47 protein-coding genes (2 of these 47 cut by a window edge) are annotated in these 57,671 nt (G+C 60.9%); 38 read left to right on the forward strand and 9 right to left on the reverse strand.

Features of this window, described 5'->3' with window-relative positions; genetic code table 11:
* Window positions 1–499 carry the 3' portion of a KamA family radical SAM protein gene (locus tag NJ1_RS15665; RefSeq protein ID WP_218025204.1) on the forward strand. It extends 701 nt beyond the left edge of the window, so the window shows 499 of its 1,200 coding nt (coding positions 702–1,200); the start codon falls outside the window, past its left edge; its stop codon occupies window positions 497–499.
* Window positions 500–921: 422 nt separating this feature from the next.
* On the opposite strand, the gene NJ1_RS15670 is transcribed toward NJ1_RS15665, so the two are convergent.
* Window positions 922–1,764: a MerR family transcriptional regulator gene (locus NJ1_RS15670; protein ID WP_067694136.1), complete on the reverse strand. Its 843-nt coding sequence runs from the start codon at window positions 1,762–1,764 to the stop codon at window positions 922–924.
* A gap of 587 nt (window positions 1,765–2,351) precedes the next feature.
* Here NJ1_RS15670 and NJ1_RS15675 point away from each other — a divergent pair.
* From NJ1_RS15675 to NJ1_RS15695, 6 genes are all read left to right on the forward strand, one after another.
* The gene (locus NJ1_RS15675; RefSeq protein ID WP_067694139.1) at window positions 2,352–2,939 is read left to right on the forward strand and encodes a hypothetical protein; all 588 of its coding nucleotides are present in this window, start codon (window positions 2,352–2,354) and stop codon (window positions 2,937–2,939) included.
* Window positions 2,940–4,975: 2,036 nt separating this feature from the next.
* Window positions 4,976–5,692 (forward strand): hypothetical protein, encoded by a 717-nt coding sequence (locus NJ1_RS39060; protein ID WP_157573987.1) that lies wholly within the window; start codon window positions 4,976–4,978, stop codon window positions 5,690–5,692.
* A gap of 261 nt (window positions 5,693–5,953) precedes the next feature.
* Window positions 5,954–6,835 (forward strand): ParA family protein, encoded by an 882-nt coding sequence (locus tag NJ1_RS15680; protein ID WP_245717403.1) that lies wholly within the window; start codon window positions 5,954–5,956, stop codon window positions 6,833–6,835.
* Window positions 6,835–7,512 (forward strand): hypothetical protein, encoded by a 678-nt coding sequence (locus tag NJ1_RS39065; RefSeq protein WP_157573988.1) that lies wholly within the window; start codon window positions 6,835–6,837, stop codon window positions 7,510–7,512. Before NJ1_RS15680 ends, NJ1_RS39065 begins: the two co-directional genes overlap by 1 nt.
* 1,744 nt (window positions 7,513–9,256) lie before the next feature.
* Window positions 9,257–10,108, forward strand: a complete 852-nt coding sequence (locus NJ1_RS15690; RefSeq protein ID WP_169813148.1) for a replication protein RepA — start codon at window positions 9,257–9,259, stop codon at window positions 10,106–10,108.
* A gap of 867 nt (window positions 10,109–10,975) precedes the next feature.
* Complete coding sequence (locus NJ1_RS15695) at window positions 10,976–11,893, forward strand: replication protein RepA (RefSeq protein WP_157573989.1); 918 nt, start codon at window positions 10,976–10,978, stop codon at window positions 11,891–11,893.
* A 31-nt stretch (window positions 11,894–11,924) separates the two neighbouring features.
* Here NJ1_RS15695 and NJ1_RS15700 read toward each other — a convergent pair whose 3' ends face one another.
* Window positions 11,925–12,614: a MerR family transcriptional regulator gene (locus NJ1_RS15700; RefSeq protein ID WP_067694145.1), complete on the reverse strand. Its 690-nt coding sequence runs from the start codon at window positions 12,612–12,614 to the stop codon at window positions 11,925–11,927.
* Window positions 12,615–12,869: 255 nt separating this feature from the next.
* On the opposite strand from NJ1_RS15700, the gene NJ1_RS39070 reads away from it, so the two are divergent.
* From NJ1_RS39070 to NJ1_RS38095, 10 genes are all read left to right on the forward strand, one after another.
* Window positions 12,870–13,313 carry a hypothetical protein gene (locus tag NJ1_RS39070; RefSeq protein ID WP_157573990.1) on the forward strand — a complete coding sequence of 148 codons (444 nt, stop codon included), beginning with the start codon at window positions 12,870–12,872 and terminating at the stop codon, window positions 13,311–13,313.
* Window positions 13,314–13,362: 49 nt separating this feature from the next.
* Window positions 13,363–14,253, forward strand: coding sequence for an ROK family protein (locus NJ1_RS15705; RefSeq protein ID WP_067694148.1), 891 nt, complete (start codon window positions 13,363–13,365; stop codon window positions 14,251–14,253).
* A 213-nt stretch (window positions 14,254–14,466) separates the two neighbouring features.
* On the forward strand, window positions 14,467–15,588 hold the full coding sequence (locus NJ1_RS15710) for a GAF domain-containing protein (protein WP_067694663.1): 1,122 nt from the start codon (window positions 14,467–14,469) through the stop codon (window positions 15,586–15,588).
* A 66-nt stretch (window positions 15,589–15,654) separates the two neighbouring features.
* Entirely contained in the window at window positions 15,655–16,665 is a 1,011-nt protein-coding gene (locus NJ1_RS38090; protein WP_157573991.1) for a conjugal transfer protein, read from the forward strand.
* Between the two features lie 13 nt (window positions 16,666–16,678).
* Window positions 16,679–16,945, forward strand: a complete 267-nt coding sequence (locus NJ1_RS15715) for a hypothetical protein (RefSeq protein WP_067694151.1) — start codon at window positions 16,679–16,681, stop codon at window positions 16,943–16,945.
* Window positions 16,942–17,451: a hypothetical protein gene (locus tag NJ1_RS15720; protein WP_174557082.1), complete on the forward strand. Its 510-nt coding sequence runs from the start codon at window positions 16,942–16,944 to the stop codon at window positions 17,449–17,451. Before NJ1_RS15715 ends, NJ1_RS15720 begins: the two co-directional genes overlap by 4 nt.
* Window positions 17,438–19,945, forward strand: coding sequence for an ATP-binding protein (locus NJ1_RS15725; protein ID WP_067694154.1), 2,508 nt, complete (start codon window positions 17,438–17,440; stop codon window positions 19,943–19,945). Before NJ1_RS15720 ends, NJ1_RS15725 begins: the two co-directional genes overlap by 14 nt.
* A 210-nt stretch (window positions 19,946–20,155) precedes the next feature.
* Window positions 20,156–22,486 (forward strand): hypothetical protein, encoded by a 2,331-nt coding sequence (locus NJ1_RS39075; protein WP_157573992.1) that lies wholly within the window; start codon window positions 20,156–20,158, stop codon window positions 22,484–22,486.
* A gap of 93 nt (window positions 22,487–22,579) precedes the next feature.
* A complete protein-coding gene (locus NJ1_RS39080) occupies window positions 22,580–23,431 on the forward strand; it encodes an NlpC/P60 family protein (RefSeq protein ID WP_157573993.1) in 852 nt (283 codons plus the stop codon).
* Window positions 23,428–24,879: an NlpC/P60 family protein gene (locus NJ1_RS38095; RefSeq protein WP_169813149.1), complete on the forward strand. Its 1,452-nt coding sequence runs from the start codon at window positions 23,428–23,430 to the stop codon at window positions 24,877–24,879. The genes NJ1_RS39080 and NJ1_RS38095 overlap by 4 nt, the downstream gene beginning before the upstream one ends.
* A gap of 149 nt (window positions 24,880–25,028) precedes the next feature.
* Here NJ1_RS38095 and NJ1_RS39085 read toward each other — a convergent pair whose 3' ends face one another.
* Window positions 25,029–25,397, reverse strand: coding sequence for a hypothetical protein (locus NJ1_RS39085; protein WP_157573994.1), 369 nt, complete (start codon window positions 25,395–25,397; stop codon window positions 25,029–25,031).
* Window positions 25,398–25,562: 165 nt separating this feature from the next.
* On the opposite strand from NJ1_RS39085, the gene NJ1_RS39090 reads away from it, so the two are divergent.
* The 6 genes from NJ1_RS39090 to NJ1_RS39095 are packed head-to-tail and all read left to right on the forward strand — an operon-like array spanning window position 25,563 to window position 30,336.
* Window positions 25,563–27,101 (forward strand): hypothetical protein, encoded by a 1,539-nt coding sequence (locus tag NJ1_RS39090; RefSeq protein WP_157573995.1) that lies wholly within the window; start codon window positions 25,563–25,565, stop codon window positions 27,099–27,101.
* A 28-nt stretch (window positions 27,102–27,129) separates the two neighbouring features.
* Window positions 27,130–28,599: a PE family protein gene (locus NJ1_RS15735; RefSeq protein WP_067694160.1), complete on the forward strand. Its 1,470-nt coding sequence runs from the start codon at window positions 27,130–27,132 to the stop codon at window positions 28,597–28,599.
* The gene (locus tag NJ1_RS15740) at window positions 28,596–28,946 is read left to right on the forward strand and encodes a hypothetical protein (RefSeq protein WP_067694163.1); all 351 of its coding nucleotides are present in this window, start codon (window positions 28,596–28,598) and stop codon (window positions 28,944–28,946) included. The genes NJ1_RS15735 and NJ1_RS15740 overlap by 4 nt, the downstream gene beginning before the upstream one ends.
* Window positions 28,943–29,602: a hypothetical protein gene (locus NJ1_RS15745; RefSeq protein WP_067694166.1), complete on the forward strand. Its 660-nt coding sequence runs from the start codon at window positions 28,943–28,945 to the stop codon at window positions 29,600–29,602. The genes NJ1_RS15740 and NJ1_RS15745 overlap by 4 nt, the downstream gene beginning before the upstream one ends.
* A 40-nt stretch (window positions 29,603–29,642) precedes the next feature.
* Window positions 29,643–29,996 (forward strand): hypothetical protein, encoded by a 354-nt coding sequence (locus NJ1_RS15750; protein WP_067694169.1) that lies wholly within the window; start codon window positions 29,643–29,645, stop codon window positions 29,994–29,996.
* Between the two features lie 19 nt (window positions 29,997–30,015).
* The gene (locus NJ1_RS39095; RefSeq protein WP_157573996.1) at window positions 30,016–30,336 is read left to right on the forward strand and encodes a hypothetical protein; all 321 of its coding nucleotides are present in this window, start codon (window positions 30,016–30,018) and stop codon (window positions 30,334–30,336) included.
* A gap of 12 nt (window positions 30,337–30,348) precedes the next feature.
* Here NJ1_RS39095 and NJ1_RS39100 read toward each other — a convergent pair whose 3' ends face one another.
* Window positions 30,349–30,768 carry a hypothetical protein gene (locus NJ1_RS39100; protein ID WP_157573997.1) on the reverse strand — a complete coding sequence of 140 codons (420 nt, stop codon included), beginning with the start codon at window positions 30,766–30,768 and terminating at the stop codon, window positions 30,349–30,351.
* A gap of 873 nt (window positions 30,769–31,641) precedes the next feature.
* Between NJ1_RS39100 and NJ1_RS39105 the strand changes: the two genes are divergently transcribed.
* The gene (locus NJ1_RS39105) at window positions 31,642–32,742 is read left to right on the forward strand and encodes a hypothetical protein (RefSeq protein WP_157573998.1); all 1,101 of its coding nucleotides are present in this window, start codon (window positions 31,642–31,644) and stop codon (window positions 32,740–32,742) included.
* A gap of 119 nt (window positions 32,743–32,861) precedes the next feature.
* The gene (locus NJ1_RS38100; protein ID WP_084478291.1) at window positions 32,862–34,697 is read left to right on the forward strand and encodes a type VII secretion target; all 1,836 of its coding nucleotides are present in this window, start codon (window positions 32,862–32,864) and stop codon (window positions 34,695–34,697) included.
* A 427-nt stretch (window positions 34,698–35,124) separates the two neighbouring features.
* Here NJ1_RS38100 and NJ1_RS39110 read toward each other — a convergent pair whose 3' ends face one another.
* From NJ1_RS39110 to NJ1_RS15765, 4 genes are all read right to left on the reverse strand, one after another.
* Entirely contained in the window at window positions 35,125–36,993 is a 1,869-nt protein-coding gene (locus NJ1_RS39110; RefSeq protein WP_157573999.1) for a hypothetical protein, read from the reverse strand.
* 190 nt (window positions 36,994–37,183) lie between these two features.
* On the reverse strand, window positions 37,184–37,528 hold the full coding sequence (locus tag NJ1_RS38105) for a type VII secretion target (protein WP_084478293.1): 345 nt from the start codon (window positions 37,526–37,528) through the stop codon (window positions 37,184–37,186).
* A 33-nt stretch (window positions 37,529–37,561) separates the two neighbouring features.
* Window positions 37,562–37,948: a hypothetical protein gene (locus NJ1_RS38110; RefSeq protein ID WP_174557083.1), complete on the reverse strand. Its 387-nt coding sequence runs from the start codon at window positions 37,946–37,948 to the stop codon at window positions 37,562–37,564.
* Between the two features lie 123 nt (window positions 37,949–38,071).
* Window positions 38,072–39,049 (reverse strand): hypothetical protein, encoded by a 978-nt coding sequence (locus NJ1_RS15765; protein ID WP_067694178.1) that lies wholly within the window; start codon window positions 39,047–39,049, stop codon window positions 38,072–38,074.
* Between the two features lie 183 nt (window positions 39,050–39,232).
* Between NJ1_RS15765 and NJ1_RS15770 the strand changes: the two genes are divergently transcribed.
* The 3 genes from NJ1_RS15770 (at window position 39,233) to NJ1_RS15780 (ending at window position 43,154) form a co-directional block, all read left to right on the forward strand.
* Complete coding sequence (locus NJ1_RS15770; protein WP_067694181.1) at window positions 39,233–40,156, forward strand: C40 family peptidase; 924 nt, start codon at window positions 39,233–39,235, stop codon at window positions 40,154–40,156.
* Between the two features lie 18 nt (window positions 40,157–40,174).
* Window positions 40,175–41,779: a WXG100-like domain-containing protein gene (locus NJ1_RS15775; protein ID WP_067694184.1), complete on the forward strand. Its 1,605-nt coding sequence runs from the start codon at window positions 40,175–40,177 to the stop codon at window positions 41,777–41,779.
* A gap of 898 nt (window positions 41,780–42,677) precedes the next feature.
* Window positions 42,678–43,154, forward strand: a complete 477-nt coding sequence (locus tag NJ1_RS15780; RefSeq protein ID WP_067694187.1) for a hypothetical protein — start codon at window positions 42,678–42,680, stop codon at window positions 43,152–43,154.
* A gap of 266 nt (window positions 43,155–43,420) precedes the next feature.
* Here the strand turns inward: NJ1_RS15780 and NJ1_RS15785 are convergent, their stop codons facing one another.
* A complete protein-coding gene (locus NJ1_RS15785; RefSeq protein ID WP_067694190.1) occupies window positions 43,421–43,861 on the reverse strand; it encodes a hypothetical protein in 441 nt (146 codons plus the stop codon).
* 169 nt (window positions 43,862–44,030) lie between these two features.
* Between NJ1_RS15785 and eccA the strand changes: the two genes are divergently transcribed.
* From eccA to eccD, 10 genes are all read left to right on the forward strand, one after another.
* The gene (eccA, locus tag NJ1_RS15790) at window positions 44,031–45,791 is read left to right on the forward strand and encodes a type VII secretion AAA-ATPase EccA (RefSeq protein ID WP_067694193.1); all 1,761 of its coding nucleotides are present in this window, start codon (window positions 44,031–44,033) and stop codon (window positions 45,789–45,791) included.
* Window positions 45,792–45,819: 28 nt separating this feature from the next.
* Window positions 45,820–47,370, forward strand: a complete 1,551-nt coding sequence (gene eccB, locus NJ1_RS15795) for a type VII secretion protein EccB (RefSeq protein ID WP_067694196.1) — start codon at window positions 45,820–45,822, stop codon at window positions 47,368–47,370.
* Window positions 47,367–51,362, forward strand: a complete 3,996-nt coding sequence (gene eccCa / locus NJ1_RS15800; RefSeq protein ID WP_084478295.1) for a type VII secretion protein EccCa — start codon at window positions 47,367–47,369, stop codon at window positions 51,360–51,362. Before eccB ends, eccCa begins: the two co-directional genes overlap by 4 nt.
* A 94-nt stretch (window positions 51,363–51,456) precedes the next feature.
* Window positions 51,457–51,765 (forward strand): hypothetical protein, encoded by a 309-nt coding sequence (locus tag NJ1_RS15805; RefSeq protein WP_067694203.1) that lies wholly within the window; start codon window positions 51,457–51,459, stop codon window positions 51,763–51,765.
* 39 nt (window positions 51,766–51,804) lie between these two features.
* On the forward strand, window positions 51,805–53,148 hold the full coding sequence (locus tag NJ1_RS15810; RefSeq protein WP_084478297.1) for a PPE family protein: 1,344 nt from the start codon (window positions 51,805–51,807) through the stop codon (window positions 53,146–53,148).
* Between the two features lie 50 nt (window positions 53,149–53,198).
* Window positions 53,199–53,564 carry a hypothetical protein gene (locus NJ1_RS15815; RefSeq protein WP_067694208.1) on the forward strand — a complete coding sequence of 122 codons (366 nt, stop codon included), beginning with the start codon at window positions 53,199–53,201 and terminating at the stop codon, window positions 53,562–53,564.
* A 45-nt stretch (window positions 53,565–53,609) separates the two neighbouring features.
* Window positions 53,610–53,897 carry a WXG100 family type VII secretion target gene (locus NJ1_RS15820; RefSeq protein WP_067694211.1) on the forward strand — a complete coding sequence of 96 codons (288 nt, stop codon included), beginning with the start codon at window positions 53,610–53,612 and terminating at the stop codon, window positions 53,895–53,897.
* Window positions 53,887–54,729, forward strand: a complete 843-nt coding sequence (locus NJ1_RS15825) for an ESX secretion-associated protein EspG (RefSeq protein ID WP_067694214.1) — start codon at window positions 53,887–53,889, stop codon at window positions 54,727–54,729. The genes NJ1_RS15820 and NJ1_RS15825 overlap by 11 nt, the downstream gene beginning before the upstream one ends.
* Before the next feature lie 552 nt (window positions 54,730–55,281).
* Entirely contained in the window at window positions 55,282–56,283 is a 1,002-nt protein-coding gene (locus tag NJ1_RS15830) for a MinD/ParA family ATP-binding protein (protein ID WP_067694217.1), read from the forward strand.
* A gap of 68 nt (window positions 56,284–56,351) precedes the next feature.
* A protein-coding gene (eccD, locus tag NJ1_RS15835) for a type VII secretion integral membrane protein EccD (RefSeq protein ID WP_281202129.1) crosses the window boundary here: on the forward strand, window positions 56,352–57,671 show its 5' portion. 129 nt of this gene lie beyond the right edge of the window; only the first 1,320 of its 1,449 coding nucleotides appear in the window; the start codon lies at window positions 56,352–56,354; its stop codon lies off the right edge, out of view.

Raw genomic sequence — 57,671 nt, forward strand, 5'->3', positions numbered from 1 at the left:
GGACGATCTACTCAAGTTACTGGAACAGTGCGGGGCAGCCGGCCGTCACGTGACAGTGATGGCCCATTTCTCTCACCCGCGTGAACTGCAAACCATCGCAGCACAACGAGCCATCGCGCGGGTTCGCGACACCGGCGCAGTGATCCGTACCCAAGCACCGCTGGTCGCACACGTCAACGATGACGCCGAAACATGGGCAACGCTATGGCAGCGGTCTGTGGAGGCCGGAATCATTCCGTACTACATGTTTATCGACCGTGACACAGGCGCACGCAGCTACTTCGAGGTTTCACTCGCGCGCGCTCTACACATCTACAGGGAGGCGATCTCCCGAGTTTCAGGCTTGGCATCGTGCTCGACGGCGACCCCACGATCCAAGGCGAACACGTCTTCGCGCTACGCATGCTCCAGGCGCGTAACCCCGAACAGGTCGGGCAGCAATTCTTCGCACGATACGACCACACCGCACATTGGCTCGACGACCTCCAGCCCGCGTTAGGCAGCAAGATACCCATTTGAGTAGCCGATCCATCGAACTGGCCCATGCCACCGTCAACTTGCGGTCAATCAGCAGTGTCGATTTCGGAGTCCCGTTCAGCACCGCTCGATAGCCGCCGACTGAGGGTGCTATTGGAATATGAGGTCGGCAATGCGCTGGCATACCCGCTGATCGTGCCGACCGTCCAGACCAGCACCGAATCCCGAAAGATCAGCCGGGCCACTGCATCTGGCGCGCCTCGACAACGCCCTCGCTAGCTGCGGAGGCAGGCTTTCGTGCCCCGAGAAGGCGGTTTGGTGACTGACGCATGCCGTCGCACACATAGCCACCCTGCTCCTTGAGTGCCTGCCCGGACCCGTGGTGCTCCCTCGCTCTGCTGTGCTGGTCAGTGCTTCTGATACGTGGGTCAGGATGTGAATTCATTACCCCTCCTGCGCATGATCGGCCGCCAGGAATTGCTCCACGTCCTCAATGTCATCTCCGCCAGGTTCGAGCGGGCGCTCGTTGAGTATCGGGATCGAGCTGTCGAGCCAGGCGGGGCGTTCGCCGTCGGCGGGCAGTAGTTCGTGTCGTTCGACGAATTGTTCGGCGAGGTGGCGGACCGATTCGCGGAAAGCGCCAACCACTACGCCCTCAGCCAAACCTGTCAGCTCCTGCAGCAGTGCTCGGATCTGGCCGAGTTGGTCGGTCTCGGTGCTGTCGGCTTGGATACGGGGCCACAGTGTGCGTTCAAAGATGGCGCCGAAGTCAGCTGCAATTTGATCAGTATGCTCACACAACCGGACAATCTGGCCTAGCACCTCACGCGGCGGCAAATCCAATTCGGCGACCCGGAGACCACTTGTGAGTACCCAGCGTCGCGATTGCGGACGACCGCGTCGCCACCGGATCAATCCGAGCTGAGTTGCCTTGCGCAGCAAGGTGGATCGCAGTCCTTTGGACTTGATCATAAGCCGGATATCACCCAAGCCAAGTGATACCCACTCCTCGGGCCCGCCAGGCAATGCGAGCAGATCAGCAACGGTCGCCCCCTGCTCACGCGCGGTCAGCAACTCGGCGATCGAGGCCAGCGTGAAGCCCCTGTCCTGCAGGCGCTGCACCAGTTCGAGACATTGTAGGTGTGTGCCGTCATAGCGCGCGGTACGGCCGACTCGACGCGGCGCATGCAGTAGCCCCTTCGACTGGTACATACGCACAGTGCTGGTCGGTAGACCGACTCGCGCGGCCAGCGCATCGATCGTGAACTCTGTATCTGCTGTTCGCATGAGTCGAACATTCTGCTATCCACCGAGCTAGTCAATACTCTGCTAGCAAATACTAGAATGATCGGATTGACGGAGTCTATGCACGGCGTTGACCGCCATCACGAAGCCGCGCCGCGGGGGGACAGCCAGCTCCCCGCGATACTCAGAATCGAGATCGGCATACCTTGACCTCGACATCCCTGGCCTCACACCACATTCACACTGTCGGCTGGCAGTCCGATGAAGATGCAGTCGAAGGGGACTCCGACGACGGCTCCGAGATCTGATATCCGTCACCCTTGAGTTGCCTGGGCGAACATCGGCCGGAACTCGAACCGTCGATTCGACATCCGCACCGACCGAGTGTCACCTTCGACGTATCGCCAGGTCCTTCAGAGTTCTACGAGCAGACGCCCGCCCTACAGACCATCTGCGAATCCACACCTGAGGACTACATTGGCCACGAGACGTCAGGGGCTTGACAATGGGTTTTTGGCAATTAACCTCCGCTAATACAGGTTATGGGAAGTCAACCTGATGAGGATTGAACTACCATGCTCGGAAAAGAAAAGACATCCATTGACGTCTTGTAGCAATAGGATCGGCGTATGTCCCTTCTGCTCAGCAGCCAGCAGGCCGCCGATGAGATTCGGCACCGTACCGGGTTCAAAGCACACACCCGCTGGATCCGAACACTGTGCAAAACCGGTCTGCTGCGCGACCATTCCATGACCCGACACGCACGCATCAGCGCCGCCGAACTTGAACTCCTGCTAATCCGGCATCCCCGCCGAACATTGCCTATCGACTACCTCGGAGTCTCCCTCGGCCCTCTCGTCACGAACAGCCCCGCATTCCATCGCGATCCACCCTGGAGGCTCTACCGCACACACGCCGGCTACAACCATCACAACGCCGTCAGCCTCTCCCCCACCCAGCGCGCCCGCGCAATCACCTCCCTATGGCGTATCCACGATGATCTGGCACAGGAGATCGTGGACCGCGAACTGCCCTTGATCGGCAGTGTCGGCGGGCTCGTCACCCCACAGATGATCTACTGGCCGCGCGCCGTCATCCATCTTCAGGGAGGCATCGGATTCGATGTCGATCCCGAACGATTCGGGCACCCGGCTATCTCGACCGGCGCGCTGCTTGATATCCCGCCAGGCAACGCCTGGCGCATAGTCAGCACCTAACCCTTCGGCACCACTAGATTCACCCACCCGCCCGTTTCCGAACAAGAAGCGCCAACACCGCCGGCCAGCGCCTGGATCCGGCCTAGCCGAAGACTCAACCAGGCACTCCACCCCATACGTCCAAGCCCTATGAACCTCCAGCATCATCAAATCTGCAGGTCATACACTATTTCCGCCCCAGCGGCCCACAGGCCGACTTTGAGGCGAAAAACGACCCTCAGCCCCCGAGAAGGGCCCCGAGCGCCCCATGGGGCAAATAGGGGCCCTTTTAGGTTCAGGGAAGGCGCAGGAGGCGGCTACGAACCTCGAATTCCCATATGCACCGACTTTTGAGCTAATCGTTGGCAATCATGCATAGGAGCGCAGGTAGGCGACCCAACTTCCGAATGACCGCACGTGTCCAGACTCATCAGACTCACACCTGATCGATCAGGCCGTAACAGCTAGGCCTCACCCACGCCGCCCTGGGCTGCGCCATGCATGGTGACGGGAGCGCACTTCAAATCCATACGACAACGCATGGAGTGCATAGCAGCGACACACCGCGCGAAAGACCGAAAGCTCCGCGGACGGCCGTCGCATCATCACGACCCTTCACCTCGACAGAACGACTCGACCCTCGCGGGCGTCACCGACAACAGAACCCACTGCCGCCACACGTCACGACAGAATGTCGGGTAGCGGATCGTTCTAAGCGACCACGCGCGCGAACCTCGCCCCACTGCCCTCAGGAATCTGACGCGAGCCGCACATGATGACAAGCCACGATACGTTCCTCCGATGGGCCCACAGCGATTCGAAGCCCCGCGTGGATTCATAGATCCGGCAGCCGACACCGGATTCGGACATCGCGAACCGACATCCCGGCAACCGCTGATCCCACCCCGAGCCCGAGGCACACGGCCCCGGCCCCAATCACCGCAACGGTCGTGCGCCACCAATCCCCCTTTCCCAGTAACTGCGACACCCCAATAGCCCGGCAGCACTGTCCCCTCCCAGTCGCCGACCACGCGATTCGATTGCCCCAAAGATCTCCCACGCCGCCCGTCGATATACATCACCCACGTTTCACCCAGCAGGGGAGAGTGCGCTGATAGACGTCAAGCAACTAGCCATCATCAGCAACGACCCTGCCGAGCAAGCCAGAACGATCATCTCTAAGTCCGCAGCGAACGCTTGCGAAAGTGACGGTTCGTACTGCGTTGGAGGATCTGCGCTTCGCAGCCACGCTGCGAACCACACAGCACTCGCGATCGGTCGCGTGCCCTACGCGACTCGACTTGCCCACGCAGCGCCAGCACCAGCAACCTAGATAGATGAGCCAGCCACCCCCTGTCGTTCACCGCAATCGCATGCCCAAAACTCGAACGCACCCCTTCCCCGGTTCACGGCTACCGAATACGGATGAGTGTGGCCGCATGTAACCAGCAATTGCAGATAGACTTCGAGCGGTAACACCGAGGCCAAGCTGCAGTTTTGAACATGAAAGGAGGAGGATGACTCTCGCAGCAACACCGAACCGCTCAGCAGTCGGTCGCCACGAGAGACTGCGACCAAGAGTGCGCGCGTCCCATCTGCGAACGAGCAGACGAGACGTCAGCGAGCGAACATCGCCTATGCGCGGAAGCAACTCAATATACTACTCCTACCTGCATGTTTCATGTAGTTCTCACAGTACGTTCCTCAACGCTGGCGATGAGCGTGTCGTACCTAAGGGCGTAGAGCCGCCCTTACATACGACTCTCTATACGACACACCATACGACCTTAGCGACAGTGCATGAGTGTACTGATGTAAAGATCCATAGGAGTGTGCATTATTTTGTACACTCAAAGTTGCTCATCAAGAGCTACCACATGGCTTTATCGAGTACTTTACCCAGTGCAGACAAAACACCCTTTGAATACGCACTTGCATGGTGTCTCGAAACTACATTACAGATTCCCCTGTCGTATGTGTTTGATTGCGCATTTAGATTTGTCCACAATCTTTTCTATACGCGTGCAATATGGTGTACCCGTCAAACACTATTTACCATGACGGCACATAGGGTCGTAAAATACGCCCAGATGCTGGCCTCACATGCAGCAGTTCCATATGCAGATATGAGCGCTATACCGACTGGCATGTTCAACACCGATAGACCGGAAAAGTCAGCTACGTTTTCAACGAGCTTACATCTTGCCGTACACACCGCACGTCTCACTGGCAAAAAAAAGACCGATCATTTGCCCTTATATTTTACATATCCGAACACCCATAAACCGGGCGATTTACTTGCACTTGACAACGCCCTTTACTGTGCCGAGAATTCGGCAAGTGTAAAAGTATTTGATACCAACATCATCAAGACCTACTCAAAGTCAAGATATCATCCACCTAAAAAGACCATAAAAATCACTCTTTTAAAGGGCCATTCAAAAGCTCTGTTTACTGCATTAATTACGGACATATTTATTGCTTATTGCATTACATTCTGTTCTGCTGATGTCATGGCTACATTCAAGGCAAATATCTATGGACAGGGGTCCGCAAAAGAGAATGCAATCAATTGCGCACAAGTTAAACCATTCATTTATTCACAATTATCTATGAATTCGAAGACCGTAAAATCGGGCCAGTGCAACGCATTGCCTCCGCCCATGAAAAGTGCGCGACCGGACGCCGTACCCAAGAGCGGCCCAGCAACCGTGTTCTTGCAGCTACGCACTACCGTCCCACCTGCCACTGCCACTGCATGGTGGACTGCATAAGTGATCACCCAACATCAAGTGAAAGCAACGGCATATCGCACCGCCTACCCGGTGGACATATAAAGGGTGATGAAACAGCTAGATTTACGGATCGGCAATACGATCGCGAGCACGGCGTAGGTAGTGGACCGCGCATCATCCCGACCGGTTACGCACAGAATGACCGCGACACGCCCGCCCGGGATGGTTGGTCCAGCATCCCTGCCTGGGGTACTGTCCACGATCGTGACGAGTTATCGGTTGCTGCCTGATGTCCGTGCTGTGAGACGAACGATCCTGCTGGCCAACCAAAAAGGGGGAGTGGGCAAGTCATCGATAGCCGCTGCCATCGCGGTCGCGGTTGCCCGGCGAGGCAAGCGTGTACTGGTGGTGGATGCCGACCAGCAGGGCAACTGCACCATTCGGGATCTAGGAGTACGCGATTCCGACGAGGGCCGCTCGCTGGCGATGACGCTCCAATACGGAACACCTCTGGAACCGATACGCAAAGTCCGAGACGGGCTCGACGTCGTCTGCGGTGGCAAGCACATGGCCATGGCGGGCACCGTCGTCTCGAGCGCCGAGCAGACCGGAATCAATCCACTGCAGAATCTGCACGGCGCACTCGAGAACCTCGTCACCACCGAGGGCTACGATCTCGTGCTCATCGACTCAGGACCAGGTGACCGCGCCGTACTCGATCTGCTCCTGCAGATCGTCAGCTGGCTCATCGTGCCCACCAAAGAGGACGACGGCAGCATGGACGGCGCCGAATTGCTCGCACACCGTTACCTGTGGGCACGTAAGAACGGTGCGCTGGTCGAACTCATGGGAATGGTGCTGTTCGACTGCAATCCCCGTGCGGTCCGGCGAAATGAGGGCACCCTCGGCAAGATCATGGAACTACTCGATGGCACAGGAATCGAGCCGTTCCGCAACTTCATTCGCCACGACAAGGCCGCGGCGATCGACGCTCGGGCTTTCCATCTCACTGCCGAGGAGCTGATCGGATTCTCTCCGGCGCGTCCGGAAGGAAGGTCGGACGACGAGACGAGCAAGCGGTGGTCGCGCGACACCGAACCACTGGCAACGGACTATCAGAAGCTGACCAAGGAAGTGCTGGTTCGACTGGCCGCTGGTGAGCGTGCGAAGGAGACTGCGTAATGGCCCGTAAAGGCGCATTCAACGACGACGACCTCGACGACATCGACGACCTCCTGCCGCCCTCGGTACCAGCGCCACAAGCACCCCCCTTAACGGCAGTACCCGATGCGCCCCGCCTGCCCGCCGACACCACGACGGACGCACCGGCCATCACCAAGACCAAGAAAACCCCGGTCAAGCCGCCCGCTGCTCACGCAGAACCTACGGTCAAACGCCCGCGCGCAGCCACTGCGAGGGCGAAAGTGAGTCAATCGGTACCCGAGGCGCATGTCGCCGGCGTGGTTGCCGAGGTTCTGCGTCAACTGACTCACACCGAGAAGCAGCAGCGCGGCGAGGGCCGCAGCTACGGCGCGGTCGTACTGGACGCGATCGAGACCTTCGAGACCGAATTGCAAGCCCATTTCGCCACGGTCGCGTCAGCCAAACCAGCAGGACGACTGTTCAAACGCGTAGACGCCGGACGCCCTCGCCGACGACGTCACTCAGAACCGCAGGTGAAAATCGCTCTCAGCGGAATCATCGCCGACGATATGGCCGCGATCGATGATCTCGTCGAAACATGGCAGGCCGGCAGTCGCAGCGCGCTAGTCGACCAGGCCCTCAAGCTGTACCTCGCAGATGACATCGCCAGGGTCACCGGTGCCGCTGATGACCAGGATGAGCACGCAAACGGCTGATCAGACAGGCGTCACATCGACCGCCGACAACGATCACGCCGCCCGGTGCCGCACGCCATGACATTCCCTGCTCGACCGAAACTGTCACTGTGACGAAACTGGTTGGCGGTAGGAGACGCTTACGCTCGCTCGATGCAGCGAAACCCTCAGGCTCCCAACAGTTTCGACAAGTAACCCGCTCAAGCGCCCGGGTCGATCGTGCCCTGCAGGGAAGGAAACGCGGTCGACTTTCGCTACCGGCCCAAAGGCCCCGCGGTTCTGGTTGTGCGCAACTTATGCGCACAACCAGGGGCTGACACCCACGCAAACCGCCGCCCAGACAAAGAAGTAGGCCCCTCAGCGGCGCCGACCACCGCCCGGGCACGCATAGTTTGCGCACGCAGAGCACTCACTAGCCCGATGTCGCGAGGAAAACGCCACGCATACGTTGCGCACACCGCGTCGGGCAGCGGCCAGCAATGGAGGCATCGTGTACGCATAACTTGCGCACACCGCAGGTGGTCCGAGGGGGTATTACACGCATATCGTGCGCACACTCGCGTCCGCGCCTATACAACATCCACGCATAACTTGCGCACATGGCAGGTGGCGACACCACCAAACCCGGCGAAGGGCCCCGATCCGTGCAGGTCAGGGCAACGTCTCCCACGCTGTGCGCATGACATGCGCACAGCGGCAACGGAATTCGCACGCATGATAGGCGCACACACAGCTGCTGCCTGGAAGACAGCACTCGTACCTCGCTTCAACAGCCGTTCCGCAACACCTCTGCCCGTGCGCATAGCTTGCGCACGGGCAGAGGAGGCGCAGGTGCGCATATCTTGCGCACATTCAGAAGGCGCGCAACGGTTTGGGGGCGCTCGCCCCAGTCGGTCGGTTCGGTCCCGATGCCGGAGCTCGAGCACGCCCGCGGGTTGCGCATAATCGGCGCACGCAACCGACCGGGGCACGCATAACAAGCGCACGCCTGACCTGGCGACCACGCATAACAAGCGCACGCACCCGCCCGACTGCGCATATCTTGCGCACACCGCCACGCACGCATAACTCGCGCACGCCGTATCGGGCTCGCACATCGCCGATACGAATCGGCCAACAGCCTCTTCACCTGCTAGTTCAGGTAGTCCATGCGGCACGGCAAGCCCCACGGCGCACGCATAACCAGCGCACATCGCAAAGGCAAAGTTGTCCACACATATCTTGCGCACGTTATCCACACAACCCTGTGGATAACCTGTTTTCCGACCAGTTGTCCACACATATCTTGCGCACACTCGATTCGGCATTTTCCCAGGACACCACGCATAACTTGCGCACGCATCACGCATAACTTGCGCACACAGGCCTCCTATTTCTGCAGGTGACACGCGGAAAACTTGGCCCCCCTGTAGTTGATTCCTTTTAGAAAACTCCTGTAGTAGGCTGACGTCGGCTGTGGATACGGACCCCCCACGCCAAGTCGGACACCAATGCCAGCTTCACCCTGCTCAGAGCACGTTCTGCGCGGTCTACCTCACGCTCAGTACGTGCCGGCTATCGATCGCCGCCTGTCTGTGGCATGCTCACTCCTGGCGGTCTTGAAACCGTCGGAATTAGCGAGACACGCCGATAAGTACCGGACACAGATTCACACAACCATGGAATGCTGAGCCGCATGCCGCGACCTAAACACGATCCCCTCGAAGTGGTCCGGGCAGCCTCAGAACTGTGGGATGCCGACCAAGAAGTGGGTTACCTCGCGCGCGTGTTCACGCAGACATCCCTGCCCTACCGGGATCCCGGCGACGTACCGTGGTGGGGTCGGCGCAACGGCGATCTGTCTCTCACCGTGCAACCCGGTGTCACGGTCGGGCCCGACGGGCAGACCAGGTCCATCGGATACCCGTACGGCACCATGCCTCGCCTCATCTTGACGTTCCTTTCCACCGAGGCGGTCCGTACCAAGAGCCCCGAGATCGTCCTGGGCAATTCCCTCAACGAGTTCATGGGATCGCTCGGGTTACGATCGACCGGCGGTAAGAACGGCTCGATCACCCGCATGCGCGCACAGTCCGAGCGCCTGTTCAAGGCCAGCCTCAGTATCGAGTACAAAGGCGACTCCAAGCGGCAGGTCGGCGCAAAACTCTCCGTGGCCTCCGCCTACAACCTCTGGTGGACCGAAGGTGGAATCTCCGACCCGAGTGACTCTCAGGCCTCGCTGTTCACCTCGGTGGTAATGCTCAGCGACGAGTTTTTCCGAGAGGTCACCGCCCACCCTGTACCCCTGGATATGAACGCTCTCAAGGTACTGGGCGGATCCGCTCTCCGGCTGGACATCTATGCGTGGCTCACCTACCGCATGTACTCCGTACGCAAGCAGACCACCGTGCCATGGGAGCTGTTGTGGCTCCAATTCGGCTCGACCGCCGCTGACAACCGCTTCCGCCGCCGTCAATTCCGACTCGACTTCACCAGGCAGATGGCACAGGTGCTGACCGTCTACCCACAGGCAAAGGTCGACGCTACCGAAAGTGGACTGGTCCTGTATCCCAGTCCCACACATGTACCTCCGGTCCCTATGACCCCCGAACTCCGAGCCTTAGCCAGGAGTCTCTGAGTCTTCCGCAAACGGTTGTGCGCAAGTTATGCGCACAAGACCCACTTACCGCGCGATCTCGTGGCAAGAAGTAGCTCGGACCCACGAACTCATCCGCGGGGTACTGCCTGCCCCCAGAACCATTACTGCAATCCGCGCATGGTCCACCAGAGCCTGTCACCTCGAAACGCGCGACGTGCGAGACCTTGCACACGTGTCGAAGAGCAGTGACGGGGTCTACAAGACTGAGCAGCAGGTCAAGTTACTAGGTGGATCAGTACGACAAGGTGAGACTTCTCTAACAACAGACAAAAGATCTTCGCGCTTGAAAGAATCGCATGAAACACAGAATTAGTGTAGTGCGAATTATACAATGCATAAATTCTGAATGCAGGCCAGCTTCGAATGCGTATGAATTTCTCGGCTCGGCGGCATGCATGACACATCCATGAGATTTACTAAATCCGAGCTCAGGGCTAAGATTTGAGTGAGCTCCTCACGGTCTGGAAAATTCATGAGATAGTTAAACCTTCGGCAGGCGCCAAAAACCTCGATGATACGCGTCCTGGTTGAGACTACTTGTCCACCGCCAGCAATAGATGCGTGGGGCAGTCGCAAAAATCCGTACAATACGCGCAGTTCCGTCGTACAGGCATTACCAGCTGACGACTGCGCCGAGGATCCGAAGCCCGGGACGGGAACCGGGTGCAGGTCGGCCGGGGAGTGTTCGTACTCGCAGCTAATTTAGTACCCGAAAATAACCATTTCGGACTGCTGGTCCTCGCACGTCCGCGAGATACGATCACACACCGCAACACTAGAACCACCTGCTCTTACACTACTGTTCCCATCACTGAGAAATATCACGCTACATGCAATGCTGAGCCAGTGCCACGTCCCAAACGCAGCCCACTTGATACCATTCGTGCTGCCACGGAAGTATGGGACGGCGAGCAAGAAGTCGGCTACCTGGCGCGTGTTTTCGCCCAAACTTCACTGCCCTACAGAGACCCTGGGAACGTGCCCGCGTGGGGACGACAGAACGGCGACCTGTCTCTGACAGTACAACCGGGTATGACCACAGGCAGGAATAACAAACCTGAATTGATCGGATACCCCTTCGGGACAATGCCCCGGCTCATCCTGACCTTCCTGTCAACCGAAGCTGTACGCACAGGCTCGCAGGACATCGTCCTCGGCGACAGTCTTACCGACTTCATGGCCTCGATGGGATTGGCGGCCACCGGCGGAAAGAACGGATCACTCACTCGCATGCGCAACCAGTCTCATCGGCTGTTCAACGCAACCCTGACCATAGAGTACAAAGGCGACGCGAACCGCCGCATCGGCGCAAAACTGTCAGTGGCCAGCGCCTACAACATCTGGTGCGGTAGCGAATCCGAGGACGGTCACCTTTCGTTGTTCGCCTCCACAGTCCGCCTCAGCGACGAGTTCTTCCATGAAGTGACCGCACACCCGGTACCGTTGGACATGAACGCGATCAAGGCATTGGGTGGATCGGCGCTGCGCCTCGATATCTACGCGTGGCTCACCTACCGCATGTACTCGGTGAAGCGAGAGACCACTGTGCCATGGGAATCGCTGATTATGCAGTTCGGCTCGACTGCTGCCGACAACCGCTTCCGTCGCCGTCAATTCCGACTCGACTTCACCGAAGCACTTCGACAGGTCGTGGTGGTGTACCCACAGGCAAATGTGGACACCAGCGAGCGGGGCGTGGCGTTGCGTCCGGGGCTACCGCACATCCCGATGTCGCCAGGGTTCCGAGCACGGGCACGCACTTGACGGCACATTGTGGCCCGCGATACGCCCTGACTTAGGGTGCGGGATCAGCTGTTGGTGGCACGGAATGTCGTGCCAATGCTTGATCGACCAGCTCCGCAGCCGCCCGATTGGTCATCAATCGGGCAATAGCGACATTGGTCTCGAAGTCGGTGCGGTCGTCGGGGGAGTGGTTGGACTGCGCGAACGTCTTGCCGGCGAGATGGAAGAACAGTTCCGCGGCACAGCGGTCGACGACATGGTCGATATCAGTCCTGAATTGTTCGACCAGGCCGAACGCGGTCGACGTGGGCACGCCGGCCTCCAGCAGCCTCGTGGCCAAGTCCCAGCACCGTGGATTGGTCAGCCGATAACCCTCCATGGGATCGCTGGCTGCGAGAGCGTTGCGCATGTACTCGGGCAAGACGGGGGCCGCCGCCGCGGTCTCCGTCGGCGCGGTCTCCGTACCCTCGGGCGGATCCGGGACACCGAGAATCTCGGCCAGTCCGTCACCACGGTCCCAGGCCTCGAGAAGCTCGCGGATGCCGTTGAGTTTCATTCCCCTGCTCAACAGTCGGCTGATCGTCTGCAACCGACTCAGATGATCGACACCGTAGTAGCCGATCCGACCACGCACGTCAGGGGAAGGTAGGAGCCCTCGTTCGTGGTAGACGCGCACGCTACGCACAGTAGTGTCTGCCACCCGTGCCAGCTCATCGATGGTGTATTCCAAGTTGCCGATCATCCTCAGGATCCAGATCTCGGGCGGGGTACGCGGTTCCGAATGTATTGAGCCGCCATCCCACGATGCAACACCGTTGAGCCATAGTCAATGAGCCGTCAACTGGCGGCACAAAACCTTGCGGACCAGTCACATGTCGGTTACGGTGCCTTTACGGCTATCGAAGCCGCTTCCGGGGACTGCATGATCAGCCTCGACGACCGCCCGAGTGGGACACGAGCACAGCGTGCTGTGCCCCCGCATTCTCCGGAGACGGCTATGAGCATCACCCATACCCTGAGCAGGATTTATCTCGCACCGGCCAACGCCAAAACCACTGCAGCCCCAGGTAAGTCCAATCGCCCGCCTTGTGCGGAGGACCCCAGCGCTTGGGATCTTGACGTCGGCACACCCGAATCCTGGCGGATTGCTGTAGAGATTTGCCAGCACTGCCCGCTGCTGATCCAATGCAGGGGACGAGCAGAAAACTTCATCGCCCGCGGCGATGCTCCCAGAGCAATGATCTGGGCAGGAGTCGGATACGACAATGCCGGAAAAATCGTCGAAAATCTTGACCGCCATCGCATCGCGCCTGTCGATCGTAATCGACCAATGCGGATTATCCGCACCAGTGCGGATCCGAATCGCGCCGAGCCTGCTCTACGTGCACCTCGGCGTCACCTCGTACTCGGCCAGCCGCTCCGGCCTACCGGCACGGACTAGACCGCTATTCCGCGTCGAAAACAAAAATTCTTGTGATGATGGGTAACTCGTGACTGTGCTGGCCCTGGAAATAGGCTCCTCAGGATTCGCAGCAGGCCAGGTAGCCGACAACGTCGGCGCCGACGCGATTCGCCGCATCCCTTTGCCATCCACCGAGCCTTGGAACGGATGCAGGGATTTGCTGCTCGAGGTGGCAGCCGGCACTGAGGTCACCGCTGTGGGTATTGCCTGCTCAGGACCGATCGATATGGCAGCCGGGGTCGTGGCCTGCGCTCAGATACCGCAGTGGCGAGCAGGATTTTTGCTCGTGGAGGCCGTCCAGAAGCTATTCCCCACCGCAGCAGTGAGAGTCGCTCTGGATGGAGTCTGTCTGGCGCTAGCAGAGAGGACCCTCGGCGACGCCCATGACGTGATGGACGCCCTGGCCATTTCGATCTCGGACCACATCAGCGGCGGTGTGATCCTCGGTGGCTGTGCGGTGGTGGGACGTACCGGAAATGCCGGAAGCGTCGCACACATGCTGGTGCCCGGTTTCGACGAGCGATGCGAGTGTGGCGGCCGAGGTTGTGTAGACGCGGTGGCCAGCGGGCGGGCGATCCGCTCCTGGGCACGCGACCGTGGTTGGGCCGGGGATTCCTTGGCTGCGCTCCTGACGGCAGCGCAGAGCGGGGACGAAATCACTGCCGCAGCCCTCGGTAGGGCAGGGATCGCACTGGGTAAAGCAATTTCGTCGACAGCTGCGCTGCTGGATCTCGATCTGGTAGTCATCAGCGGCAGTGTGGCCACAGTGGGTGCGCCGTTGTGGAGGCCGCTGGGCGAGGCAGTAGCGGGTCATGCCCGGCCCGGCTACCTCGCCGGACTGCGGATCATTCCCTCGAAAATAGATGGTCTGGGTGCGCTCGCTGGTGCTGGCATCCTCGCCCTGATGGGGAACAAGTAGTGATGTCAGCAGAGCGTCGGGCGATAACCACACCGCCGGACATGGCTAGTGAACGGCTACCGGCTTCGAAGAACAATGCTCGACGAATGAAGTGTTGAGTGAGCCACTATCTAACGGTACATTAAATAGGTGGCAAATCTTTCTGGAGTCTCAAGTTCTGAGCCGAGGCAGGGGCGAACAGGAGAAATCCCAAGCGACTCGGGCATTCCCTGGATAACAGCAGAGACCTTGACACCCGAGGCACTCACCGTCAGCTCCGTCGGCCATCAAGCGCGTGACTTTGCTGCGTGGCAACGGGTACTGCAGCGCCAGTTCTCCAAGACACCTGCCCTCTACGAAGGCTTCACTCCGAGCGGGATTACCGATGCTGTCCATGTTGTCCGGGAACAGGCCACCGAGTTAAAGCTCACCGTCCCGAGCCGCTCCGGCCGGCACATGCTGTGGGCGCGCCCAATTCTTGGGCCAGTTGGCGACGTCCATGGAGTACAGCTTTGGATGGGCCCGGTCGCTGATCCTGCTCCAACTCCGCCGGCAGCAGTAGGTGCAGTGTGGGACCACGAGACGCAGACTGTCTCCCTCCCAAGTGGCGTCACTGAATTGACCGGGATTTCACCTGAAGAATACGTGCCCAGGATGTCCATCTGCGAACTGTTCCATCGTATCTCCAGGTTCAACCGTCATATGGAGGTGCTGGATCTGTTGGGCGAGGCAACGGCAGGGGCCAGGCAACAATTCGACGCCTCCGTTACCGACGGCGTGGGACGTGAAGGCCGGTGGCGTTTCACTATTCGTGGTCGCGATGACGAGCACGGTCGGGGTGCGTGGTGGCTGATCGAGGACGTCACTTCCGACGCACGCTTGACCGGAGGCCCGACCATGGAGAACATCGCCCTGCGCGAAGCGCACCGTCGCGCAGGCACGCATTTGGCCATGGTCCAACTAGAGCACAGTGTTATCGCCCACTGGCTGACTGATCCAGCCCCATGGATTCGCTGGGACTACCTGTCCCGTCCTAGCGATGTCTTCCATGCCGATGATCGTGCTCAACTGGCCGAACTCGGCACACTGGTCCAGGCTGGATACTCCGCAGGAGCGACGCTGCGCACTCTCGGCTACCACGGTGGGTACGCCCCCAGTTCCCTCTTGCTGTACCCATACCCCGGGTACGCGAGCCGGCCACTGGCAATTGTTCAATTCGTCTGCGCCGCAGACCGTTTCCTCCTGGCCTCACCGCTGTACGACGCCACCGAACTGCCATCGACGAGCATGCCGACCGGCTATGACGAACAATTGCAGTTCAGGCTGAGTAGAGGAAAGAGTACGATGCTCGCCTGAATTCACTCCCACTATTGGGAAGATTATCGAGTAACGGCGTGCTGTTCGCTCTCTACCATTTAGTGGGTGAGCGTATCGAGTGGACCACGGGCAGACTCCGGTGAAGCCCTCCTGCGCCGAATGGTCGCCCGCCGACGGAGAGACAATCTGGTCATAGCCGTCCTTGCCGTCCTTGCGATATGCGGCGGCGGCCATGCGATTCTGGACGCCTTCTCTGCTCCACCACCGGGTCCGTCGGAGAACTCGGCTCTTGTTCTGATCGGTCGCTCGCACCTGGCAGAATCCTTCGCCACAGAATTCATAGTCAGCTACTTGAGTGCTACTGCAGCACAAAGGGACCGGGCGTTGGACTTCGTAGGAGACGCGCAGCGAGTGACGTTGCCAACAACCGCCCGCCAGGTTCTGGACCCGCTTGTGGTCTACGTGAGCAGGGAGCTGACCAGCGATGGGGTGGACGTTTGGGCTGTGACAGTATCGGCCCGCATCGTACGCAAAAACACTGCGTCAGTTGACGATTCACGTCAATATTACCAGGTCGCCGTTGCGGTGATCGAGGGTAGACTACGTGCGCTCGCACTTCCCGCAGCGGTCGAACCGCCAGGACGTGCCCCCGAGTTGGCATTGAACTACGGTGCGAACTGCTCCTCAGACACCCCTTTCGCTCAGGTAGCATCGGGATTTCTACAGGCACTGCTGGCCGGTTCAGGCGACATAGCCCGGTATACCACATCAGAGTCGGGCATCACTGCGCTGCGTCCAGCCCCGTTCACCTCAATCGACACCACGATGGTGAAAGCGGAAGACTCGTCCTGCGGCACGAACGGAACCACTGCGAGAGTGTTGGTCTCGGTGAACCCGAAACTCGACGGCGCAGAAACTCCAACGCTGTCCTACCCGTTGACCATGATCCGAGCGTCCGGGAAATGGCAGGTGAAAGCTGTGGATTCGATACCATCTCTGAAGTTCCCACTCTCTGCAGAAGCGCTGCGAACTCCTGGCACTACCGCTGCACCGCCGACCAGCCTAACCAAAGGCCCGACGAGTGCGGCGCAGATTCCGCACGCAACACAGAACTGAAGGGAATTTACGCATGGGCACACAACTCGGCAGTATTCTTTACGGGGTGCTGATCGTTTTTCGCTGGCTCGGCTTGGTAGCCCTGACCATCGCCAGCATGGCGATCATGATCTCCGAGGCCACCAAAAACAAACTCTCGCCTAGCAAGGTATTCGGAATCACAGGGTCGGCAGTGTTTGCCGCGGTGCTGTTCTGGGTGCTTCCGACGGTAATCAGCTACGCGCGTTTCGACTCAGGCAGTGTAATACCAGACTTCCCGATCGGTAAGTATGGCCAATGACTTCGGTGATCAAGATATTCACTCCGATCAAACGCGTTCCAACGGTGATCGGAAAGGCCCAGAACGGTCAAAAACTACCGTTCGGGCCGTATACCCTCCCGCAGATCGCTGCGGCAGTCGCCCTGCTGGCAATCACCGCATTCTTCTCGATGAACCTACCGGTCAATCCTGCGGGTACATTCGTAACCGGGCTGATAGCCACCGTTGTGACGGTATTCACGCTCGGCTTGATTCCCTATAACGGTGTCCGGTTGACCTCGAGAGCTCTTTGGATAGGCCGATTACTCACGCACCGCAAGCCAGTCTCCGCCTCCGGGATGCCGATAGACCCGGAGTCCGCACGACATACCCTGTTCATCGACGAAACCACGGTCATCATCTTGCCGGACAAGCGTGCTACCGAACTGCCGCACGCTTTCCTTGCTCAGAATATCGACGAGGTCCGCGCAGCTCGTGACCGCCGCTGGCCTGCGGTTCCAAAGGAGACCGCAGATGGCATTCGATAGAGATCTGCAACCAACTGCGGCAATTCGAGGAAATCTCCAATTTACCCATACCGGCCTGGTCACCGCGACCTATTTCATTAACCCCCTCGGATACGGCTTACGTAGAGCCAGCGACAAATTCGACGTCAAAGCGGCGCACCACGCGCTGATCAACAACCTGCCGAATGGATCGCTGCTACTGGGAATTCAGGCCAGACTTAACACTCTCGATGTTCTCAACAAAATGGTTGAAGGTGTAGAACTCAACCACTCTGAAGCCTACGCGACCGAAGTCGTTGCCTCCTACGAACGAGTTCGTGCCATCATGCCGCAGACGCGAATATTCCTGCTGTCCATGCCTGTCGGTTCCGCTAACCCGGGAATATCGTCGCTGTCGCGAATATGGCGCAGCTATAACTCGGTGGACCTTTCCGGTATCACCCGCGACGACCTCGACGTCCACGAGGCGAAAGCAGCAGAGATCCTGTCCAGAATCGGCGGGGAATTCGATCCGGCCCCAGTGCCGGCCGCGATGTTCCAATGGCTCTGGGAGCACTACCTCTCCCGGGGCGGGGTCGGGGACCCAGCAGCACCCACCCGCGTCGGCGTACTCGACGACGCAACCGCGGCAGTCTTTCGCTCAGCAGCGCTGGACGAGGGTGCGCAAGCTGACCGCAGCTACCGACTACGGCCTTCGTTCGTGCCGGTGATCAAGGTGGTACAACCCGACGAAGACAAACCTTCGTATCAGTCGATGCTGACTCCGCACTCATTTCCCTACGCAGGAATGACATTTCCCGGCGGCAGCGAATTCCTCAATGTGATCGAGGGACTCGGCGACGTCACCGTCGACTGGGGAATACGCATATCCACCCGCCCTGCCGATCAGGTGCTCAAGAGCAACGAAACCAACCTGCGTCGCCTGGGTGAACAAATGGATCAGCGCGACCAAGAGGTGTCGTTCGCACAAAACACACTGATGTCCAAAGCTCAGATGCTCGGTGAATACAATGACCACTTCGAGGTGAACTCCGCAGAGTCAGAGGTGTCATTCACTACCGTCATCGCAATCGGCGGCACAACCCGCGAAGCCACCATGGACGCGGTGAACCAACTCAAACGCCGCTACCGACGCTTCCAGATCGAACTCACGGCGCCGCTAGGCGCACAAGTCGATCTATGGTCCATGCTGATCCCGGGTAGCCCCCAGCGGCGCGCGTACGACGATTTCGCGCACATCGTCCCCTCGGACATGTGGGCCGGTTTCGTACCGTTCACCAGCAGCCAGATCGGAGACGACAGCGGCCCGGTGATTGGAGTGAACCTCATGTCAGGGCACTTCGAGCCGATCCACTTCGGCATCATGGAAGCCGCCTTACATGATCTTTCTGCCTCGTTCGCCGTGACCGGTGAGCTGGGCTCCGGAAAGTCATATCTGCTGAAACTCATTGCCGCACTTGTCAACGACATGGGCGGACAGTTCCTGGCCATCGACCGCAGCCAAGTAGGAGAGTGGGAGCACTTCGCGACCGCCATCGAGGACGCTGTCGTCATCGACCTGGCCAACCCCACCGTCTCCCTCGACCCACTCAGACTGTTCGATCCGCGTATCGCGGGAGAACGCGCACTCGATACCATCCTGCCGCTGCTGGACCTCTCACCCACCTCTGGCACCGGTGCCATCGTCAGCTCGCTACTCACCCAACGCGGTATCGCCGAACATCGAATCGGATCCCTGGTCGACCTGTTCCAGGTCGCGCTCCAGCTACGCGATACACCAGGAGCCGGCGAAGAGTACGCGGATCTGGCCGCACGACTGAGCACCATCGCCGAACGGGTCCCGGTACTGTTCGACCCCACACTTGCACCACTACGGCTGACCGCCGCAGCCACTGTAGTTCGTAGTCACCAGGTGGCCCTGCCCTCTGCAGAAGAACTCACTACACCACACTTGTACAACCGCCTCCCACTCACCAAACGACTCGGGACAGCCTTGTACGAGTTGGTGGGAGTCGCCGCACGAGAGGCATTTCTCCGTGACAACGGGCGCTTCGGACTGCTCATCGGTGACGAGGCGCACCATTTCACCCAGACTCAGGTAGGGGCCGCGGTCACCTCGGACTTCAGCCGCGACGGCCGCAAGCATCTTGCCGCCATCGGGCTGGCCTCGCACGATCCGGCTACCGACTTCCAGGGCGCGGCACACAACCTCATTCCGAACCGATTCGTCTTCCGGCAGCGTGATGAAGTTTTGGCACGCAACAGCCTCCAATGGCTGGGAGTAGATCTTGAAGAAGCCCCCTATCTGCTTCAAATCCTGCGAGAGGAGACCTCACCACCAATCGGACCCGGCCGGCAGGTACCACAGGCACGACGCGGCGAGATGTTCATGCGTGACGCCCTCAACAGAATCGGACGCGGCAAAATTCTGGGACCAGCAAGGCCCGAACGTGCCGCCGCCATCACCAGTACACCGGAAACCACCAGAACCGCGACCGCCTTTCACAACGGATAGATGATGAAAGGTATCAGCCCACGGCGTGCTCGAATCCCAGCCAGGGGACTGCGCGATATCGGGCTGGCCTGGACGGCACCTTGCTGGCAATACAGGTCGATTCTGCGAAAGTACCGCACATGGCTCCATGCGTCCCGTCGCCGCTATCGCACGGTAGTGGCCATCGGAATAACTCTGGCATTCACGATAATTCCAGGTCTATTGGGTGCCGTGGCCGCAGCTCAGACCGCCACTCCGGGACCCTCGACCAATAGCGGCGCGTTGAGTTGGATGAACATCCGCGACTCGTCCGGTGTCAACCTGTCGAACTATTCATTCGTCACCGACGAAGGAAGCATCCTGGATCCAATTACCACTGGACTTGCGATGTCCTTAAAATTGGAGTTCGGAGGGTGGATGGTCATTGTTGTCACTGGAATCTGGTTGATCGGGTTCGTTCTCAGCTTTCGGTGGATGGAACTGTTCTCCACCCCCCTGCGAGGGATGGCCAAGGCATTCACTGAGCAACTCGATATCCCGATCGTGCTTATCACAGCAGTGTCGATAGGCGCATTCGTTGTCGCCTGGTTTGTACTGCGGGGTTTTCACTCGAGAGCAGTCATACAGGTCGTCACCATGATCGGGGTTGCGATGCTCGGCCCCCTGTTCCTGGCCGATCCTCTGGGGGATGTGCTGGCCCCGGACGGATGGCTCAGTCAAGGCCGCGATCTCGGCATATCAATTGCAGCCGGTCTCAACGGCGATCGTACCCCGCAGCCCACGGCAGTGGTCGCGTCAATGCAAGAACAGCTTGCCGACAACTTCGCACGAAAACCACTCCAAGTATGGAACTTCGGACACGTGATAGATGATCGATCGGCGTGCCGCACCGCATGGTCGAACGCCATGAACGTCGGCGATGACGACCTCGTCAGAACCGCAGTCCGTTCCTGCGATCGAGAAGCCTACGCTGCGTCTGAATCACCCGACCCTACACAACTTGGCGAAGGACTACTGGTCTTGGTTACCGGAGCGGCATTATTGGCCTTTGCCGTGGCGCTTGCGATCAGTATCGTCAGCTCCGCCGCCGGATCGATTTTTCACGGCTTCCAGGCCATAGTCGGATTTGCCGCAGGCGGTTACATCTACGGACCGACTCAAACCTTTCTGGTACGCAACGTTGTGCACAGTCTGTTCGCGGCTCTGCGCATGGCCGCACAGGTGATATTCCTCGGCGTCTACGTACTGTTCTTGGGCGACATCTTCCGGCAAGCACAAGGCCAAGTGATGACGGTATTCATCATGGGTACAATTCTTGAGATCGTGGCAATCTCGCAATTGAAGAGACTGAACGCCAGCCTGGATCACGGTAGTGAGTGGGTAGCCAACAGATTCTCACAAAACCTGCAAGGGGCCACTCAACCTCCCGTCGGTCGTACAGCTCTGGGTATGGGAATGGTAGGGGCACAGCGCCATGGCCTCCACGGGCTGGGATTGCTGGCCACCGTAGGGGCAATTAACACTGTTGGGAATTCGCTTCTCCTTGAACAACTTACGCAGAGAAGAAACCCGGCACGACCTGGCTCCATGCTGGAGAATGCAGCTATAAAAGCCACATGGGAAGCTCAGACGAGGGAGGGTTATATGGGGTCGAACGGGTTTCTTGTCCAGTCATATCTCAATCGGCAGCTCTATCGCAACGTTGCTGGCTACGCTGCAACCGAGGCGGGTGGAGCCGATACGGCTGAAGCCGTCGGTTCGGCAATTCAGAATATTGTCGATGTTGGTGGCACCCCCCCTGACGCAAACGGTGCCATGCTTGGTGCGAATTATAGGGATGAAGCCCGAATAGAGCGCGGGATCAAGTCCTGGCAAATAGTCACCAATAACGTGGCCGATCGCAAACTGGGTACTGAGCACCTGGCGCGCGTTGTCGCCGCGATGGCACAGGTTGGATTCTCACTCGATAGAGGTGGCAACGCTCTTGACATCGATGCAGACCTCGCGACCTTAAAAGAGTCGGCATTTCAGCACGTCCGAGCGAGCGGTGGAGAAGTCGCACTGCGAGGCGGACCCGACGGCTTCCAACAGGGCTTCGTCCGCGACTACCTGGAATCTCGGCCTTCCCCCACCGGCGAAGATAGGTCCTATCTTCGACTTAGGGCTTTGGACTGGGTTGTGGATGAAGAGAATGAAGAGCGCGGCCTCTCTATGAAAGATATAGAGAATATACGAGCCGCTGGCCTATTCGATGAATCGAACCCCAAACACATCGCTGCCAGCGCTGATGCAGACATTACCGACAACAATGTGAAGGACTCTGCCGAAATTGCAGCCCTGCTATTGAATGACGTCACACCGGAGGAAGCGCGAAATATGTGGGCGGCAATCAATAGCGGACATGCGAAAGAAATCGACGATTCTGTAAGGGAATTTGTAAGCGATCAATCTGCTGCGAACAGAAATGCGGTCGAGCGCGCCATCGGCAGCCAGCAGGCCACCGAGCTACGCATAGCACGAGGAATGTGGACCGGCCTAGGGAAGCTTCTAGGACAGTCATGATCGCGCAGCACGAACAAGTTTCCGCGCGGCACAAGAAATGCAATCCGAGCGTGTCATTCACTCGTAAATATTCACAACAGGAAAATGAACTCGATGAAAATCCTTCTGGCAATTATTGCCGCACTTCTTGCTCTCATGAGTGCATCAATACTATTGGTAGTCGGCCAGGAAGCTGCGGTTGCTTCGGACTTTGAATACCAATGCGATGTAGCTATCCCGACCCCGTCCCCGAAAGGAAACGGCATCGAAACCCGCAGCCGGACCGCACCCGCAGTTCCACCGCCCACCGCCAACCCCTATTCACAGTTGACTTTCGCGCCCCGTGACACCTCGGTCTCGGATCGACAGCGAGCCTGTGCCACGGCTATGCAAACCGCGGCATATCAGATCGGTCCACCACTGACCGAACCCGCCACCGGCACAGCCGGGCGCTGCGCAGGTGAGATCCTTACCGCGCTCGTGAACCAAAGCTCCGGTCGCACCATCGACGAAACCACCACAACCACGCGACTGGTATCAACGGAGCCGGCCGCGGTAACGGCAGGCGTAATCTATCGGGCATCGATTGCCGCACAAACCGGTGTATGCGGCACCCCCGTCATTCCGATGCCCGAAGCATTACATGGAATGCATTTCACCAGCAATTCCGGCCGGTGCCCCCTTGCCAATTCGCGCACTATCACTGAACTCCCCGACAAGATCCTGGCACAAAGCCTGTGCGGACAGCTCGTGGCCGCCGGAGCAGAGTCGCCGGGTGATCTGGTGTTCTGGGACTACCAAAAGAATGCGCCCACCCGAATGGGCATGGTGATCGTGGCTGCTCACTCCGATAGCAAACCGGTGATCGTAGCGAGCTGGGACCCGAACTCAGGGCGGTTCGTGCAGTTGGCCTTACCGAGCAGATGGGATGTGCGAGTCAAACGCGTCCTCAGCAGCGCGCCATGACCGAAGCCGCCCAGGCAGCCACGAACCCGGACGTAGTGGCAGCCGAACAGGAATCAGCCTCAACCAAACCTTCCACTCCGTGGAGCAACCGCAAATCACCAGATGCAAACCTGCCCCTGGTCTCCGACCTGATCCGTACCGATGCACAGCCACCAGAGCTACGCGCATCGACCTCGTACACCACTGGCAGCGTCCCCGAATCCAACACACCACAGGGCGCCACGCCCGACGTGCCAACGCACGTTTCACCGCCCGCCGCAACAGACACTCGTCCCGATCAGGCCAGCAATGATCCGGAGCAATCCCATGCTCGCCCGGACTCAGCGACACCACGCGCGGATGTGGTTACTGTGCAGCACAACCCGAACCCGCACCCTCACCAGGACAAGCGTGAAGCCGGCACACGAGCGAACAACGGCACCCCGCAACTCTCGGAGACGGCAACAACTCTCATCCCCCCACTCCTCACTCTTCCAATACTCGCCTCCCTCGTCGGCTTGGGCTCGGGGAGAACCCGCGATACCGCGACGCACGGATACTCAGGCAATTCCCCACCTCAAGGTGAACCCACCTCGATTCCATCAACCCACGCACACGCCGCCGTACAGGCACTCACAAAGCTGCAGCGCACATACGGCACCAATGGCCGGTCCTCACCCACCGTAAACGGTACGAAACCGGGCCAGTTCGAGCCTTCACGCAACACGACCAACGGAACCACAGCCGCTCTTACCGCGATCCAGCGTTACCAGCGCAACGCTCGAATCGCCTTCAATAACCTGGACAACCAACTCGCGCGATACCTGACTGCACTTGCTGGCAACCACGGTATCGACCAAACCGCATTGAACTCGCTGATCAAGGAACTCGACACAGCCCTGATCGCGGTCGGACCGTCGGCGAATACTCCAGCCGGTGCACAACGTGTGCACAAAATCCTCACGGTCGCACTGCACAAAGGACTCGTACTGGCTGGTACGAGCCAGGCGGGCGTAGCCTCCACCGCCGCGGCAATCAACAGCCTGGCCGCACAGTATCGTTACAACATCGTCGGTCGCAAGGTGCCAGGCACCCAAACCTCGGGTTTGGCAACGATGGCCAAACGCGTGCTATTCGTCGCGCTGTCTCAACTGGGCAAACCGTATGTTTATGGTGCGGAAGGCCCCGACACCTTCGACTGCTCTGGCCTCATGCAATATGCCGTACGTGCGGCCGGCGCTAAGATTCCGCGCACATCAGAAGAGCAGTACCGCTTACTGCCCAAGGTGAACCCCGCCGACATCAAAGCCGGAGACTTGATATTCCCCGCCGCGCAGTACAATAACGGTAACCCATCGCATGTGATGATGTATCTAGGTAACGGGCAATGTATCGAAGCGCCACAACCTGGTGAGAATGTTCAGATCTCAAAACTCCCGGCTGAATTCGCCGCCAGCAGATGGGCCTGAAGAAACAGAAACATGCAGCCACACCCGCATTTTCTGCCAGATTGCCGCAGGCCATCATGCTCACGCGCCAGTCCGGCGATCGCGAGAAGAAACAGTGGAAAGGTGCTGCGTGGCTTCCCATAACTGGGAATCCAGGATAATGCATATAGCTATCGCCGATGTATTCGGCTGCTGGTTAATGTGTACATGGTGCAGTACTGGTCCTGCTTCGGATCGGTGAGGTGAGGAGATGAAATGACCAGTCCGAACGCACCCTCCGCAGTCAACACTGTCATGAACGTGCTCGCAGAAGGCGCGGTCCCTGCGACTGCGGTGATGGTCGCAAGCAGAATCTTCTCATGCACAATACCAGGTAGGGTTGCAGTCACATTGATCGGCGCAGGCACCGGCATGGTAAGTGCTGCAATTAACCACGCCACTACTAAACAAATCCTGATGACCGGCCTCTTTGACGGAGCGGCGGCGGCCATATCCGGTGGTGTCTTGAACGGTGCCACCACTGGAGGCTTGTTGGGCATTGGCGGAGCAGTATACGGTGCCGACCTTGCTTCTCAATGGTCTGGCGACCGACTGCACGCTCCCTCGGATCCTTCACGACCTATCGAAATTCCAGTCGAAGCTATTAATCCCCTGCCATGAGTGACGCATCAGACGCTGAGACTTCGGATATTTCAATGCGGCAAATGTACATGCCCAGCAATGCTTTGATGGATAATGATAAAATAAAGAAATATCCGAAAGAGTACCGAATTTCCCGGCAAGTGAAGGATATGTATACAGAGTTACCGGGGACGTATAAGAAGATCTTCGACAGCTTCGGATCAGGCAAAGAGACTCCGCCTCCGGTGTCGGCCGATCCGCCCGCTCTGAATTCGTTGAACAATGAATCGCTCGAGCAGCTTGGAAGTAGAGGGGTCGAGGGTTCTGTTGCAAGCTCTTACCTAGAACTCGTTTCGAGGCTAGTGGCAGCGTTTCACGATCTCAAAGCGGCCGACGCTGACATCGCACCGCTGACAAAACAAACAAAGAGTGTTTCTAGGGCGGCGAAGAAGGCTATCAACAAGATGATCGACGATATTCACAATGACGCGAAGAAGCTGCCGCCTCAGCGGGAAGATGATTGGGTGCTGACTTTCCTCTCCGACGCTGAGGAAAAAGCCACCGCTGCCATCAACGAGGCGAAAACTGCCTATGAACGGGCGGCTGGCAATGTGCCCACACCTCCGAACCCGCCCGGCGCGGACAAACCCGGACCTGGCGGCGGTGGCGACAAACCTGGACCTGGTCGCAATCCATACGATCCACCGATAATCGACCCCACTACCGGGGTCGATGGCCTTGATCCCGGGGGAGATGGATCGGGTGACACTCCCAACCCGTGGGACCCACCCATCAACAGCAACGGCACCTCCCCACCTAACCAATACCCCAACCCGACCACACCCTCCTCGATGGGAAACATGGATGGCGGGATGAGTTCGATGTGGCCGGCCATGCTGAGCGCTTTGAACCCGCTGAACAATCAGCGGCTAACCGATCCGTACTTGGACACGGGCGAATATGAGCGCGATCGCCACGATCGAGAACCGCAAGAAGCGATACCCGTTCCAGGGTCACCTGCGGTGGCGGCATCGCAGAACCCCGCCACCCCACCTCCAGCACCCTCGACGAGCACGGACAAGCCCGCGAACCAGACATCGTCAGCACCCCAGTCCGCGACGCTCACCCCAGGCGCTGACGGTGGCATCGACTATGTGTTTCCAGATGGCAAGACCCAGAGGGTGTCGATGATCGTAGCCAAGGCCCTGGACAAGGCGTTCGCCAACAAGCAGAGCACCGACGCCCAACAGGCATACGCCGACACCACCGCCAAATGGTCGGACAACAAACACATCGGCGACCGCGTCGATCCATACCAACTGATGACCGGCGACGTCGGAATCTGGGAAAACCCGGACCGGACGGCCATCGTCCGAGCCATGGGCTCCGACACCGAAGCAACACTCGACATCATCGTGAACGGTGAACTGCACCGATACCCGGACGAACAAACACCAGACGGCACAGGCGACGTCGGCACCCTCGCCGGATGGGCCCACCCACGCGGCATCGAACTGACCGAGGCCAACGCCAACAGGGCCGACACGATGGCACCCACAACGAACACAGCCCCCGCAGCCGACACCGCGACACCGCCCGTGGTGGCAAACACAGCCAACTGAACACGCGCAGGCGGAAGGAAAACCCCCGATGGCGATGAATGTCGAGCCCGCAGAACTGATCGCGGCGGCCGCCACGTTGTGGCGCCTGGTCCAGGAAGCCCACGCCGCTCTACCCACGAGCTGGGTACCGGCCGCAGGCGCAGACTTGCCCTCCACGGTCGCGTCAGCGCTGCACAGCGCGCACGCGGAATCGACGGTCAACGGTGTGATCGACATTGCCAACCGCGCCGCGGCGCATGCCCACCACATCGGTGCCGCCGCAGTCGATTACACCCTCGCAGACGATGAGGGAAGCCGAACGATCGGCGGACGTGGTGCCGCAACTGTGGCCAACCCCGTTGCCTCAGGGGAACAGTTCACACTCCGTCACGCGCCACCACCGCCGGTCGCGGGCGCAGGAACCGTCGATTCGCTCACCTTCGCACAACAATTGCACGCAGGCCCCGGTCCAGGCCCTGCGCAGGCGTACGCGGACTCGATCCAGCAATACCTCAAAGGCCCACATCGCGACGCGATGGACGGCATCGAGAACCTCATACCGATCATGAATAGCTGGACACCGATCGGAACGACAGTAGCCGGTCACCTCAGCACCTTCACCCAGCAGCTGAATGACATCGGCAGCAGCATGGGCACACTCGCCGCCAACATCACTGACTATGCCGACGCGTTCCGCACAGCCAAGACGCAACACCCAACGCCACAGGAAATCATCGCGACTCGCAAACGCCTGCTCGCCGCCAGCCGCGCGAAGGACTCGGCCGCACTCACTCGGGCGCTCACCGAATTCAACGAACAGAACGCGCTCTCAACCCAGACACACACCACCTACATCAGCGAGGTCGGCAAGAACATCACCGAATTGCCCAGCACCGGCAAGAACGCCGACGGCACAGGGAGCACCCAGAACGGCACAGGCGGTGCCCAGAACAACAACATGATAATGCAGATGCTGCCCACTCTCTTGAGTAGTCTGATGAACTCGGCAAGCTCACTGTCACAACATGATTCGACACAGAGCGATCTCGACGACGCGGACCTCGGGTACGCCTCCGATCTACCAGAATTGCCGACACTCACCGGAGGCGGCGGCGGGCCAGACGGCGGTGGGCCTGGATCCGCAGCTGTGCCCGACCTCGCTTCCTATCGTATGCCCACCGCCGGCTCACAGGCAGTCCTGGCCAACTCCGGCCTGCCCCGCACACCCGTCATCGAGGCACTGCCGAGTCGCTCCACGGGAAGTTCGCCCGCCCGCGCGGGCGGCGCACCCTATATGCCCTACATGCCGATGACCCCCGGCATGGGCCCCCAGTCCGGTGCCGGCGGTAACGATCGTGCCCGCGTGGTGGCCTGGCATCCAGACCGGCTCATGTACGTCGATGACACACCTCACACCGACGCGGTCATTGGTGAGAAGCCGACTATCGCCCCGACCGTCACACCCCCGACACCGGCCCACGCCAATCAGGCGCCGACCCATACCGGAGGCTCTGTATGACTGAGATACACCCCGATGTGCAATCTGCCCTCGACGCTGCCCGCGAACTTCGACATCGCATTGCAGACCTGCGCGAGAAGATCAACAGCATCCGCGCCCGCAGGCCCTCACCCAGCGGCGCCGTACTCCCAGAAGTGGACGCCATGGGTCGGCTGACCGATCTCTACTTCGCACCCGGCACAACCACACGGTTCGGCAATACCGAACTGGTCGCCGAAATCATGGCTGCCATTGACGAGAGCACCACCGACGCCGGCCGCCAATACAAGGCCATCATGGACGTAGAACCGTGGCCTGAGCAGGCAGCGAGCAACCCCGCCGTCACCGCCGTGGGCGAATTAGCATGAGCAAAGCCGAAGGGGTCACCGTCACCGACACCGTGCAATGGCTGCACGACGAGGGTTTGGCACGGCTCGCACTGATCAGCCGGACCGCGCCCAGCCCGATCGTGGCTTTCACCGTGGAAGTTGCCACCGGCACAGTGACAGCCTTCCCCGTTGTGGTCACAGGCCCAGGCACCGATGTATTGACCTTGCCCGCTGATGATCTACCACCGCCGTCCGACTCGCCGAAACGCCTCGTGATTATTGGTCTTACTGCCACCGATTCGGTACTGGTACTGGATTTTGCCGCGATTCCCGCTTTTGTGCTGCGTGCCGAACGCCCCGAAACCACCGCCCGAGCCTGGGTGGCGCAACTGCTCCTCGACCCCGAGGTCACCATCATCACCAACAGTCCTCATCTGGCAGTTCCGGCGGGGATCCGATGCCGGCACACGTTCATTCCTGGTGGCGGGACGCTGCTGACGGTGGACGACAAACGCCCACCCGTCACCACCATCACCCTCAATTCTGCTGACAACGCCACCGATCAACTCGACGTGGCCGAAGACGGCTCCGCGGAGCTTTACCTCGGCAACCGCTTCTGGCAACTGCGGCACGTTCTGAGTATCGACGACCCCACCTGGGCCACTCTCATCACACAAGTCGAACCATCAGAGTGACGATCGGGCCCGGGCCCGAACCACTACCGCAGGAGAACCCATGAACACGGATGACAACTTCGAGGACGACACCACACAACCGCAACCTCTGGACTGGCGCGGCATGACTCACGAGGTCTTCAACCCCGATCACACCGCAGGTGCAGCCTGCAACCGTGACGGTGAGATCATCGGCCTACACATCACCGACGAGGCCCGCGAGAACGGCGAAGTCTGGCTCGCCGCGGAAATCCTGCGAGTGGCCCGGTTAGCCCACTTCAAATCCCGGGTCGCGCTACGCGCTGAAATGGAATTCAACGGCACCCACTCGCACACAATCGACTCGTTCGACCTGCCGACAGAAGCCGCCTACCGAGCCGCTGAAGCCGCTGAATTCGGCACCGCCCTGCAATGATTCCCGACAGGATCGAATCGTGAGAGACAGACTCGACATCGACGACCCAGCCGAGATCATCTCAGCGGCCGAACAGGTCGCCGCCGCCTCCCAAGCGGTCACCGAACACGCGAGGGCCGCGACCAAAGAGCTAGTACCGCTGGGCACGGCGCGGTGCGACCTCGATCATGCCCTTCTGAGAATCCTCGGATGGTTCCGGACCGGCTACACAGCAGCACTTACCTCCTGCCACACTCGCTCCACCGCAATCAACGGCCTCATAGCGCAAACAGCACACGAACTCGCAACAGCCGATGATCTCAGTGGTGCCGCCGTCGATCGATCCACCCAGCGCGGATGAACTCTGATGCAGTCACCCTACGAGAACCCGTACTGGAGCGCCATCGTCGGCGAGAACTGGCCAGGTATCGAAGCCGCAGCTTGGAGCACCCTCGAAACGGTGGCACGCGTTGGCGCGCAAGGTATCGACATCGCCGGATTCGAGCGCGCATGCCGGGCTCTCGACGAGCATATCCGGGTCAGCACCGTACAAAGACCGCTCCACGATGCCTTGCGCGCCGAGCTGGGCCGACTCTGGGCTCTCGATGATGCACTGAACCAAGCTGCGGACCTCTTCTCGGCGATGTCCCAACTTGTACGGCGGACGTGCTCGCAAATCCACGAAATCGCCGATACAGCCGCAGCCGCAGCCGCAGCCATACCGCCCACCGCACCAGTTTCCGAAACACAGAACGGTACTCAGCGGACACAGGTGGATCAGATTATCCAACACGCGCGTGATGAAGTCGCCGCAGTAATGACCCGGGCCACACACGCAGCAGGGCCTCAGGGCTTTTCGGAAATATCAGCACTCGCCGGCCTTCTCGGCGAGGGTGAGTTCGAGATAGCGGAGTCGCCATGGACAGGGCACGGACGCTCTCAGAAACCCCCAGCACCCGCCGGACCCGCATCGCACCCAAGTCAGCCAGGATCAGTAGCTCCCCGCACTGAGTCTCCCCCAGCTCCCGCCTACCTGATGAACGTTCCGCTCAGCATCGTAAACACAGTGAACTCCCTTTCACGCGACCAGTTACCCGAGGCGAACCAGCATCCGATCGCTGGCCTTGGCACGAACCACGCGGAAGTGCTCGTGGGGCCACTCACACAGTCTCTGACGTACGGTTCGAATACCAGTGGACTCGGTGGCGCACCGAGTAACAATGCTCCGCAACACCATTCATCCCTGGGCCCAGGTCCTGGCAACGATACCGCGGTGGACTTGGCAAGCACGGTCTCCGAATCACCAGCTGGCATCGCGCACCCCACTGCTGACGCCTCGCATTCCCGATCCGAGCTTGTGGCAAACACAAACTCGGATGTGCACGCAGAACCCGAGACCAGCACGCCCGCATTCGATCAGTCAGCAGATGGGACGCCTATGACCCTGTTCTCTCGTGGGCACATACCCCGCGATCTCGAGGCGCACGCTCCTCCGTCCCCGAGCACTGCCCTCCCACTCGCCCGTCCAGTAACGTCCTTGACCCTGCACGGTTCCGGAGCACAACCGATCGCTGCTCAATCATGGGCGTTCAACGGGCCAGGCTCGGCGCCATCACCACTCAGCGGCCTTCATCGCGCGCCCACTCCCCATGCTGCACCTCCAAGCATGGTGCCCATCAACACTGACCACCCAGCTCAGACTCATCCCATCAACACCGCTGATCGCCTCGATGCACGGACCACATATCCACAGGGCACCGAGGAATTCCGTGACGTCGTCGTCACTGCGATCACCGCTGCGGCCGCGCCAGCCTTCGTCCTAGGCGGCCCGACAGACAGTGACGCCGCCCTGGCGCGCACCCTACTGCGCAGCATCCTCGCCGTTGTGGACTCCTCGCCTATCGCACCTGCCTGGTCCGTGGCGATAATGCGCCACCACAGTGGCATCAGTGCCTTCGTGACCACGAACGAAGACCGAGGCTGGCTGCCTTCGGGGCTGTATCTACCGCGCACGGTGTCCACGCCGTGGAAATGGAGAACAACTCACAACGCAGCCTGGGAGGGGGTGGCCGACCCCGCCCGGATCCTGGCCGAATTCTCTCGAGCCTGGGGCCGGACCACCGGGGCCGAACTAGTAGCCCTGGCATCGTCTCTCCCAATCGATCCTCTGCTGCGCACCGCGCTGCCTTCGGTGCACTATGACGGACACCTCAGCCCCGCAGCAGAATTGAAACTCGACCGACCAGCCCAGGACCGGGCCGATCGGCTCGGATTGACCGCATCCCAGCGACTCCTGAACCGCATCGAGGCAGTGCCAGAACCGACGATCGCACTCCGGTGCACCGAACTCGCCCGCGACGCCCACACCCGAACCGTCAACGCCATACGAGATTCTGTGCACACGACTGCGGCAACCGGCCTGCGGCACCGCATTCTCACTGCCCTACGACGTCGCACACAGCCCGCACAAGGCTGGTGGGAGCAACTGCGCGACGCCGACGACCTACTCGCCGCCAGCATGGTGTCACGCCGACTCGACACCAGTCGAATCCCACTGGGCGAGTTGACAGCCGAACACACAGGGGCACTAACGCCCCTGCAAGCCATGCAGTTACAACGCCGCTGCAATGAACTGGTACTGCTGCTCGGACGAATCCCAGACCGACAATGTCTGCGAGAAGCGGTCTATGTTCACGCTCATCTCACCGAGAACTCGACCCTCCTCGGGTCGGCACGCACCTCGACCCCTAGACCGGCCGGAATCTGATACGAATCGAGATACGTGTACCTCGGAAATTAAGAGCACAGAACTGCAGCTACCAAGACTGCCCCTGCCCGCCGAACGGACACACGGAAACCCGTCTCAATCGACGGCGAAGGATCCACATGAAGGTTCCCGTCAGCGGGAAGCCTCGACAATTATCGAATCGCCGAGGGTGGAAGGGAGCTCGATTCATCGTGGCAGGAAAAGTGCACATCGACTCTGCGGTGCTCCGAAAGCTCGCCGGCCAACACCGGCAAGTCGGCGACGACACGAGGGAATGGGCCAAACCGCCCGAAGAGTGGCTCAAAGCCTTCCCCCACACCTACGGAACCATCGCCAGCCCAGTACTCAAGGCGCTGACTACGTACTACGACGCCAGGCAACAGGCCGGCAACGCACTAGCAGAACAGCACTATCGCACCGCAGCCCAACTTGATGCCTCAGCCGATGAGTACGACCGGGCGGATCACGAAAGCGGAGCCGCCATCAGGCAAGGCGACAACGACCCCCACGGACCCGGAACACCCACACTCGTGCACCTGCCAGGCCAACTCGAGAGCACTCGCTCAGACAGTGCGAACCCCGGTGCCGGACAACCCGGCTCGCACATCACCGACATAAACACACCCAACGGGCAGAATCCTGCACCAGGAATAGCAATCAGCCACAGCCCCGACGTCGACTCCCGGGCGTCAGCCACGGCACCCGCAGCAACGACCGACCCGGTGGTGTCTAACGACACTGATAGGCGAGATGTCACGACGTCTGTCGGTGCCGGGCCGATGTCCAGCGACTCGGGAAATACGCGTCCAAACAGCGCAAACGCCGGGCTGATCGAGAGCGTGCCCCCACCCGCGCCGCCCCTATTCGCGGCGGTCGTCGCCGCCGCCAAGGATCGTCAGACCGGCCCGGGCAATGTAGTCAACGAGACGGTTAACGAGGACCTGGCGATCGCTCGCACGCTGCTCGCCGCAGTCCTTGCTGCCGTGGACGAGCCCGTCATTGGCCTCGCCTGGGCAGTCGCGGTCATGCGTGGACCAACCGGAATCAGAATATTCATCACCAGCAACGAAGGCCGCGGATGGCTACCCTCCGGTCTCTACCTGCCGCGAGAAGTATCCACACCATGGCAGTGGGACGAGGTGCTCGGACCCGACCGCAGCGCGCCATGGGAAGGGGTCGCCGATCCTGCGCGCGTACTCGCAGAGTTCGCGCTCGCATGGGGACCCGGTACAGAATCCACGCTGACCGCACTAGCGTCCTCAGGACCGGTCGACTCTAGTCTGCGCGCCCACCTGCAGGACGTGGCCTGTGAGGGACTGGTTTCTCCCGAATACGGTGTCGATCTGCGAACCCCTTCCCCGGAAACCGCTGACCGACTCGCCATTGCCGCGACTATTTCCTCCTTGGATCACATCCGAACGGTAACCGATTCGGTAATCCACCAGAATCGCACTGCGCTGGCAGAGCAAGCGCACTACCAGGTCATCCGCGCCAACGCGACCCAGTCTGAAGTGGCTGAAGCCCGCACCGTGCGTGGGAGAATCCTCACCGTGATTCGTGCCGGGGGGGAAGTGCCAGCTCACCTGTGGCAGAAACTGCGAGATGCTGACGATTTACTGGCAGCCACGACACTGTCGCGGCGGGTCGACGCCGGACGAGTACCCTTGGGCCAACTACGTGTCGAGGATACGGCAGAAGTGTTACGCACCATGATCTTCGAGCGCCGATGCAACGAACTGATCCTACTGCTCGCAAAACAGCCAACCCGCCAAAGCTTGCGTGACGTGGTATACGCCCACGAGCAGATTCTCGGGCACCCATTGTTCGGCCGTGCGCTTGTTTCTCCAGTCACCGCCACGGTAGAACAGGTCTCGGTGGACACAAAAACCGCAAAACCGACGATTACCGCTGGCCCATCCGGTGCCACCATAACGGCACCGATCGATGGACAGTGAGCAATACAGCGAACGTTGTATTCGCGATTATGAAGTATCTCCAGGTTGCGCAATCCGGACGTGCCGGAAACCAACTATGTTTCAACGGTGTCCCAAGACCGTTGACGGTCGACATGACACGACATACCGGGATCTCGTGATGTTAGTAACCTGCCCTAGAACAGGGTTCCGTCTTATTTGCAAATAATAGGACGGTTTCAGAGAAGAATCTAACGCTGACTCGGATGTGGAACGGGCGGAATATCGGGGACTTTCGAATGCTGACCAATGTCGTTCGATCATTTATTACGCAGTTGCACGAGGGAATGCTGTTACGCAGCGTGTCAGTTCAAAATCGACGCCCAGTCATTCCATGGAGTGGTGATTGTTGTAAAGATCCGCTGTGGAGATACCGTGCGCAGACACCGCAGGCGAGTTACCGGTCATCTCATGAGCTTACGGGTGATGCGGCAACCGATTGTCGACTATCGTCATTTTTGATGGGTCGAAAGAATCCCCCGAACGTTCCGAATTTGACGCGCAGCTCGGGGGGTAAGTGTTCCGCATCGAATTCAATTGGCTCGCCTTTGAATATGATCCGTGCGCCGCTCTCGGTCATTTCTACCAATGCGCTTACATTGTTACTCCACAGAACGACGTCCCCGGTACGAAGTTCACTTTCGGTGACGGGCGTCCCAGGCCAGGCCAGCCCTGGCGTGCCGCTGTACGCAGCTCGAGCATCGCAACCGTTGGGGTTGTTTCGTTCTCTTGTCAACGCTTGTTCCACTGCCGAAGGGACAATTGCATCTTTTGCTGACGAGGGCGTCTTGATATTGGGGGTTGAACCTATCGGCGCCGGTGCCGTATGCGGAGTGGAGTCCGGGAGGGCGGCGATGGGTTCGCGCCGGGGACTCGGTCTGCGTCGGTCTCTCCGATCACTGTCGTTCTGGTTCCGGTTTCCCATCATTTGCATGGCCTGTGTCAACGACGCCAACTGCGCCACTTGGCTCATGTCACCGATGTTGCTACTGGCCGGCACGTTGGTCGATCCTTGTGGATGTTGATTCACCGCCGACGAGTATCCGCCCTCTGCTGTTGGATTCATTGTGCCGGGGCCAGCAGCGTTGGTTTCGGGCGAGGTATTCGAAATAACTGGATCCGCCCCGAGTTCATCCTGAAATAGTGATGTGTAATCGATGTCCTCCGCCCCTGGGCGGAGGACATCTTGAGGAGGCACTGCTGGTTTCGTCGACTGTGGTGCCGACTGCTGTGCGGCAGAGGGGGGTGGCAGGTCGGGTGGGTGGACGTCTGCTGCTTGGGCCTGGAACTTTGAAGCCGCCTCTTTGTACGCAGCCTCCCACTGCTTTACCATTTGCATAAGTGGCTGGACGTAATACATCTGTTCGGCCTGAGGTGTCAGATAGAACTTGTCGTCGTCCCTGTCGTCTGTAGCGTCCTTCACCCTCTCGTATCGGACCTCCTGGATTTCTGATCCATCCTTTCTATCTTTGGTCGTTTTGATCAATTTTTCGCCATCACGTGTCGCGGCCAGCTTCGTGGCCAACATGGCCTGAATGTCGTTCTTCATCTGAATTAGATTCTTGAAAAGATTATCACCCGTTATCTTGGAGTCGTAAGTAGCATCGACTGCGATTTGATGTTTCGCTTGAAAATCGTCTTCATAGGACTTCAGTTGCTTCTGCATATCGGCGCCCGAGCGCACGGCGTCCGACCAGCCGGTCAAAGATGTAGCCTGCTCGTCGGCAAGTAGAACTCGCGAAAGGACCGGCAAAGCTTCTTTACCTTTGCGGAGGCCCATCGTGTCGAAATCGTACTGCATATTGAATGAGATGCCGTCGACCATCGCGCAAAGGGCTTTACTTGCGCCTTCTGGTGGAATCAGATGCACCAGCTCCGCGTGTAACGCAAGGCTCGAAAATGGGTTTCCGGTGTAGTATTTGCCGAACTCCAACTTCTCGGCACGGGCTTCTTCGTTCTGTTTTACTTTGTAATATAGATCAAAGTTTCCTAATTCGAGAGATTGAATTAGAACCGAGTATTTTTGATCATCGACGCCCTCGTGGTGGGCGTCCACAGCGAGGTCGTGTCTTATTTCGTCTGTATGCAGGGGTTGAAAATCTAGTTTCGCCCAGGCTATCTTGAACTCTTCTGAATTTAGCTCCGCAAGTTTTTGCAGTGAATCCTTAGCCTCATCGCCCTGAAACCCGCCACCGACATTGGCCCAATTCTGCCCCCATCTACCTCTGATGAAAGCTACAGCTTTGTCAACCTTGCCCTGGTCGACAGTCGGTGTCATAAGAATAATCCTCTTGCTGCGGGTGATCGAATTCGGCAGAACTTCCCGAACGTTGTTGTCCGAGGCAGATGGCCGGATGCTGTGCCTATGTAAGAGCCGGATGCTGTGCCTATGTAAGAGACTGTCGAGGCGAGGTCGTTCTAGCGTGCGAGGATAGGTAGCCGCGGGGCACCAGAACAAGAGGGCATGCTCATGTACGCCCGCCAGACGGACTGCGGTCCCCTCCATCGGTCGCATAACTGATCTGCTTCATGCCCTGCTCGTCGCTCTCTTCGAGTTCTTCTGCCGTTCTCAGTAATTGGTCGCGCATCCGCTCGTTCTTGACTGCGAGGCGCTCAGCTTGCTCATGGCGAGTGGTGTAGTACTCGACCAGTGTCCGATACATAGGGTCGGCGATCGTGCCATACGTCTTCGGAAACTCGTCGAGCCAGGCTTGAGGGATCTCGCCCCATTTCCGTATACGGGCCGCAATCAGCGTGTATTGCGCTGCAGATCCACGTAACTCACCAGTATCCAGATCCAGATATCCGGCCATGTCAACTGGCTCCTCCTACTTCCGGGATCCAAGTCATGATTTCATTTTTCCAGAACTCGTACAGACTGCCGAGGCTCGTTCTGCACGCCATTCTCGTAACACTTCCTCTAGTGGGCGGGGAAGTAGGGCAGAGTCGTTCATGGTCAAAAAGTATTGCCGCTTCGCATCGAGAGCGCTTTCGGTGATGGCCACCATGATCTCAGTGATCAGCTCGCTATTGCCGAAGCGGCTGCAGGTTCCGGGCGTGAGATACAAGGCCCGCAGCCGACCCATCACATCCACTTCAGGAATTGCCACGCCGGATGGCGATGGCCGACGTGCGACGATTTCCATGGCCCGCTCCTGCATTTCCTCGATGCGGTGGCGCAACTCGCGTTTTATCGCGAACCCCGCCAACACATCGGGATGAAGCTCTCTCATAAATCCTCACTTATCGGCAACCTGCTACTCAGAATGCGCCAGACATTGGCCGCTTCCCGCCAATGGGAAGGGATTTTTCCACAACGAGTACTGGGCCGGTTGGTGCTCGGCTGTCTGGCAGCGTCACACTCCTGCCGAGCCGATGGGCTGCGGGAGTGAAGGGGGAGCGGGCGGCGGTCCGCCAGGTGCAGGGTCGGTAGCCGCACCGGGAACAGGAGTGGGCGCGCCGCCGCGCGCGGCAGGATCCGCACTTGGCGCGGGCGTACCAGGCGGCCCAGACCCCTCTGGATGCTCCCGATCATTCTTCTCGTTCTGTCTCTCGATCAACTGCATCACCGCAGGTATCGCCGAGGCCCCCACCACCGGAATCATAATGAGCGCCTGCATGAGGCCCTGCATGAGGCCGCTACCCTCACCGCCACCAGCCCCACTCTCCGACTGACCGTTCCCACCACCGCTCGTACCGCCTGGGGTTCCGCCGGAAGCCTCACCGCCGGTGGTTCCACTGCCTGACATTCGCAGATTATCCTCGGCGACTTTTCTGACCTTCTCGTACACCGCGCTGATCGTCTTGGCGATCATGTCCATGAGGGCAGTCTCCTCAGTAGGTTGCAGCTTGGCCGCAGTCTGCCTACTCAGCGCCGATACCAACTCCGCGACCAAATGCTTGATAGCCGCCAATGTGCTGTCCTTACCTGCCGACATCACATTGGCCACGTCGAGAACCTTGTCATCCATGCTCAGCAGCGACGACCGCCTGGCATCCACCGCAGCGAGCGTCTTTTGATACAAATCGGTCGTGTCGCTCTGCCCGAGATTGGTGTACACGACCTTCGTCATCAGATCGTCGATCCGAGGCGGCGGGGCCGTCGTCCCACGACCGAGTAGATCGACTGCAGTTTGCAGCGCAGCTTCGGCCATGGCGATGAAGCTCTTCAGCGCTTTCGACGCACCCGAGGGTACCGGGAGCGGCGGAATCTTCCAGTAATGCCTCCCGACGCCGCCCGCCCCATTGATCTGGCCGAAGACAGGAGTGAGAGAAGAATCGACGTCCGTCGCGTTTACCAGGCCCGCTGTATTTGTCGCCATCCCGACCGACACCCGCCTCCTCAGTTGACCTGACCCATTGTCCGGTGTTCCCCGATGTGGGAACGCATGCCGAAGACGGTCAGGCATAGTCGACACACGCAAGTTGCCGATTCTGCAGCAGTAGCCGGAATTGGCTGGGCTACATGATGATTGGGACCAACGGACGCTAGTGGGGCGCGAAAGCAGGTGGCACGAATGACGGCGGTTCTGACCGAGGAACTAAGCGGTGTGCTGAAGTCATTGCTCGGTCTCTACGGAGCGGGTGCTCCCGACCCGGCGGTACCATTAAGAGCCGTCGTACTGGAACCCGATACCAGCGAGATCATAGGCTCAGGAGCAACCGGCTACACCGATACGCGCGGGATGCACATGTCGATCGCGAACTCACACGAGGGTAAAGACATCGTAGTCCGCCAAGCTGTCGCGGTATCGGGGGACACGACCTCCGACGGCCGCAACCGCCTCACCCATCAGATCGCCGATCTGCACTCACGCATCCAGGCGATCGCAGGAATACGCGATACCCGCTTCAGCGGCCCCGCCCTGCTCGATGCAGTCCAGACCACCATCACCCGAGCCGCGCAGCAGGTCGACCACGATACGAACGCCGCCCGCAAACTCGCGGCCAGGATCATGCCGCCCCCCGCCCCCAAAACCATAACCAACTGGTCCGAATCGCCGAAACGTCGCCGCCCGAGAATCCGCGCCCGCCGGCGCCCCCGAGTCCCCTCGAACACACACGCAGGTGACACCGCCGTCAGCGCGGCCAGCAACTGGCTCGGCACCCGCTACGTATGGGGCGGTGGCGGAGCAGGCGGACCCAGCGGTGGCGGATTCGACTGCTCAGGACTGACCCAATACGCCATCGCCCAAGCCTCACACGGCCAAGTGATCCTGCCACGCACCACCTACGAACAGATCCACAGTGGCGTACGAGTGCCGGTCCACGACGTCCAACCCGGTGATCTGGTCTTCCCTGCCGGCTCCTTCAGCGCCCGCGGCCCCGAACACGTCCAACTTGCCGCCGGAGGCGGCATGGTCATCGAGGCCCCCTACTCAGGCTCTCGGGTCAAATGGTCACGAATGTCGGACAACGCCGTCATCGTGCGCGTGCTCTGACCGGTTCAACACACAGGCATGGCCGTCGAACTGCCCCACGAGGTGGCACTGTTCCTCAATTTCGCCGGCGTACCCTACCCCGACATCAACGAAGACCAGGTACGTGAACTGGCCACCCACCTACAGCATTTCGCCGCGAACGTGCGCGACACCCACGACGTCGCGACCGCCGCGATCAACAACATGAACACGGTCTACTCCGGCTACTCCTACCAACAACTGCTCGCGGTCTGGGGCCGCATGAGCACGACCCACATGGCCGAACTCGACCACGTCTGCACCCTCGTGGCCACCGCCCTGACCATCGCCGCCGACGTGATCGCCGTGACCAAATCAGTAGTACTGATCGAACTCGCCGCCATGGCCTCCACGTACCTGATCGCACTGTCCGGAAGTTTCGCCACCGGAGGACTCTCCGCTGTAGTCGCCCAGGTGATCCCAGCGATGGCCCGCACACTGCTCTCGGTCATGGAGCAGGCACTGATCGCATACATCCTGTCCGACGTGCTCGGCAAGGCGATCGCACCACTCGAGCACGCCATCGAGCGCATGATCAACAGCGCCCTGCACTCGATGACGATCGACATCCTGGACCTTCCGACCAACAACTCGCCGAACCAGCCACTACATATCGAACCGGACGAGGTCCTGCGCTACGCGGACCTACTCGACGATTACGCCGACGACATGCTCACCCACGCGACCGACTTCGCCGACAGAGCCGGACAATTGGACTTCACCACCGCCCGCAGCCGAGACCTCGACGACACCCGAACCCCACCGGCCGACCCCCCGATATACAAAACTACAACCCTGCGGCCCTCATCAACACCCCCCGGCAACACACTCGACAAACACACACCCCCTGCAGCCACAGTCCCACCCCACTCACCCTCGCCGGCAACGCCATCCATCGGCATGCACCCTGCGGCATCAGGACCAGCAGTACCTCAAGCCCAGCCCGGCGCACAGTCGATGAAACCCGGCATCACCACCACACCGGACACGAACTCACACCCACACCGAGAAGACGCCGAGACCCGGCCCCGACCCGCTGGTCCCATCCACGACACCAATACACGAGAACACGATCCAGCCGCTCAACAACGCACCCGAAACAGCACAGCACCCGCACTCTCGAACCCGACACACAGATCCCCACCGCACCCGAACTCGATCCCCCCACTCGACACTCGGGCATACCCGGCACTGCCCGCTGCCCACGGAACCGCTGCCGACGGCGGTGCGTCGAATACGGAAAACCCCGAAACGACTCTCCAGCAAGACAATACGCACACGAGACCCACACCGGCGAATGAACTCACCAGCACCAGTCCATGGCGCAGCACCCCCACACACGACCGACGCACTGCGAACTCCGGTCCCTCGACCGGAGCGAAACCTCAACCGGCCCCACAGACGCGAACGCGTCCCGCTATCGCCACACCCTGGTCGAGAATAGGTCGCATCCCCGACACCGCAATGAACGTCCGCAGCCAGGGCGCCTCCCTGCCCGCACCGTGGATCAGCGCGAAACGACACGTGCGCGATAACCACACAGAACCACGTGGGCTCCCTGCCGACACCGAAAACCGTGCGACGAAAGAGCAAGACAGACAATGACCCGCCGCAATCGCGTCGACCCGTTCGCCGCAGATCAAAGGGCATGTGATCTCGACTGGCGACGGGCACAGACTCCACACATCGACTCGATCAGGGCGGATCCAGCAGCGCGTCTCGCCAACGTCGCAGCACACCGACACCAGCACGCCCACATGCCCAGGGCTCTCGTCCACCAGTCGGCAATAGCCTATCCCGGAACGGTCGCAACAGTGCCCGTATGAACGCAGCACCAGCGGCGCTGCTCACCAAATGGATCACTCGCCGGTGTTTCGATCCCGTCGCGATACCAATGCACAGTCGATGGACACTCCCTACCGTCGAACGACGCCAACTCGACCCCAAGCGCCGCCAGCCGGAATTGAGCCACGCGATACCACTCCCGCACTCCCCGTTCGTAAACGGAGACCACAGTCGGGATGTAGCTCCTGGATCTCACGACAGTCACCCCGTTCCTCACACACCCCTGAGGCAGTGGACCCGAGACCAGCTCGCTCTGCAGACCCACCCTCCTTCTGGTGGAGATGACGCGGATCGTGCCACTCTCCCTCTCACCCGAACTGCAGGTGAGAGCCCCTCATGCAGTCGTGGTGGCGCAAATGGGCCCGGAGGTGGCGGCTTCGGGTACCTGAAGACCGGCTGTCACGGCAATACAGTCGATGCACAGTTCACCGCCGGGTTGCCCGAAACGTCCCGCACTACACACCGGCGTGATCCAGATCGATCAGCTCGGAGATTCGATGACGCTACCCAGCACGACCCGAATTCGGCGACCCACTCCACCTGCTGATCGTCACCCAGGTCCGTCATCCACGGGAGAGCCGAAGCCATGCTGATTCACAGTAGCCGTTGCCGCACTTTCCAATACACGGTAACCGCACCCTCGGCATGCGCGGTCGGCATGACCGAGGACGAGGTCGGTAAACCCCACCGATTCACCGAATGCCTGGTGATATCGATCGCACTCGAGCACGGTGATCTGGTACTCGGCGCTGCGGCCACGAAGATCATCCGCCGGCTCGTTGCCCGCACAACGGCGTCATCGATCATCATCGACGGCTACCATCGGCCGCCGACGCCACACGAGCGCAAAACATCGCGCATCGATCTGCTTGCCGACCTGGCAGATTCGCTCGACCTGCTCGCCGAGGTAACCGAACGACTGACACACGCTGGCGAAAACGTCCACACCCTCCCCTTCGGCTGGCACACCGGAGCACACGCGCACGTGGCCGAGGGCACACACACCCAGCACAGCATCCGCCTGCACGTCAGCGATCCCGACACCGGCGGACGAGTCGTTGCAGCGCTGGATATCCCTGCGGTGCAACGGTTTCACCGGATAAGCGCCCTCTCGTTCAGCCCGACCTGCGCATGAAAAAACCGGAACGACCAGTGGTGTCCCATGCCACCGGTCGTTCCGGATCGATCAGGCTGCCGAGAGGGCAAACCGGCACACCCGATCCAAACGCGGCCATCATTCTCGTGGAGAATTCAACCGCAGGATCAACACCGCCCCGATGAGGGGAGGGGCAGTCCGACCCTTTGTGTCGCCAATCAACGGCACAACCAATAATGGCACGTGAGGTGGTTTCGGCGGCGTCCGAGAGATTCCCTCCGATGGGAAGCATCGCTCCCGGAGACTCAAAACTCTCGTCGCACGACCAGCTTGCGCAACACCCTGGATTTTGCAGTGAACTCGAACGTCAGATCGAGCCCACCCCGATACTCCACGAACGACACCGTACCCTCGGGCGGGATCCGCGGATCGATCCGAATCAGACCTCGGGAAAAAGTGAAACCACACTGCAGATCGGACTGGTAGAGCCGCGCCCCCGCGCGAGGAGTCAACATCAGCGACGGCAACTCGTCCGCATCCATGAGCGGAATACGAAGGCAGACAATGGAGAACGGGCCCGCGACGGGGCGACCCTGCAACTCGCGCACCTGCGGCGTCGCACACGCGATCTCCTGAAGATCGACCCCGCACGCCGCGCCGACCGATTCCTGCGTGAACTGTCCGCGGATGGCCATGATCGCCACCGCGATCGAACGAAAATCATCGATAAGCGCTGGTATGGCCATATTTCCGCCATTCGGAATCAAAGTGCGGGCGCCAGCCCATGAGTGTTGTGCACACGATCGCACCCAGCCCCGCACACCGGCGCGCGAGTGCTCCCAATGATGGGAAACAATGCGGCAGGGCACACCTCTACCCTTCGTGCAGACGAGATCGGCGGAAGGGAAGCCCGAGTTGTCAGCGGCCGAGGACGCGTTCTACACAGGAGTTCAAAGTCTCGGATTGATCACCGGGGGAGTGCGCAACGACCAGCATGCACTGGCAGCCTTCCACGCGGCGACCGACCTTGACCCGGATATGTGCGATGCCTGGCTCGGATTGGCCATGGCCGGAGAAGTCTCCTCCGAGGTCATCTACGGAGCCTACCGCTCCGTCCACAACCTGTATCGAGACCAACAACGCGCCGGCCTGCCCGACCGATCACTGTGGTGCCAGGTCGAAATCGGCATGTATGGCTTGCGTGTGGCCATGACCGACCGCGACCAGATCGCACTCGCGCAAGCATGTAAATACGCCGAGGGCGGTGAAATGGACGAAGCCGCAGCCATTCTCGACCAGCTGCCCAGCGACGATGTCGCCAACTTCGTGCGCCTGTCCCTGTTCTTCCGCGCTCGCCGCTGGCCCGATGTCATCGACTTTCGCACCAGCACACCAGTCCTCGAGGACAACCTGCTCGACATCGCCGCAGAACTGATGGTTGCGCAATCATTGGCACACCTCGGCCGCTTCGGCGAAGCGTTACCCCGAGCGCAGCGCATCGTCGAGGACAGTTCCTCGGGTAACCGGTCCTACCTCTGGGCCGACGCACACTTCCTGCTTGCCATGGTGCTGCGGCACACCGGCGACCACGAGCCGTCCGAACGAATCCTCAAGGGACTGCAGGGCTCAGCCCTATGGCACCAGCATCCTGACTGGCAGCGCGCGGTCGCGGACAAGAGCTACCGCCTCGAGATCACCTCCGCACAGCTCATCTCCACCCGCACCGACCCGTGGGACCCCAGTTCCGGTGACGACCCCGCCGAATTGGCCGCCTGCGCCGCACGCGACGAACGCGAATCACTGCTCACCGAAGCCTCGCAATTGCTCCAAGCGCAGATCGGCATGGACTCGGTCAAAGAACAAGTCGACCGACTCAAATCCGGGGTACTGATGGACCAGGTACGCGCCAAACGCGGACTCGCAGTGGACTCGCGCACACACCACCTGATCTTCTCCGGCCCGCCCGGGACCGGCAAAACCACCATCGCCCGCGTCATCGCCAAGATCTTCGCCGGCCTCGGCGTCGTGGAGAACGCCGAAGTCATCGAGGTCTCGCGCAACGACATGGTCGGCACCCACCTCGGACACACCGCTCCCAAGACCAACGCGCTGATCGACTCAGCCATGGGCGGAGTGCTGTTCATCGACGAGGCATACACCCTCATCCAAGAAGGACTCTCCGGCGGAGATGCCTTCGGTAAAGAAGCCGTCGACACACTGCTCGCCCGCATGGAGAACGACCGCGACAAACTCGTGGTCATCATCGCCGGATACGAAGACCAGATCGACCGATTCCTGGCCTCCAACGACGGCCTGGCTTCCCGCTTCACCAAACGCATCCGCTTCGCCAGCTACGACGCCGGCGAACTGGTACGCATCGCCGAACATATCGCCCAGCACAAGGATTCGATCCTGTCCCGTGATGCCCGCAACGCACTACACGACCGATGCGAACGCTTGTCTCTGCAAGCCCGCAACGGTCGCCGCCTGATCGACCTGGCAGGCAACGGTCGATTCGTTCGCAACGTCGTCGAAGCCGCCGAAGCCGAACGCGACTACCGGTTCACCAAGGAAAGCGCCAACGTGGCCACGATGACCGACGAAGAACTCATGACCATCTCCGAAGCCGACATCACCGCCGCTGTAGAGGGCCTGGCTCCTGCCGCCACGATCTGACCAGCACCAGGTAAGGAGACACACAGCCGTGGCCCGATTCCGGGTGGTGACCAAACACCAGATCTCCGGCTGGCGATTTCTGTTCCGGCGCATCGAACACGCACTGGTTCGCCGGGACGCCTCGATGATCGATGACCCTCAGCGCGGTCGCTCCACCGCGCTGTCTATCGGCATCGCGATGGCCTGCGTGGTCATCGCCGGATCAGCGGTTCTGGCGTTCTTCAAGCCCGCCAAGCCCGTCGGAGACGCGCACATCGTGGCAGAACGCGGTACCGGGGCACTGTATGTGCGCGTAGGCGGAAGACTCTATCCCGCACTGAATCTCACCTCCGCGCGACTGATCATCGGCGCACCCGAGAATCCGCAACAAGTATCGAAAGAAGAACTGGCCAAATACCCACGAGGCCCGATCGTCGGCATCGCAGGCGCGCCAGGCAGCATTTTCGACAGCACTACACGCGACTCGTCGTGGGCAGTGTGCGACAGCACCACCACCGGCGCGGCCGCACCTCTGGATCCCACCACCGGGTTGCCCACGACCAGTCGATCCCCGGTGCGCACCGTCGCGATCGGAAGCCGACTGACGCTCGACAGCCGCGCCATCGAGCCGCTGGGCGACAACTACGCACGGCTGCTGCGCGAAGGGGTCACCACGTGGCTGGTCTATCGCGACCACGACCACGGAATCGTACGGGCTGCAATCAATCTCGCCGACTCCCCGGTCACACTCGCCCTGGGAATCGACGCCACCGCACCGGTACTCCCGGCCTCGCCAGGCCTGCTCGAAGCCATCCCGGAAGCACCACCTTTGCGTGTACCCGTGGTCCCCGCGGCAGGGCAGATCATCACACTGTCCTCGGGTCTCACGGTCGCAGTCGGCTCGGTACTCGCGATGTCCACCGTGGACCACGGCGCGTCCTACTACGTGGTGTCTCAATCAGGCGTCGTACAGATCAATGCCCCGCTGGCGGCCATGCTGCGCAACGCCGATTCACATGGCGCAGTCTCGGCCATCGCTGTCGGCCCGGACATCATCGCCGCCAACCTGCGCCCGGGTGGTTGGCCTGGCACCAGCAGCTACCCCGCCGCCACCGTGCATATCGTCGATCCCGAACGCGACGGAGTCACCTGCTACCGCTGGTCCCGGGACGCATCCGACCTGAATGCGGCGACCGACCTGCTGGTCGGGCGCCAACTGCCGCTCGCGACCGAAGAACTCACGCGCACAGTCCCGCTCGTCACCGCAAGTGGCTCGCACGGCACCACCGCCGATGCCGCCTATCTGCCCCGCGACAGCGGAACCTTTGTGCGCGTCACAGGAATGAGTGTCTCCTCCCCCCTGCAGGAGGCACTGTTCTGGATCTCTGACAGCGGCGTGCGCTACGGCATCGATACCCGCGGTACCCCGGACGATCCCACACTGACCGCGCTCTCGCTGCGCACCCCCATCCCTGCGCCCTGGAATATCGTGTCTCTCTTCGCCGTCGGCCCGACCCTGTCACAGCGCGACGCACGCGTTCAGCACGACGGCATCGCCACCGACCGTGCCTCGGCACCACTGCCCGCAGGACAACCGTGAGCACCACCCGCCGATTCGTCCGCCCAGCCCGCATGGTGCGCGGGCCCAAAGCACCCGCCGTGGCGGAACTGCGGTTGCAGCCACCCACCGAACTGCCCAAACCCGTTCCCGCCTCCCGAGTCAAGATGATCATGCCCGTGGTCATGATGGCCGGCATGGCCGGAATGATGGTCATGATGTTCCGCGGTGGCGGAGCCATGTCACCGACCTCCTTGTTCTTCCCCCTCATGATGGTGGTCTCGATGGTCGGAACCCTCGGGGGCGGCCTCAGCGGCAACGGGGCCGGCGGCGCGGCAGCCCTCAACGAGGAACGCAAGGATTACCTGCGCAGCATCGCCGAACACCGCAAGTCGGTGCGCGCCTCCGAGACCGAACTGCAGACCTATCTGGCGCACACCCACCCGGGACCTGACAACCTTGCCCGCCTGGTCGCCAGCCAGCGCATGTGGGAGATCCAGGTCAGCAACTCCCAATTCCTGCGCATACGAGTGGGACGCGGAAGAATCGCCAACCAGGTGCGAGTCATCGTGCCCGAAGCCGCGCCGCTGGCTGACCTGGACCCGGTCGGAGTCGTCGAAGTGACACGCTTCGCCAAGGCGTACTCCACCGTCGGCGGTATGCCGATCGCAATCAATCTGCTCTCAGCACCCGAACTCGGCCTCGACGGCGATCCCACCGCCGTCGCTGCCCTGGTGCGCGCCATGCTCGCCGAAACCGTTGTGCTGCACGGACCGGACCAAGTGGCAGTCGCGGCAGTGCTCCCGGATCCGGACGCCCCGGAATGGGCATGGCTCAAATGGCTACCCCACACCCAACACACCAGCGACAAGGACGCTATCGGCTCGAGCCGCATGCTGTACCGCACGGTCGGCGAGCTCCGCGCCAAGGTCCTGGCAGGGCTCAACCGAGGACCGTTCTCCGCCAACAGCCAACCCTCTCTCGAACGCAAGCATTTCGTGTTGATCGTCGGAGTCGGAGGCACAGCGAACGAACGCGACATCTCCGGAATCGACGGGTGCACCTGGCTGCGGCTGGGCACCGCCGAACAACCCCTGCCACGCGCGCTGCGTTTCAGCGTGGACGAGGACCGCTCCCTATACGAGGTGTCCGTACGCGGCAAGCGACGTGTCGGGCGAGCCGACGCAATGTCTGTCGCAGCGAGCGCCGCCCTGGCTCGCAGCCTCGCCCCCTATCGCCTCTCCACCGTTGTCGAGGCAGTCGCCGCCGAACAAGCCGGCGGCACCTCGTGGGAGGAGATGGTCGGAATCACCGATCCAGGTGATATCCACATCGACCGGCAATGGCGCACCCTGCGTGACATCGACCGATCCCGCCTGAACATCCCCTTCGGTTACGACCCGCTCGGAGCCCTGGTGCACTTGGATATCAAGGAATCAGCCGAGGAGGGCATGGGCCCACACGGAATGTGCATCGGAGCCACTGGCTCGGGAAAGTCGGAATTCCTTCGAACGCTCGTTCTCTCAGCCGTAGCCACCCACTCACCGGACCTGCTGAATCTCCTGCTGGTCGACTTCAAAGGCGGCGCGACCTTCCTGGGCTTCGACCGGCTCTCCCACGTGACCGCTGTCGTCACCAACATGGAAGAAGAAGCCGATCTCGTCACTCGCATGGAAGACGTGATCAACGGCGAAATGGCACGAAGACAACGCATTCTGCGCGACGCGGGCAACTTCGCCAGCGTCGCGGACTACGAGCGTGCCCGCGAACAAGGCGCACAACTCGCGCCCATGCCCACCCTGCTGATCATCCTCGACGAGTTCGCCGAACTGCTCGAACAACACCCCAGCTTCTCCAAACTGTTCGTCGCCATCGGCCGACTCGGCCGTTCCCTGCGCATCCACCTGCTACTCGCGTCACAAAAAGTGCCATCCAGTCGAATAGGTGAACTCGAAGCACACCTGTCCTATCGAATCGCGCTGCGCACCAACCAAACCAGCGACTCACGCGATGCGATCGGCACCGCCGATGCCTACCACCTGCCCAAGAAGCCCGGCGCGGGATACCTGCGTGTCGGGGCAGGAGATCTACAACGCTTCCAAGCCGCCTACGTCGGCTTGCCCTACATAGCTCCTGCACACACCGCCGCCAGCAGCCGCCGCGTACGCCGCGCAAACGGCGGATACCAACCACCCCAACGGTTCACCGCCGCCGCCATCGCCCACACCGCGGTCACCGAGCCCACGCCCGAACCTGAGCCCGAACTCCACGATGTCGAACCGGTGACCATCATGGAGACCGTGCTGCAACAACTCGCCGGCCGGGGACGACCTGCACATCGCATGTGGTTGCCGCCGTTGAACATCGCACCCACCCTGGACCGCCTCACCCAGAACGCGACCCGAGGCACCCTGCAACTGCCCTGGGCAATCGTCGATCAACCACGTCTGCAACGGCAGGACGTCTGGACGGTCGATCTGTCCGGCGCCGGCGGTCACGTCGCTATCGTCGGCGGCCCACAATCGGGCAAATCGACTGCCGCGCAAACCCTCATTCTCTCCGGAGCCCTCACCCACACCCCCGAACAAATTCAGTTCTACTGCCTCGACTTCTCCGGCGGCCTGGCCGCGCTGCGCACCCTGCCACATATCGGCTCGATCGCCACGATCCGCGACGTCGACCGCGTGCGGCGCACCTTCGCACTGCTGACCAACCTCATCGCGCACCGACAGCGACTGTTCTCCGACCTCGGCATCGACTCCATGCGCGAATTTCGCCGCCGTCGCTCCCTCTCACGAGAATCCGAGCAACTCACCGCCCACGGCGATCAACACGGCGACGTCTTTCTGGTCATCGACGGATGGGACATCGGATTCTCGAGCAACGGACCGTTCTACGACGAGTACCAGCCTGTCGTGGAATCTCTTGCGCTGCAGGGCCTCAACTACGGAATACACCTGGTCCTGACCAGCTCCCGCTGGGCGGCGATCCGATCCTCCATCAAAGATATGCTCCAGACCCGCCTCGAGATGCGCCTCGGCGACCTCACCGACACCGCATTCACCACCCACCGCCACGTGGTCGCCGCCATCCCCGCCAACCGGCCTGGACGCTGCATCACGACCGACGGCCTGCACATGCACACCGCGCTACCACGCACCGACGGCAACCCTGACGTGGAATCGGCAGGGGTCGGTCTCGCCGCCGCGCTCGACGCGCTCATCGGTCAGTACCCGGGTCGTACTGCGCCAGGAGTGAAACTGCTACCCGCCCGTATCGGCTTCGATGAGATCACCACCGGGCTCACCGCTCCTACAACCACCGCTCAACGCTTGCTCGTGCCCTTCGGGCTCCGCGAATCCGACCTCACCCCCGCCGCCATCGACTTCGGAGTCTCCACCCACTTCATGATTTTGGGCTCCACAGGCTGCGGCAAATCCACGGTACTGCGCACGCTGTTGGAATCGATCCACCGCCGATTCACCCCGGAACAAGCACGCGTACTGCTGATCGACTACCGCCGCCAGCACATGGACGCTCTCCCTGAGGAACACCTGCTCGGATACCTCACCAGCGAGCGCGATCTGATCAACGGGCTCGCCGGCTTCGCCGCGCAGATGCGCGAACGCCGCGCACCCGACGACGTGACCTCGCAACAACTCAAGGAGCGCTCCTGGTGGAACGGCCCGGAAGTCTTCGTGGTGATCGACGACTACCACATGGTCGCCCAACGCGGGCAATTGAATCCCCTCGACCCACTCAAGGACCTCATCGTCGACGGTCGGGACACCGGCCTGCACCTGATCGCGGCCCGCAACATCGCCCAAGCCGATTCCGCGATGTACGACAACATTCTCGGGCAGATGAAGAACCTGAACTCTTCAGGGCTCATCATGGACGGCTCGAGATTGGACGGAATGCTCATCGGTGATGTGAAAGCCACCAAGCAACCGACGGGCCGAGGCATATTCGTCGAACCCCTGCTAGCTCGCCGCGACCTCGTTCAAGCGGCTCACACAGCCCCGTCCGAGTGAACGGTCGCACCCTAATTCACGACTGTTCCCACAAGTGGGAATGCAATAGCGTTTCTGATGTCACGCTGCATTCGAGTAGTTGTCAGGAGACGACATGTCCCTCTACATGATTACCGACGATCTCCCCGTCATCGGCGCGCAGCTCCAGGCGCTTCACGCAAACCTCTCCCAAGTCCTCGGCACATCACTGGCCCCCGCAATGCCGATCCCCGCCGGAGGTGATTGCGTGAGCAAGATGGTCGCGGAGTACTTCTGCGACCATACCGTCGATTACTTCGGAGAGACCGTGCCAGGAATCACCCACCTGCTGGCAGGCGCAGAAATGCTGTACCCGATCAGCGCCGACACCGGCCTCTGCGATGCATCCAACGGCGCAGACATCACCGTGGCGAGAATCGCCTGAAACTGGTGACTCGCAACACCTGGCCGAAGTGAGAACACAATGTTTTCCTTGCCGCTGGACTTTCTGGCACTACCGCCAGAAGAAAACTCTCGACGCCTCCTGGGCCCCGGTCCCGACCCTATGCGGGCATCAGCAACCGCATATTCGGCAATGGCGACAGGGCTTAACGCTGCCGCCCTCGGGTCCGACGGCAGTATGCAACAGATGGCGCTCAGTTGGCGCGGTCCCTCTGCCGACCAGGCAGAGCAAGCATTCCGCAACCACGCCAACTGGTTACGCACGCAGGTCGCCACCGCAGCCGCCACAGCTGCGGTCGCATCGAAGATCGCCGATGCCTACACTGCAGCCCTGATCGCTATGCCGCGCTATTGGGAGGTGATCGCGGTCAAGGCCGACCTCGCCGCAGCCATCACCACCAACGCGATGGGGCAGAACACCGTGCCGATCGCCACCCTCGAAATGATCTACCTGACTCAACGGGCGATCGCCACGGCCACCATGCTCACCTATGCCGCCGCGACCGCCACTCTGCTGGCGCAGTTGCCCCCACCTGCTCAAGCACCGCCGATCACCACCGGGCAATTCGGTCAAGCTCCCACCACCGACACGCTCGCCGACACGGGCATAGGAGCACTGGGGACAACCAGCGGACAAGACCGCCTCGTGACCTCCCCGCTCACCGGCCCAGCAGGCACCGCGGCTGGCAGTTCCATCCCCGGCGAAGCTTCCGCCGCATCCAATCCCGGCCAGGTAGTCGACCCCGGACCGTCACAGGTCGGCGCAGATCTGCCTGGTCAAGAGTCTGCGACCTCGCTTCAGCCACCGGATCCGGAGTACTCGACCCGTGCCGACAACCCTGCCGATCACCCTCTCGATCCCGCCGGCGATGGTCATCAGGCATCAGGCCCCGGGCTCCTGGGAACCTCGCCGACTTCCCCGACTCTGGCCGGACTCACCGGCGGTATGGGAAGCGTGGTGACCCTGGGCATGAGCACCGGCGGACTCGGCGCAGTATCCAGCAACGCCAGCGGCGTGCGCATGCCCGCGAGTTGGAACACCTCCACGACCAAAACATTCGGCGCGGGAACCGGACCTACCGCCACACAACCGATCCCGCAACGCCCTGCACCGCGCGGGGTCAGCGCGCCTCGCGCCCTCGAGCGCCGTCACCCACACGACGAGCGCAGAGCCGCCAAGGCGTTCGCCCCCGGCCAGGCACACGACGTCCCCCTCCCCGAAGTGCCACCCGCATACGGCGTCTTCGAATACCTGGGCGGCGAAAAACATGCAGAGTCACTGTCGGAAAAGATTTTGGTCGCAGATATTCCCGAAATTGGTGATGGTGATGAATTTGTGCACGAGCATCACGCGTCCACACGGTAACTGTGATCTGACACATCCGCGTAATCGTAGAAACATCGAAAGGGAAAATAATGACCAATCCCGGCAAGTATCAAGGCAACACCGCAGACATTCAGGCGGCTGCGACCAATGCGTATCACGGTCACCAGGAACTGGAGAATCATCTCGGAGCATTGTTCAATGTTTCCGACGAACTCGCCGTGGTCCTGAAAAGCGAAGGGGCAGGCAACGCGGCCAACATGGCCCTGGCTGATGCACTGCAAAAGGGTAAAGCGCTCGACGCCACCTTGGTTCGAATAGTCGAACAGACGAAAATTCAAGGCTATACGGTTGACGAGGCCGACCTGGAGGCTCGTGGTCGCATTTCCGAAGCGGCCCTTGGCGGTTCCGGTGGCGTGGAAGCCCCTGCTGCAGCTTCCAAAATCAGCCCTTTGTGAACCTGCTCAACCATTAACGACCGATTCTCGAAAGGCTGACACGCAATGCTTTACGATTTTGTCGCGATCAACACTCACACCACGCGCCTCGGCGCAATTCTCGATGCCATGGAGCAAAACCGCATCCATCTTATACGTATCAAACAGAACCTTCTCGACTGTGGGTTCACCGGTGCAGGAGCAACGGGATATGACTCAGTGACGACCGAGTTGAATGCCAAGCTGGACGACTACGGAGCAAGTCTGGCCAAGCTGCGTACAGCAATCGGCACCGCAGCCAGTCGAATGCAGCTCGTGGACGAGAACAACGGTAAAGGCTTCTATGGCATCTAGCCGGTCGAACGATGACCCTGTCGCTGTCGACTTGAACGTCGATGCCGCTCTTCTGCTGCAAACTATGGTCGAGATCGACACGTATCCGGCGGTGCTGGCGTTGTTGCCGACTATCGAGCGCATCGATGATCGCGACAAGGTCAACGCTGTCGTCGCCAGACAACTCACCGACGTAGGCATTATCGACGACAACGGCGTCCATCCAGTGATCGCGCACTGGCTGCGCTGTCTGGCACGGCCCGATGTGGAAATGGCCGCTCGCATCATCGACCGCAGCGACCCGAGTGGCGTACCCGGGATGCTGCGGATGTCGTTGGTGCGCAGCGGCGAAACCCATGTGCTCGCCGTACGACACGACGACCACCTCATCATCCAAACGGTACCGACCGACGGAGAAAAAACCGACGCCGTAGCAACCGCACTGCTCGCAGCCCTGGGTAGCGCACCGGCCCTGCAATTCACCCCACTGACCGCCGCCGATGAGGAGTTCGCGGCCGTTCCCGCTGACGCGCACTCCCGCCGACCGGCCCTGGTGCAGTTGGGTGCGGACCCACGCACAGCCGTTGTGCTCACCAGGGCACTGGACGAGGTGGTCCGGCGCGCGGAAGTACTCATGATCGAACATCGCGACGGCGTCATTCCCAAACCCGACTTGGGCATGAGCGTGCTGGACACCCCCTCCGGGCGAATCACGGTCGTGCCGAGCCGGGATTTGAACCAACACGTGCACTCCACCTATCAACCAGGTGACTCCGCGAGTCTGCACGCGGGCATACGAGCGCTGGCCGACCTGCTACCCGGCGGCAGTTGGTTCCGAACCAGCCGAACATGAACACCCCTCGGGGATTGTCGAGAGGATGAGGGGAAAATGAACACAGCACCGAGCAGCAAAGACGAGACACCCAGCTCCATGCGCGCTCGGGGCGGTTATGCCGCCTACTTCACCGCCACCGAGAGCGACACCGACACCGGGGCCGCATCTGCACCCGGGCGCAGCCACCCGCCACTGCCCGAGCCAACACAGTCTCCCCAGGAGCAAGACGAATCAATCGGCACCCAAACGAAATTCGCCGCGACCTCGGAACCGTATGGGGCAGAACAACGGCCACAACCCTCCCCACCGCTCGCGCCCCTTCCCACAGACGCAACGCACACCTACGCAGGGAACCCAGAACCCTACAGCCACGGATCCCGCCAGAGGGGGCCGTCCGATCCCACTCACACACCCCCGGACATCGACAGCAGCCATCCCGCCGCTATGTCACCGTCGATCACCGCGACACCTTCACCTCTCGCGTCGCAGTCCGCCGCCCCCACTTCTACCCCCGCGACTCACCCTCCCTTTCAGCCGGCCCCACCACCAGCTACCCGGACCCCAGACCGTGTGGGCTACTCCGAACCCGCCGCCTATCAAGCCCTTCCGATTTCACTGACCTCCAACGAACTGCTCGCCGACATCGCCGCGAGCCGACAAGCCCAACTTCGCTCGACCACCGGAATGCGCGGTGCGCTCAACAAAGTCGGCTTCAACATCGGCCTCTCACCGACCGAGCAACGTACCGAACACCGCCGTGCCCGCATCCGCCGTCAACTCGGTGCCGCCTACCAGGTCGCGGTGCTGAACGTGAAAGGCGGCGTCGGCAGGACCACCACAGTAGCCGCGCTCGGTGCGACCTTTGCAGCGCTGCGACCCGACCGGGTCGCAGCCATCGACGCCAACCCCGACTTCGGTGACCTCGCCGCGCGCACCAGCCACCACTCCTTCGGGCTGACACTGCGTGACCTGGCCCAGGAAAAATACATCGACGCATTCTCCGCCGTACAAGCCTTCGCCTCGATCACCACCTCGGACCTGGCCGTGGTGGCCTCACCCTGGTCGCCCGCCGCCCTGGATCCACTCTCGGGTGCTGAATACTTGGCCGCCACCACCATTCTGCGCAAGCACTACAACCTGCTCATGGTCGACTGCGGCACCGCCGTACTCGCCTCGGCCACCCGCGCTGTCCTCGAATCCAGCGACGCGGTCGTACTGGTCACCCCCGCAACCGTGCGCGGCGTGACCGGCGCGGTCGCCACCATGGAATGGCTCAACGCCCACGGACAGTACCGTCTCGCCGCCCATTCGATCATCGCGATCGTGCTGCAGCACCCCTCCAAACCCGTCGTCGAGGTCGCACGCATCGAGGAACTCTTCGCCACCGCTGGGCGCCCCACCTTCCTCATTCCCTACGACAAACACCTGGCTGAAGGCGGCGAGATCGACCTGCGCCTGCTGGACAACGACACCGCCTTGGCCTTCGAAGACCTCGCGGCCACCGTCGCGGACAGCTTCCCCGACAACATGATGACCGGATACAGCCGCACCGAACGCGCAGGACACCAGTGAGCTCCCCCTCTGCCCTAGCCGCACCACCCCCCGCCACGGCCCAACCTGCCGAGGTCGCGCGCGCACGCGTGGCAGTCATGGTCGCCGTCTACCAGATCGATGTGGTACTGCCGACCAAATTCAGTGTCGAAACATTCATGGACGACCTGCTTTCGGTGCTGAGCGCGACCATCGACGACCCCACCGTCGACTTCACCGCCCCCTCCGGGCACTGGACGCTGGCACGACCAGGCAGCGCACCGATGCCGCGCTGGAGCACACTCGCAGAGCACGACATCGCCGACGGCTCGCTGCTGATGCTCACATGCACCGACTCGACCGAGACGTTCGACCCACTGGTAGAGGACATCACCGACGCCCTCGCACGCGTCAACGAGCGAGAATTCTCCGAATTCGACCCCGGGACAGCCGCATTGACAGGGCTCACGGCATTCGGGATCAGCGCCGTCACAATCGCGGTGTCGCTCGCTTGGTCGTGGACCCGCACCGGCTCGGTGCTGTGGTGCGCCCTACCCGCACTCGTGCTGGGCGCACTGAGCGTGTTCGCCGCGATCACCACCCAGCAACGCCACCACTCACCCCGACACGGCCTCGGCCTGACTCTGGCCGCGATTCCACTGCTCGCCGCCGGTGCAGCCATGCTGGTTCCCCTGCCCTACGGCCAGCACGGCCCCTTCGACGCAGCCAACCTCGCCGCCGCAGCGGCCGTGACCACCATCATCGCGGTCATCGCACTCCGCACGACCCGTCTGGGCCTTCCCACACTGCTCGCGACCACGGTCCTGGGGACTGTGCTGACCCTCGCCGCGAGTCTGGCTACCACCCTGGACATCTCGCTCCGCCAGATATCCGCGGCAACAGCGCTGGCAGGGCTGCTGCTGTTGACCACCGCGCCGCGCCTTGCCGTGCTGATCGCACGAATCCGCCCACCCGACCTGCCCGACCCGGGTCGCGAGGTCAATCACAGCACCCTGACCGACATCTTCGACGCCGAACTCACCGGCCCCGACGAGCAACAATCGGTACCGCCGCGCGACCGAGCGAGCCTGTCGCTCGAACACCGCGCCCGCCTGGCAATCAACGGATTGCGCGGGCTGATAGCCGCAGCCTCCATCCTGCTCGCCGGCACCGCAGTGCTCCTGGCCCAGCAGAGCCCCGGCGGCATCCGCGAAATCCTCACCGGCACCGCCATCGCAGGCGTGCTGGTCATGCGTGCACGCTGGTACCCCGACCGCGTCCAAGCCCTCGCACTGCTGTCCGCGGCCGCCGCCACTGTGCTCGGTATCGGCGCCGTACTGGTGAACTCGTATGAGACCGCGCCCGCGCGAGTGATGGTCACGCTCACGATCGCCGCACTCGCGACCGCTGGATGCAGCGCAGGCGCACGT

The sequence above is a fragment of the Nocardia jejuensis NBRC 103114 genome, from assembly GCF_001613145.1.
GTDB classification, from domain to species: domain Bacteria; phylum Actinomycetota; class Actinomycetes; order Mycobacteriales; family Mycobacteriaceae; genus Nocardia; species Nocardia jejuensis.

What these genes read in the sequence shown, in the direction of transcription:
- NJ1_RS15725 (WP_067694154.1), top strand. Translation starts at nt 17,438, where the DNA reads ATGGCATTCGATAGAGATCTGCAACCAACTGCGGCAATTCGAGGAAAT.
- NJ1_RS39085 (WP_157573994.1), bottom strand. Translation starts at nt 25,397, where the DNA reads ATGCCCAACAAGCCTCCAGTGGTGGCACCGTTCAAGACACCACCGGAT.
- NJ1_RS15810 (WP_084478297.1), top strand. Translation starts at nt 51,805, where the DNA reads ATGTTTTCCTTGCCGCTGGACTTTCTGGCACTACCGCCAGAAGAAAAC.
- NJ1_RS15805 (WP_067694203.1), top strand. Translation starts at nt 51,457, where the DNA reads ATGTCCCTCTACATGATTACCGACGATCTCCCCGTCATCGGCGCGCAG.
- NJ1_RS15740 (WP_067694163.1), top strand. Translation starts at nt 28,596, where the DNA reads ATGACTGAGATACACCCCGATGTGCAATCTGCCCTCGACGCTGCCCGC.
- NJ1_RS38110 (WP_174557083.1), bottom strand. Translation starts at nt 37,948, where the DNA reads ATGAGAGAGCTTCATCCCGATGTGTTGGCGGGGTTCGCGATAAAACGC.
- NJ1_RS15770 (WP_067694181.1), top strand. Translation starts at nt 39,233, where the DNA reads ATGACGGCGGTTCTGACCGAGGAACTAAGCGGTGTGCTGAAGTCATTG.
- NJ1_RS15715 (WP_067694151.1), top strand. Translation starts at nt 16,679, where the DNA reads ATGGGCACACAACTCGGCAGTATTCTTTACGGGGTGCTGATCGTTTTT.
- NJ1_RS38105 (WP_084478293.1), bottom strand. Translation starts at nt 37,528, where the DNA reads ATGGCCGGATATCTGGATCTGGATACTGGTGAGTTACGTGGATCTGCA.
- NJ1_RS15735 (WP_067694160.1), top strand. Translation starts at nt 27,130, where the DNA reads ATGGCGATGAATGTCGAGCCCGCAGAACTGATCGCGGCGGCCGCCACG.
- NJ1_RS39090 (WP_157573995.1), top strand. Translation starts at nt 25,563, where the DNA reads ATGTACATGCCCAGCAATGCTTTGATGGATAATGATAAAATAAAGAAA.
- NJ1_RS15750 (WP_067694169.1), top strand. Translation starts at nt 29,643, where the DNA reads ATGAACACGGATGACAACTTCGAGGACGACACCACACAACCGCAACCT.
- NJ1_RS39065 (WP_157573988.1), top strand. Translation starts at nt 6,835, where the DNA reads ATGGCCCGTAAAGGCGCATTCAACGACGACGACCTCGACGACATCGAC.
- NJ1_RS15820 (WP_067694211.1), top strand. Translation starts at nt 53,610, where the DNA reads ATGCTTTACGATTTTGTCGCGATCAACACTCACACCACGCGCCTCGGC.
- NJ1_RS15785 (WP_067694190.1), bottom strand. Translation starts at nt 43,861, where the DNA reads ATGGCCATACCAGCGCTTATCGATGATTTTCGTTCGATCGCGGTGGCG.
- NJ1_RS15815 (WP_067694208.1), top strand. Translation starts at nt 53,199, where the DNA reads ATGACCAATCCCGGCAAGTATCAAGGCAACACCGCAGACATTCAGGCG.
- NJ1_RS15700 (WP_067694145.1), bottom strand. Translation starts at nt 12,614, where the DNA reads ATGATCGGCAACTTGGAATACACCATCGATGAGCTGGCACGGGTGGCA.
- NJ1_RS15745 (WP_067694166.1), top strand. Translation starts at nt 28,943, where the DNA reads ATGAGCAAAGCCGAAGGGGTCACCGTCACCGACACCGTGCAATGGCTG.
- NJ1_RS15675 (WP_067694139.1), top strand. Translation starts at nt 2,352, where the DNA reads ATGTCCCTTCTGCTCAGCAGCCAGCAGGCCGCCGATGAGATTCGGCAC.
- NJ1_RS15775 (WP_067694184.1), top strand. Translation starts at nt 40,175, where the DNA reads ATGGCCGTCGAACTGCCCCACGAGGTGGCACTGTTCCTCAATTTCGCC.
- NJ1_RS15780 (WP_067694187.1), top strand. Translation starts at nt 42,678, where the DNA reads ATGACCGAGGACGAGGTCGGTAAACCCCACCGATTCACCGAATGCCTG.
- NJ1_RS39105 (WP_157573998.1), top strand. Translation starts at nt 31,642, where the DNA reads ATGGTGCCCATCAACACTGACCACCCAGCTCAGACTCATCCCATCAAC.
- NJ1_RS39070 (WP_157573990.1), top strand. Translation starts at nt 12,870, where the DNA reads ATGAGCATCACCCATACCCTGAGCAGGATTTATCTCGCACCGGCCAAC.
- NJ1_RS15720 (WP_174557082.1), top strand. Translation starts at nt 16,942, where the DNA reads ATGACTTCGGTGATCAAGATATTCACTCCGATCAAACGCGTTCCAACG.
- NJ1_RS39110 (WP_157573999.1), bottom strand. Translation starts at nt 36,993, where the DNA reads ATGACACCGACTGTCGACCAGGGCAAGGTTGACAAAGCTGTAGCTTTC.
- NJ1_RS15825 (WP_067694214.1), top strand. Translation starts at nt 53,887, where the DNA reads ATGGCATCTAGCCGGTCGAACGATGACCCTGTCGCTGTCGACTTGAAC.
- NJ1_RS39080 (WP_157573993.1), top strand. Translation starts at nt 22,580, where the DNA reads ATGAAAATCCTTCTGGCAATTATTGCCGCACTTCTTGCTCTCATGAGT.
- NJ1_RS38100 (WP_084478291.1), top strand. Translation starts at nt 32,862, where the DNA reads ATGAAGGTTCCCGTCAGCGGGAAGCCTCGACAATTATCGAATCGCCGA.
- NJ1_RS38095 (WP_169813149.1), top strand. Translation starts at nt 23,428, where the DNA reads ATGACCGAAGCCGCCCAGGCAGCCACGAACCCGGACGTAGTGGCAGCC.
- NJ1_RS39060 (WP_157573987.1), top strand. Translation starts at nt 4,976, where the DNA reads ATGACGGCACATAGGGTCGTAAAATACGCCCAGATGCTGGCCTCACAT.
- NJ1_RS15670 (WP_067694136.1), bottom strand. Translation starts at nt 1,764, where the DNA reads ATGCGAACAGCAGATACAGAGTTCACGATCGATGCGCTGGCCGCGCGA.